Annotated in this window: 49 protein-coding genes (1 of these 49 only partly in view); 21 read left to right on the forward strand and 28 right to left on the reverse strand. The window is 73.1% G+C overall.

Translation table 11 applies throughout. From position 1 onward, the window contains the following. Together B100_RS0130130 and B100_RS0130135 are read right to left on the reverse strand one after the other, a co-directional pair. On the reverse strand, nt 1–481 hold a 481-nt coding region (locus B100_RS0130130), incomplete at its 3' end, for a sugar phosphate nucleotidyltransferase (RefSeq protein ID WP_024888100.1). Beyond that, on the reverse strand, nt 478–2,298 hold the full coding sequence (locus B100_RS0130135) for a CDP-alcohol phosphatidyltransferase family protein (protein ID WP_024888101.1): 1,821 nt from the start codon (nt 2,296–2,298) through the stop codon (nt 478–480). The genes B100_RS0130130 and B100_RS0130135, both read right to left, overlap by 4 nt. 462 nt (nt 2,299–2,760) lie before the next feature. Between B100_RS0130135 and galE the strand changes: the two genes are divergently transcribed. The 3 genes from galE to idi all read left to right on the forward strand — a co-directional run bounded on the left by galE (nt 2,761) and on the right by idi (nt 5,740). Further along, the gene (gene galE / locus B100_RS0130140; protein WP_024888102.1) at nt 2,761–3,732 is read left to right on the forward strand and encodes a UDP-glucose 4-epimerase GalE; all 972 of its coding nucleotides are present in this window, start codon (nt 2,761–2,763) and stop codon (nt 3,730–3,732) included. 130 nt (nt 3,733–3,862) lie between these two features. After that, entirely contained in the window at nt 3,863–4,801 is a 939-nt protein-coding gene (locus B100_RS0130145; protein WP_024888103.1) for a cation diffusion facilitator family transporter, read from the forward strand. Between the two features lie 345 nt (nt 4,802–5,146). Then, nucleotides 5,147–5,740 carry an isopentenyl-diphosphate Delta-isomerase gene (gene idi, locus B100_RS0130150; protein WP_024888104.1) on the forward strand — a complete coding sequence of 198 codons (594 nt, stop codon included), beginning with the start codon at nt 5,147–5,149 and terminating at the stop codon, nt 5,738–5,740. A 60-nt stretch (nt 5,741–5,800) separates the two neighbouring features. Here the strand turns inward: idi and B100_RS0130155 are convergent, their stop codons facing one another. Together B100_RS0130155 and B100_RS0130160 are read right to left on the reverse strand one after the other, a co-directional pair. Continuing rightward, nucleotides 5,801–6,262: an ATP-binding protein gene (locus B100_RS0130155; RefSeq protein WP_024888105.1), complete on the reverse strand. Its 462-nt coding sequence runs from the start codon at nt 6,260–6,262 to the stop codon at nt 5,801–5,803. A 177-nt stretch (nt 6,263–6,439) separates the two neighbouring features. Beyond that, nucleotides 6,440–7,027 carry a DUF308 domain-containing protein gene (locus tag B100_RS0130160; RefSeq protein ID WP_024888106.1) on the reverse strand — a complete coding sequence of 196 codons (588 nt, stop codon included), beginning with the start codon at nt 7,025–7,027 and terminating at the stop codon, nt 6,440–6,442. 120 nt (nt 7,028–7,147) lie between these two features. Between B100_RS0130160 and B100_RS0130165 the strand changes: the two genes are divergently transcribed. From B100_RS0130165 to B100_RS0130180, 4 genes are all read left to right on the forward strand, one after another. Continuing rightward, a complete protein-coding gene (locus B100_RS0130165; RefSeq protein ID WP_024888107.1) occupies nt 7,148–7,903 on the forward strand; it encodes an enoyl-CoA hydratase-related protein in 756 nt (251 codons plus the stop codon). A gap of 237 nt (nt 7,904–8,140) precedes the next feature. Continuing rightward, nucleotides 8,141–8,272 (forward strand): LPFR motif small protein, encoded by a 132-nt coding sequence (locus B100_RS37805; RefSeq protein WP_252542052.1) that lies wholly within the window; start codon nt 8,141–8,143, stop codon nt 8,270–8,272. A 105-nt stretch (nt 8,273–8,377) separates the two neighbouring features. After that, the gene (locus tag B100_RS0130175; protein WP_024888108.1) at nt 8,378–10,759 is read left to right on the forward strand and encodes a Tex family protein; all 2,382 of its coding nucleotides are present in this window, start codon (nt 8,378–8,380) and stop codon (nt 10,757–10,759) included. A gap of 94 nt (nt 10,760–10,853) precedes the next feature. Beyond that, nucleotides 10,854–11,411 (forward strand): putative glycolipid-binding domain-containing protein, encoded by a 558-nt coding sequence (locus B100_RS0130180; RefSeq protein WP_024888109.1) that lies wholly within the window; start codon nt 10,854–10,856, stop codon nt 11,409–11,411. A 39-nt stretch (nt 11,412–11,450) separates the two neighbouring features. On the opposite strand, the gene B100_RS0130185 is transcribed toward B100_RS0130180, so the two are convergent. After that, nucleotides 11,451–13,091, reverse strand: a complete 1,641-nt coding sequence (locus B100_RS0130185; RefSeq protein WP_024888110.1) for an ABC-F family ATP-binding cassette domain-containing protein — start codon at nt 13,089–13,091, stop codon at nt 11,451–11,453. Nucleotides 13,092–13,142: 51 nt separating this feature from the next. Continuing rightward, a complete protein-coding gene (locus B100_RS0130190) occupies nt 13,143–14,165 on the reverse strand; it encodes a hypothetical protein (RefSeq protein WP_024888111.1) in 1,023 nt (340 codons plus the stop codon). 66 nt (nt 14,166–14,231) lie between these two features. On the opposite strand from B100_RS0130190, the gene B100_RS0130195 reads away from it, so the two are divergent. Further along, nucleotides 14,232–15,185, forward strand: coding sequence for an FAD-dependent oxidoreductase (locus tag B100_RS0130195; RefSeq protein ID WP_024888112.1), 954 nt, complete (start codon nt 14,232–14,234; stop codon nt 15,183–15,185). 60 nt (nt 15,186–15,245) lie between these two features. Here the strand turns inward: B100_RS0130195 and B100_RS0130200 are convergent, their stop codons facing one another. The 5 genes from B100_RS0130200 to B100_RS0130220 form a co-directional block, all read right to left on the reverse strand. Further along, nucleotides 15,246–16,967: a BCCT family transporter gene (locus tag B100_RS0130200; RefSeq protein WP_024888113.1), complete on the reverse strand. Its 1,722-nt coding sequence runs from the start codon at nt 16,965–16,967 to the stop codon at nt 15,246–15,248. Between the two features lie 82 nt (nt 16,968–17,049). After that, a complete protein-coding gene (locus B100_RS0130205; protein WP_024888114.1) occupies nt 17,050–18,336 on the reverse strand; it encodes a M14 family metallopeptidase in 1,287 nt (428 codons plus the stop codon). Next, entirely contained in the window at nt 18,333–20,288 is a 1,956-nt protein-coding gene (locus tag B100_RS0130210; RefSeq protein WP_024888115.1) for a Xaa-Pro dipeptidyl-peptidase, read from the reverse strand. The genes B100_RS0130205 and B100_RS0130210 overlap by 4 nt, the downstream gene beginning before the upstream one ends. A 71-nt stretch (nt 20,289–20,359) precedes the next feature. Continuing rightward, nucleotides 20,360–20,836, reverse strand: a complete 477-nt coding sequence (locus tag B100_RS0130215; RefSeq protein ID WP_024888116.1) for a macro domain-containing protein — start codon at nt 20,834–20,836, stop codon at nt 20,360–20,362. 42 nt (nt 20,837–20,878) lie between these two features. Then, entirely contained in the window at nt 20,879–22,318 is a 1,440-nt protein-coding gene (locus tag B100_RS0130220; RefSeq protein WP_024888117.1) for an amino acid permease, read from the reverse strand. 250 nt (nt 22,319–22,568) lie between these two features. On the opposite strand from B100_RS0130220, the gene B100_RS0130225 reads away from it, so the two are divergent. Continuing rightward, entirely contained in the window at nt 22,569–23,285 is a 717-nt protein-coding gene (locus tag B100_RS0130225) for a MerR family transcriptional regulator (protein WP_024888118.1), read from the forward strand. Nucleotides 23,286–23,325: 40 nt separating this feature from the next. On the opposite strand, the gene B100_RS0130230 is transcribed toward B100_RS0130225, so the two are convergent. The 4 genes from B100_RS0130230 to B100_RS0130245 all read right to left on the reverse strand — a co-directional run bounded on the left by B100_RS0130230 (nt 23,326) and on the right by B100_RS0130245 (nt 28,520). Continuing rightward, nucleotides 23,326–25,506, reverse strand: a complete 2,181-nt coding sequence (locus tag B100_RS0130230; RefSeq protein ID WP_024888119.1) for a 3-hydroxyacyl-CoA dehydrogenase NAD-binding domain-containing protein — start codon at nt 25,504–25,506, stop codon at nt 23,326–23,328. Between the two features lie 34 nt (nt 25,507–25,540). Further along, complete coding sequence (locus B100_RS0130235) at nt 25,541–26,755, reverse strand: acetyl-CoA C-acetyltransferase (RefSeq protein ID WP_024888120.1); 1,215 nt, start codon at nt 26,753–26,755, stop codon at nt 25,541–25,543. Nucleotides 26,756–26,770: 15 nt separating this feature from the next. Continuing rightward, entirely contained in the window at nt 26,771–27,913 is a 1,143-nt protein-coding gene (locus tag B100_RS0130240) for a CaiB/BaiF CoA transferase family protein (RefSeq protein ID WP_024888121.1), read from the reverse strand. Nucleotides 27,914–28,052: 139 nt separating this feature from the next. Further along, on the reverse strand, nt 28,053–28,520 hold the full coding sequence (locus B100_RS0130245) for an MmcQ/YjbR family DNA-binding protein (protein ID WP_024888122.1): 468 nt from the start codon (nt 28,518–28,520) through the stop codon (nt 28,053–28,055). A gap of 90 nt (nt 28,521–28,610) precedes the next feature. Here B100_RS0130245 and B100_RS0130250 point away from each other — a divergent pair, with 90 nt between their 5' ends. After that, on the forward strand, nt 28,611–29,789 hold the full coding sequence (locus B100_RS0130250) for a saccharopine dehydrogenase NADP-binding domain-containing protein (RefSeq protein WP_024888123.1): 1,179 nt from the start codon (nt 28,611–28,613) through the stop codon (nt 29,787–29,789). Between the two features lie 324 nt (nt 29,790–30,113). Here the strand turns inward: B100_RS0130250 and mmpA are convergent, their stop codons facing one another. The 4 genes from mmpA to B100_RS0130270 all read right to left on the reverse strand — a co-directional run bounded on the left by mmpA (nt 30,114) and on the right by B100_RS0130270 (nt 32,563). Continuing rightward, nucleotides 30,114–30,260 carry a morphogenic membrane protein MmpA gene (gene mmpA / locus B100_RS37365; RefSeq protein WP_199785304.1) on the reverse strand — a complete coding sequence of 49 codons (147 nt, stop codon included), beginning with the start codon at nt 30,258–30,260 and terminating at the stop codon, nt 30,114–30,116. 48 nt (nt 30,261–30,308) lie between these two features. Next, nucleotides 30,309–31,013, reverse strand: a complete 705-nt coding sequence (locus B100_RS0130260) for an endonuclease V (protein ID WP_024888124.1) — start codon at nt 31,011–31,013, stop codon at nt 30,309–30,311. A gap of 78 nt (nt 31,014–31,091) precedes the next feature. After that, a complete protein-coding gene (locus tag B100_RS0130265) occupies nt 31,092–31,415 on the reverse strand; it encodes a hypothetical protein (protein ID WP_024888125.1) in 324 nt (107 codons plus the stop codon). A gap of 92 nt (nt 31,416–31,507) precedes the next feature. Beyond that, nucleotides 31,508–32,563, reverse strand: a complete 1,056-nt coding sequence (locus tag B100_RS0130270) for an oxidoreductase (RefSeq protein WP_024888126.1) — start codon at nt 32,561–32,563, stop codon at nt 31,508–31,510. A 406-nt stretch (nt 32,564–32,969) separates the two neighbouring features. Between B100_RS0130270 and ssgD the strand changes: the two genes are divergently transcribed. After that, on the forward strand, nt 32,970–33,383 hold the full coding sequence (gene ssgD, locus B100_RS0130275; RefSeq protein WP_024888127.1) for a spore wall synthesis regulator SsgD: 414 nt from the start codon (nt 32,970–32,972) through the stop codon (nt 33,381–33,383). A 139-nt stretch (nt 33,384–33,522) separates the two neighbouring features. Here ssgD and B100_RS0130280 read toward each other — a convergent pair whose 3' ends face one another. Next, nucleotides 33,523–34,137, reverse strand: coding sequence for a TetR/AcrR family transcriptional regulator (locus tag B100_RS0130280; protein WP_024888128.1), 615 nt, complete (start codon nt 34,135–34,137; stop codon nt 33,523–33,525). A 181-nt stretch (nt 34,138–34,318) separates the two neighbouring features. Here B100_RS0130280 and B100_RS0130285 point away from each other — a divergent pair, with 181 nt between their 5' ends. After that, a complete protein-coding gene (locus tag B100_RS0130285) occupies nt 34,319–35,242 on the forward strand; it encodes an SDR family NAD(P)-dependent oxidoreductase (protein WP_486585735.1) in 924 nt (307 codons plus the stop codon). A 62-nt stretch (nt 35,243–35,304) separates the two neighbouring features. Here the strand turns inward: B100_RS0130285 and B100_RS0130290 are convergent, their stop codons facing one another. Beyond that, nucleotides 35,305–35,940, reverse strand: a complete 636-nt coding sequence (locus tag B100_RS0130290; RefSeq protein ID WP_024888130.1) for a GOLPH3/VPS74 family protein — start codon at nt 35,938–35,940, stop codon at nt 35,305–35,307. 327 nt (nt 35,941–36,267) lie between these two features. Here B100_RS0130290 and B100_RS0130295 point away from each other — a divergent pair, with 327 nt between their 5' ends. From B100_RS0130295 to B100_RS0130305, 3 genes are all read left to right on the forward strand, one after another. After that, nucleotides 36,268–37,893 carry an ABC-F family ATP-binding cassette domain-containing protein gene (locus tag B100_RS0130295; protein WP_024888131.1) on the forward strand — a complete coding sequence of 542 codons (1,626 nt, stop codon included), beginning with the start codon at nt 36,268–36,270 and terminating at the stop codon, nt 37,891–37,893. Nucleotides 37,894–38,287: 394 nt separating this feature from the next. Then, nucleotides 38,288–39,064 (forward strand): dimethylargininase, encoded by a 777-nt coding sequence (gene ddaH / locus B100_RS0130300; protein WP_024888132.1) that lies wholly within the window; start codon nt 38,288–38,290, stop codon nt 39,062–39,064. 212 nt (nt 39,065–39,276) lie between these two features. Then, nucleotides 39,277–40,251, forward strand: coding sequence for an acyl-ACP desaturase (locus B100_RS0130305; protein ID WP_024888133.1), 975 nt, complete (start codon nt 39,277–39,279; stop codon nt 40,249–40,251). A 19-nt stretch (nt 40,252–40,270) separates the two neighbouring features. Here the strand turns inward: B100_RS0130305 and B100_RS0130310 are convergent, their stop codons facing one another. From B100_RS0130310 to B100_RS0130325, 4 genes are all read right to left on the reverse strand, one after another. Continuing rightward, a complete protein-coding gene (locus tag B100_RS0130310; RefSeq protein ID WP_024888134.1) occupies nt 40,271–40,519 on the reverse strand; it encodes a WhiB family transcriptional regulator in 249 nt (82 codons plus the stop codon). 144 nt (nt 40,520–40,663) lie between these two features. Further along, nucleotides 40,664–41,458 carry a VOC family protein gene (locus B100_RS0130315; protein ID WP_024888135.1) on the reverse strand — a complete coding sequence of 265 codons (795 nt, stop codon included), beginning with the start codon at nt 41,456–41,458 and terminating at the stop codon, nt 40,664–40,666. Between the two features lie 109 nt (nt 41,459–41,567). Next, nucleotides 41,568–42,608, reverse strand: coding sequence for a LacI family DNA-binding transcriptional regulator (locus B100_RS0130320; RefSeq protein ID WP_024888136.1), 1,041 nt, complete (start codon nt 42,606–42,608; stop codon nt 41,568–41,570). Between the two features lie 87 nt (nt 42,609–42,695). Continuing rightward, a complete protein-coding gene (locus tag B100_RS0130325; RefSeq protein ID WP_024888137.1) occupies nt 42,696–43,682 on the reverse strand; it encodes a multicopper oxidase domain-containing protein in 987 nt (328 codons plus the stop codon). Between the two features lie 282 nt (nt 43,683–43,964). On the opposite strand from B100_RS0130325, the gene B100_RS0130330 reads away from it, so the two are divergent. Beyond that, on the forward strand, nt 43,965–46,391 hold the full coding sequence (locus B100_RS0130330) for a ThuA domain-containing protein (protein WP_024888138.1): 2,427 nt from the start codon (nt 43,965–43,967) through the stop codon (nt 46,389–46,391). A gap of 14 nt (nt 46,392–46,405) precedes the next feature. Then, nucleotides 46,406–48,592: an OmpL47-type beta-barrel domain-containing protein gene (locus tag B100_RS0130335; protein WP_024888139.1), complete on the forward strand. Its 2,187-nt coding sequence runs from the start codon at nt 46,406–46,408 to the stop codon at nt 48,590–48,592. A 27-nt stretch (nt 48,593–48,619) separates the two neighbouring features. Here the strand turns inward: B100_RS0130335 and ligD are convergent, their stop codons facing one another. Then, the gene (gene ligD / locus B100_RS0130340; RefSeq protein WP_024888140.1) at nt 48,620–49,642 is read right to left on the reverse strand and encodes a non-homologous end-joining DNA ligase; all 1,023 of its coding nucleotides are present in this window, start codon (nt 49,640–49,642) and stop codon (nt 48,620–48,622) included. A gap of 314 nt (nt 49,643–49,956) precedes the next feature. On the opposite strand from ligD, the gene B100_RS0130345 reads away from it, so the two are divergent. Continuing rightward, entirely contained in the window at nt 49,957–51,024 is a 1,068-nt protein-coding gene (locus B100_RS0130345; protein WP_024888141.1) for an ATP-dependent DNA ligase, read from the forward strand. 70 nt (nt 51,025–51,094) lie between these two features. Here the strand turns inward: B100_RS0130345 and B100_RS0130350 are convergent, their stop codons facing one another. Beyond that, complete coding sequence (locus B100_RS0130350) at nt 51,095–52,285, reverse strand: zinc-dependent alcohol dehydrogenase (protein WP_024888142.1); 1,191 nt, start codon at nt 52,283–52,285, stop codon at nt 51,095–51,097. A gap of 201 nt (nt 52,286–52,486) precedes the next feature. Between B100_RS0130350 and B100_RS0130355 the strand changes: the two genes are divergently transcribed. Then, nucleotides 52,487–53,503 carry a DUF3048 domain-containing protein gene (locus B100_RS0130355; RefSeq protein WP_037723809.1) on the forward strand — a complete coding sequence of 339 codons (1,017 nt, stop codon included), beginning with the start codon at nt 52,487–52,489 and terminating at the stop codon, nt 53,501–53,503. 202 nt (nt 53,504–53,705) lie between these two features. Next, nucleotides 53,706–53,816 (forward strand): hypothetical protein, encoded by a 111-nt coding sequence (locus B100_RS37810; RefSeq protein WP_486585738.1) that lies wholly within the window; start codon nt 53,706–53,708, stop codon nt 53,814–53,816. On the opposite strand, the gene B100_RS0130360 is transcribed toward B100_RS37810, so the two are convergent. Then, the gene (locus tag B100_RS0130360; RefSeq protein WP_024888144.1) at nt 53,809–56,496 is read right to left on the reverse strand and encodes an AAA family ATPase; all 2,688 of its coding nucleotides are present in this window, start codon (nt 56,494–56,496) and stop codon (nt 53,809–53,811) included. The two genes, B100_RS37810 and B100_RS0130360, sit on opposite strands and share 8 nt — an antisense overlap. A 274-nt stretch (nt 56,497–56,770) precedes the next feature. Here B100_RS0130360 and B100_RS0130365 point away from each other — a divergent pair, with 274 nt between their 5' ends. Next, nucleotides 56,771–57,525: the 5' portion of a DUF2510 domain-containing protein gene (locus tag B100_RS0130365; RefSeq protein WP_024888145.1), read on the forward strand. It continues 226 nt past the right edge of the window; the window shows 755 of its 981 coding nt (coding positions 1–755); the start codon lies at nt 56,771–56,773; its stop codon lies off the right edge, out of view.

A 57,525-nucleotide genomic window follows, 5' to 3' on the forward strand; every position in this document is an offset into this window, starting at 1 on the left:
TCCCCTTCCCGGGGTCGACGACGACCTTCATCTCCTCGTCGGCGAGCTTCTTCACCGTGTCCAGCGCCAGGATGATCTTCTTGCCGTCACCCCGCGCGTCCAGCAGCGTCCGCTCCACCGACACCGGGTGCACCGTGTCACCGTTGGCCAGGATCACGCCGTCCTTCAGGGCGTCCCGCGCACACCACAGCGAGTAGGCGTTGTTCCACTCCTCCGCCTTGTCGTTGTCGATGAGCGTCAGCTTCAGCCCGTACTTCGCCTCCAGCGCCGCCTGCCGCTCGTACACGGCCTCCTTGCGGTAACCGACGACGACACCCACCTCGGTCAGCCCGATCTCCGCGAAGTTCCCCAGCGTGAGGTCGAGGACCGTCGGCTCCCCTTCTATGCCCGCGGGCCCCACCGGCACCAATGCCTTGGGCAGGGTGTCGGTGTAGGGGCGCAGACGCCTTCCGGCGCCGGCCGCAAGCACGAGGCCGATCATGCGGGTTCTCCTTCGTCGTGTACGGCGGGCGCGCCACCCTGATGGGCGGCCACCCAGAAGCGGATGCTCTCGGCGAGCACCACGAGAGCCACGGCCACGGCGAGGGCCGTGAGCGCGACGGTGAATCCGGACGCGGTGAGCACGGCCGCCAGCACGGCGACCGCCAGCGTGCGACCTTCGTGCCCCCCGATCGCCCGCACCAGAAGGCGCGGGGGCGCGCCCGCGTTGCCGCGGATGCGGTAGACCGTGTCGTAGTGATGGTAGGCGACCGCTGACACCAGCCCGTAAGCCGCCGGAAGGGCTCCGTTCACGTCCGCACGGGCCGCCAGCAGCAGGACCGTGCCGTACTCGGCGGCGCGGAAGAGCGGCGGGACCAGCCAGTCGAGGGGGCCGGTGAGTGGCCGGCGGACGGCGGCGGCCGAGCAGGCCACGTAGGCGGCGGCGCCGAGCACGGTCTGCCAGCCGGGGCCCCACACGGCGGCGGTGCCCGTCACCAGGGCCGCGCCGAGGCCGGCCGCGACCACGCCGCCGCCGGTCCAGGAGACCTTCAGCAGGGTGGCCAGGGGTCCGCTGTCCGCGAGGTCGGCCAGCGCACGCGCCGACCGGGCCCTCTCCCGCTCCGGCCCGGCGCCGGCCGGGTCCGCGGCCGGACGGCGACGCAGCGAGCGCAGGACGCGTCCGGTGGTGGTGTACGCGGCGGCGAAGGCGCAGCCCACGAGCAGTGCGTAGAAGGTGATGCGCGGGGTCGTGAGGGCCGTCAGGACGGCGATCAGCGCCCAGCGCTCGCCGATCGGCAGGACGATCATGCGGCGGGCCCAGACGGTCCACCCGACGTGGTCGAGCCGGCCGGACAGGGCGGCGGCGGGGCCGGCCGTGGCGGGTGCGCCGGTCCGGGACTCGGCGAAGGAGAAGTCGACGACGTGCCGGCAGGACTGGAGGATTATGGCGCCCAGCGCCAGGGCCCACACGTCGTCACCGCCGCGGGCGGCGCCCAGGGCGAGGCCCGCGTAGTAGGCGTACTCCTTGGCCCGGTCGAAGGTCGCGTCGAGCCAGGCGCCCAGCGTGGAGTACCGCAGCGAGTACCGGGCGAGCTGGCCGTCGGCGCAGTCCAGCACGAACGAGGCGAGCAGCAGCACCCCGGCGGCGACGAAGCCGGCGCGGGTGCCGGTGGCGGCGCAGCCGGCCGCGATCAGCGCGGTGAGCAGCGAGGCGGTGGTGACCTGGTTGGGCGTCAGTCCTCGGCGGGCGCACCAGCGGGCGACGTAGCGCGAGTAGGGGCTGACGCAGTGGGTGGTGAAGAACCCGTCGCGGGCCTTGACGGCGGAGCGGAGGCGGACGGCCTCCTCGTCCACGGCGGCGACGGCCTGCCGGGCCTCGTTGCGGGCCTGGGGGTCGACGGGCACGAGGGCGACGAGGCTGCCCAGCTCCGGGCGGTGCACGTCGGTGTCGAGGGCGGCGACGACCCGGTCCGGGAGGCCCTCCACGAGGGTGGTGCCGGCGCCCGTCCCCTGGGCGGCGGAGTTCTCACGGGCCATGGCGCGGGTCAGGGCCTGCCGGCCGGGCCCCTGGGCGGTGACGGCGCCGGGGACCGCGGAGAGGGGGAAGCGGGGATCGGTCAGGCCGAGGCGCAGGGCGTGCACATGGCCCACGAACCGGGTGTCCACCAGGGCGACCCGCTGCTCCCCCGGCACCCCGGCGAGCAGCGTCTCGGCCTCGGCCGCGCCGGACGCGGTCCGTACGTCGAAGCCGAGGGTGCGCAGGTCCGCCTCGAGGGGCGAACCGGGGACCGGGGGGCCGGTGAGGATGGCGGTCGGCAACCGAATCTCACTCCCTGGGGGGCGACGCGTCCACGCCGGTCATGTACATGGTTATGCACCCGTTCGGAGGCATCCGGGCGGCATGTCGGCAGAGGCTATCGGATACACGGAAGCCCGCGTTCACCGACCGTTCGCCGGTCGGATCGACGCGGTTGGCCGACGTCTGTGCCGGGCTCATCATCGGGGATGCGGGCCCCGGCTCACAAACCGCGCCGGTCGCTCGCCTTCAGGGCCTGCCGTTCGGATCGGGCCGCGGACGCGGGGTCTGGCACGCACATCTGCCGCGTTGCCGTCACCCGCCGACGCCCCCACTCCCGGCTTCGCTCGAGCGGGGGGGGACCCCATCGCGTCGGCTCCCTCCTCCGCCTCGCAGCTGCACGCATCAGAACCCCTCACGGAGTTGACAGGGCACGTGGACTCCCTGCGACCCGATCCGAACGGCAGGCCCTAGGGTGGTCCACCATGACGTGGCTGATCACCGGCGGAGCCGGATACATCGGGGCCCATGTGGTGCGGGCCATGACGGACGCCGGGGAGCGTGTCGTCGTGCTGGACGACCTCTCGGCCGGGGTTCCGGCGCGGCTGCCCGACGGCGTCCCGCTGGTCAGGGGCTCCGCGCTGGACGGTGACCTGTTGACGAAGGCCCTGGCCGAGCACGAGGTGACCGGCGTGCTGCACCTCGCCGCGCGCAAGCAGCCCGGCGAGTCCGTGGCCCAGCCGACCCGGTACTACCGGGAGAACCTGGGCGGCCTCGCGACCCTGCTGGACGCCGTCGCCGAGGCGGGCGTCGGACGCTTCGTCTTCTCCTCGTCCGCGGCCGTCTACGGCGACCCCCACGTGGATCTCATCACCGAGGACACGCCCTGCGCCCCCGTGAACCCCTACGGCGAGACCAAACTCGCCGGGGAGTGGCTGGTCCGGGCGGCGGGCCGGGCGCACGGCATCGACACGGTGTGCCTGCGCTACTTCAACGTCGCGGGGGCGGCGGTGCCGGAACTGGCCGACACCGGTGTGTACAACATCGTGCCGATGGTCTTCGACCGGCTCACCCGTGACGAGGCCCCGCGCATCTTCGGCGACGACTACCCGACCCCGGACGGCACCTGCGTCCGGGACTACATCCACGTGGCCGACCTGGCCGAGGCGCACCTCGCGGCGGTCCACCGACTGTCCGAGGGCGGGGTGCGGGGCGACCTGACGCTGAACGTCGGCCGCGGCGAGGGCGTCTCCGTACGCGAGCTGATCAAGGTCATCGGGGAGGTCAGCGGCGACACCCGGACGCCCGTGGTCGAGCCCCGGCGTCCCGGCGACCCGCCCCGCGCGGTGGCCTCGGCGGCCCTCGCGGCCGAGCGCCTCGGCTGGTCCGCGCGCCGCTCGGTGCGGGAGATGGTCGAGTCCGCCTGGCAGGGCTGGCAGCTCCTGCAGCACGCCTGAGGCGCCTGACCTGCGGATCGTTTCCGCAGGTCAGGGCACATGACAACGGTGTTCAGTGCCGCGTTGCCCCACCCCCCTGCCGCGTAGTTCACTGTGGTCCGGACGGCAGCGACGAAGGGCGGCGGAGGACATGGGGGCAGGCCACGATCACGGGCACGCGCACGGCGTCCCGGCCGGCGGTACGGCATCCGCGGCCTACCGCGGCAGGCTGCGGGCCGCGCTGGCGATCACGATCGGCGTCATGGTGGTCCAGATCGTCGGCGGTCTGCTCGCCGACTCGCTCGCGCTGGTCGCGGACTCGGCCCACATGGCGACCGACGCCCTGGGCCTGGGGATGGCCCTGCTCGCCATCCACTTCGCGAGCCGCCCGCCCAGCGAACGGCGCACGTTCGGGCTGGCCCGCGCGGAGATTCTCGCGGCGCTGGCCAACTGCGTGCTGCTGCTCGGCGTGGGCGGCTACGTGCTCTACGAGGCGATCCAGCGGTTCGTCACCCCGGCGGCCACCGAGGGCGGCCTGGCGGCGGTGTTCGGCGCGATCGGCCTGGCCGCCAACCTGGTGTCGCTGTCCCTGCTGATGCGGGGCCAGAAGGAGAGCCTGAACGTGCGCGGCGCCTTCCTGGAGGTGGCGGCGGACGCGCTCGGCTCGGTCACGGTGATTTTGTCGTCCCTGGTGATCGTCACCACCGGCTGGACGGCCGCCGACCCGATCGCCTCCCTGGTGATCGCACTGATGATCGTGCCCCGCACCCTGAAGCTGCTGCGCGAGACCCTCGACGTACTGCTGGAGGCGGCGCCCAAGGGCGTGGACATGGCGCGGGTGCGGGCGCACATCCTGGACACGCCGGGGGTGGAGGACGTGCACGACCTGCACGCCTGGACGATCACCTCGGGGATGCCCGTCCTCTCCGCGCACGTGGTGGTCAGCGCCGACACCCTGAACGCCATCGGGCACGAGAAGATGCTGCACGAGCTGCAGGGCTGTCTGGGCGACCACTTCGACGTGCAGCACTGCACCTTCCAGCTGGAGCCCAGAGGGCACGCCGAGCACGAGGCGCGTCTGTGCCATTGAGGACGCGGGCGGGAGCTGGAAGACGCGTGCGGGAGATCGACGACGCGTCCGAGCCGTTGGAGGCGCGTCCGGGCCCTTGAGGGGCGCGAAAGCTCCCGGACGCGCCAATGCGCCGGGGAACGCAGCCTTCCGCCCCCGTGCCGGCGTCCGCTCCCCTCGACCGGCGCGCGGGACGCGCATTTCCGCCGCCCGGCCCGGGCACGATCAGCCCGGGTCCGGTGGAGCCCGGCGGCGGGTACGACCGCCCGTGGCGCCCGGGGCGGGACATGCGGGAGAGGACCGGAGTGCCGGGAGTGCCGGATTCGTGCGGCAGACTTGGGCACGAACACCGAGTGAAGGATGGGTATGCCGATCACACCTGCCACCGCGACGAACAGCCCGTCGAGCGGCACCGCCGAGCCGATTTTGCTGGAACTGGTCGACGAGGACGGCGCGACGATCGGCACCGCGGAGAAGCTGGCCGCCCATCAGCCGCCGGGACGGCTGCACCGGGCGTTCTCGGTGTTCCTGTTCGACGAGCGCGGACGGCTGCTGCTGCAGCAGCGGGCGCTCGGCAAGTACCACTCCCCCGGTGTGTGGTCCAACACCTGCTGCGGCCACCCCTACCCCGGTGAGGCGCCGTTCGCGGCGGCGGCCCGGCGGACGTACGAGGAGCTGGGGGTGTCGCCCTCGCTGATGGCGGAGGCCGGCACGGTCCGCTACAACCACCCGGACCCGGCCTCGGGCCTGGTGGAGCAGGAGTTCAACCATCTGTTCGTCGGCATGGTGCAGGCGCCGGTGCGGCCCGACGAGCAGGAAGTGGCCGCCACCGTGTTCGTGACGCCTCAGGAGCTGGCGGAGCGGCACGCCAAGGACACCTTCTCGGCCTGGTTCATGACCGTGCTGGACGCGGCCCGCCCGGCGGTGCGGGAGCTGACGGGGCCGTCGGCCGGCTGGTGACGGCGGCGCCGTTCCGCGTCCCCGCCCCTGTGGGCGGGGCGCCGCGCGGGACGGCGGGCGCTAGTAGGTCTGCGCGGGCTTCAGCGGGAGGGCGGCCCAGATGACCTTGCCGCCGGTCGCCGTGTGCTCCACCTCGCAGGCCCCGCCGGCCTCCCGGGCGATCTCCCGCACCAGGAGCAGTCCGCGGCCGCCGAGGCGGCCGTGGTCGTTCTCCAGGGCGGTGGGGCGGTAGGGGTGGTTGTCCTCCACGGACACCCGGACCCACTCGGCGCCCACCGCTACCTCGACGGCGAGCATCGGGGACAGCAGCGCCGCGTGTTTCACGGCGTTGGTGACCAGCTCGGAGACGATCAGCAGCAGTCCCTGCACCACGTCGTCCGCGACCGGCACCCCCTGCCGCAGCAGCAGGTCCCGCACGGCGTGCCGGGCCTGTGGCACCGAGGCGTCCACGGCAGGGGCGGTGAACCGCCAGACACCTTCGTACGGCAGCGGGTCGCCACCCTCACGCTCGATTGTCACCACACGTCGAGTGTTGGGACCGAGCGCCTCCGCCCTTCCCCGCTGAACACAAGTCAGCGGATACCGAACGCTTCCGACCGTTCGCGCCCGACTCGGTCGGGTGCAGGATCGTTCCGGCCTGGTGCGTGCCGGTTCGGGGCACTCTTCCGTTTGTACGGGCCCAGGGCGCCGTCGGCCCGGCTACGGCTGGCGGCCGGCGACCATGCCGACGACGCGGCGGCCGCCGTAGCCGGTCGCGATCAGACCCAGCCCGTCGAACAGCAGGGACAGCGAGAAGAACGTTCCGATGACGTACTGGCTGCTGCTCGGCCAGGTGGCCAGCACCAGGATGCCGAGGAGCAGCCCGAAGGCGCCCTGCACCAGGGTCCAGCCGAACTGCGGACCGCGTACCACCAGGCTGCCGACCAGCCGGAACACCCCGCCGGTGAGGAACAGCAGCGCCGCGAACATGGTCAGCGCCTCGGCCGCCGCTTCCGGGGTCTTGATGACCACCACCCCGGCCGCGATGTTCAGGGCGGCGACGACGACGCCCAGCCAGAAGAAGTTCGTCCGCCGCGCCTGCACCGCGTGCAGCAGTCCGACGAGGCCGCCGACCAGCAGCAGCCAGCCGAACAGCAGCATCGTGGTCAGCGTGGCGACGGCCGTGTACACCAGGCCGATCAGCCCGGCGACGACCAGGATCACTCCCAGCACGGCGATCCAGCCGAAGCCACGGTTCAGCTTCGCCGCGTCACCCTGCCGCCCCGCGGTCCCGGCGGACCTGGCCATACCTGCCTCCCGGCACTCGGCCCCCTTTCCCGTCCCCGTGTCCCCCTCCCGCGCCGGTCGTAACCAGTGGCAGGGCGCCCGGCGTCCGGGGCCGTGACCGGGGTGGATAGCATCCGGCGCATGGAGCCGCAGCTGCTGCACAGCGTCACCGACTCGGTCGCCACGGTCGTCATCAGCCACCCCGCGAAACGCAACGCGATGACGGCCGCGATGTGGGCGGCCCTGCCGCCACTGCTCGGCTCCCTGGGAGCCGACCCGCGCGTGCGGGCGCTGGTGCTGACCGGGGACGGCGGCACCTTCTGCGCCGGGGCGGACATCTCCACGCTCCAGGGCTCCCCGCTGGAGGCGCAGCGGCTGGCCGCGGAGGCGGAGGAGGCGCTCGCCGCCTTCCCCAAGCCGACCCTGGCCGCCGTGCGCGGCCACTGCGTGGGCGGCGGCGCACAGCTCGCGGCGGCCTGCGACCTGCGGTTCGCCGAGGAGGGGACGCGGTTCGGGGTGACCCCGGCGAAGCTCGGCATCGTCTACCCGTCCTCCGCCACCCGCCGGCTGGTGTCGCTGGTGGGCCCGGCCACCGCCAAGTACCTCCTGTTCTCCGGCGAGCTGATCGGCACGGAGCGGGCGCTGCGCACCGGCCTGGTGGACGAGGTGCTGCCCGCGGGCGTCCTGGACGCGCGGGTCGCGGAGTTCACCGCGGTGCTGGCGTCCCGCTCGCAGCTGACCCAGGCCGCGGCGAAGGAGTTCGCCGACGGCCGCACCGACCGGGACGACCACTGGCACAAGGTGGCCTCCGCGAGCGACGACACCGCGGAGGGGGTCACCGCGTTCCTGGAGCGCCGGGCGCCACGGTTCACCTGGAGCCCGTCCACGTCGGGCTGAACCGGCTGCCGGGGCGGAACGTCTCGACGAGGTGAGCGGGGGCCTTGCGCGGGGAGCCCGCGTGGTGTGCCGCTCGGCCCCCGCGTGCGGCTCCCGTGACGACTGCAGCGACGGGTTTCCCACCCTTCCTGCCATGCGCGGACGCGCGGCGTTCTCGCGGCGGGTGCATGTTGAAGCGTGGACGAGGTACCCGCAGGGAGTCCGGCCGGACGGGTCGGAGTACGAAAGGGGAGAAACGTGTTCCGTGCCATCGCAGACGTCCTGCGTCAGATCGGCGGCGCCGTCGCGACCGTCGTGACCCTGCCGTTCCGGGCGCTCGCCCGGCTGTTCGGCGGTGCCTCGTCCTCCGCGCACGGCCGTCGCGCCTGAGTCCGCCCGTGGGGTGTCCGGGCGCGTCGCCGCCCTGATCCCCGATTGTCGTCGTCACCTGCCACAATTGCCGCGCAACCTCAGTGGAGAAGGCGGTACGGGAACGTGACGACACCCTTCGCAGGGTCCATCGAAGGCAGGATCGCCGAGGAACTCGGCGTACGGGAGCGGCAGGTCAAGGCCGCCGTGGAACTGCTCGACGGCGGTTCGACGGTGCCCTTCATCGCCCGCTACCGCAAGGAAGCGACCGAGATGCTCGACGACGCGCAGCTGCGCACGCTCGAGGAGCGGCTGCGCTACCTGCGGGAGCTGGAGGAGCGTCGCACGGCGATCCTCGACTCGGTGCGCGAGCAGGGCAAGCTGACCGAGGAGCTCGAGGCGCGGATCCGGGGCGCGGAGACCAAGGCGCGCCTGGAGGACATCTACCTGCCTTTCAAGCCCAAGCGGCGCACCAAGGCGCAGATCGCCCGCGAGGCCGGGCTGGAGCCGCTGGCGGAGGGGCTGCTCGCCGATCCCGGTGTCGAGCCCCTCGCCGCGGCCACCGCCTTCGTGGACGCGGCGAAGGGAGTGGTCGATCCGCAGGCCGCGCTGGACGGCGCGCGGGCGATCCTGACCGAGCGGTTCTCCGAGGACGCCGACCTGATCGGCGAGCTGCGCGAGCGCATGTGGGTGCGCGGGCGGCTGGCGGCCAAGGTGCGCGCGGGCAAGGAGGAGGCGGGCGCCAAGTTCGCCGACTACTTCGACTTCGCCGAGCCGTTCACCGCGCTGCCCTCGCACCGGATCCTGGCCATGCTGCGGGGTGAGAAGGAGGAGGTTCTCGACCTCGTCCTGGAGCCCGAGGAGCCCACCGACGGCCCCTCGTCGTACGAGGGCGTCGTCGCGCACCGGTTCGGGATCGCCGACCGTGGGCGCCCGGGCGACAAGTGGCTGCGGGACACGGTCCGCTGGGCCTGGCGCACCCGCATCCTGGTGCACCTGGGCATCGACATCCGGCTCCGGCTGCGCACCGCCGCCGAGGACGAGGCGGTGCGGGTCTTCGCGGCGAACCTGCGCGACCTGCTGCTGGCCGCCCCGGCGGGCACCCGCGCGACGCTCGGCCTCGACCCCGGTTTCCGTACGGGTGTGAAGGTCGCCGTGGTCGACGCGACCGGCAAGGTCGTCGCCACGGACGTGATCCACCCGCACGTCCCGGCGAACCGGTGGGACGAGGCGATCGCCAAGCTGGCCCGGCTGGCGAAGGAGCACGCGGTCGAGCTGATCGCCATCGGCAACGGCACGGCGTCCCGCGAGACCGACAAGCTCGCCGGTGAACTCATCGCCAAGCACCCCGAGCTGAACCTGACCAAGGTGATGGTGTCCGAGGCGGGCGCCTCCGTGTACTCGGCGTCCGCGTTCGCGTCGCAGGAGCTTCCCGACATGGACGTGTCGCTGCGCGGCGCGGTGTCCATCGCGCGCCGGCTGCAGGACCCGCTGGCCGAGCTGGTGAAGATCGACCCCAAGTCGATCGGCGTCGGCCAGTACCAGCACGACCTGTCCGAAGTGAAGCTGTCGCGTTCGCTGGACGCGGTGGTGGAGGACTGTGTGAACGGCGTGGGCGTGGACGTCAACACCGCGTCGGCGCCGCTGCTCGCCCGGGTCTCCGGCATCTCCTCCGGGCTGGCCGAGAACATCGTGGCGCACCGCGACTCCAACGGGCCGTTCAAGGGCCGCTCCGAGCTGAAGAAGGTGGCCCGGCTGGGCCCCAAGGCGTACGAGCAGTGCGCGGGCTTCCTGCGCATCCGCGGCGGCGACGACCCGCTGGACGCGTCCAGCGTGCACCCGGAGGCGTACCCGGTGGTGCGGCGGATGGTGAAGACCACCGGCCAGGAGGTCGCCTCGCTGGTCGGCAACACGGCGGTGCTGCGTTCGCTCAGGCCGCAGGAGTTCGTGGACGACACGTTCGGTCTGCCGACCGTGTCGGACATCCTCAAGGAGCTGGAGAAGCCGGGCCGCGACCCGCGTCCGGCGTTCAGAACCGCTGCCTTCAAGGAGGGCGTGGAGAAGATCTCCGACCTGTCCTCCGGGATGGTGCTGGAGGGCGTGGTCACCAACGTCGCCGCGTTCGGCGCGTTCGTCGACGTCGGTGTCCACCAGGACGGCCTGGTGCATGTCTCCGCGATGTCGAAGACGTACGTCAAGGACCCGCGGGACGTGGTCAAGCCGGGCGACATCGTCAAGGTGAAGGTGCTGGACGTCGACATCCCGCGCAAGCGGATCTCACTGACGCTGCGGCTGGACGACGAGGCCGCGCCGCAGGGCCAGGCGCCCGGCGGCGACCGTGAGCGCAGGCAGCGCGGCGGCCGCCCGCCGCAGCAGCGCCAGGGCCGCGGGAGCGGTGGCGGTGGCGGTGGCGGCGGTTCGCGCCAGACGCCCGCTCCGGCCAACGGCGCGATGGCCGACGCGCTGCGCCGGGCCGGTCTGGTCGACCCGAAGAGCGGCCGCCGCTGAGCCGTACGCCGGGCCCGTGTCCCCCGCCCCCCGGGGGGGACACGGGCCCGGTGTGTTCCTCTCGGCCGGCCCGTGCCGCTCGTAGGGTGTCGGCATGCCGGCATTACGGGTCATCACGTGGGAGGTCACGGCGAGCGGCGGGTACGAGACCGCCTGGGCCGAGCTCGACGGGGACAGTCTGCGGGCCCGCGGGCGGGCCGTCGGGACGCTTCCGGAGCCGTACTGGATCACCTACGAGCTCGTGACCGGGGACGCGTACGTCACCCGCCGGCTGACGGTGACGGCCGAGGACGCGTCCGGAGGCCGCTCGCTGGACCTGCGGCACGACGGCCGGGGCGGCTGGACCGCCGACGGGGAGCGGATCGGCGCCCTGGACGGCGCCCTCGACTGCGATCTGGGCCTGTGCCCGCTGACGAACACCATGCCGGCGCTGCGGCACGGCCTGCACCGCGCACCGGGCGAACGGGAGTTCCTGATGGCGTGGGTGTCCGTGCCCGGCCTGCGGGTCGTGCCGTCGTGGCAGACGTACACGCATCTCGGGCCCCGGCGCGTGCGGTACGCCTCCGGGGACTTCCGCAGCGATCTGACCTTCGACGAGGACGGCTGTGTCGTCGACTACCCGCACCTGGCACGGCGGGTGGCGCCCCGCTGAGTCCCGTCCGACGCGGGGCACGGAGGCCGCCGCCGGGGTCTAGTGTTCGGTCACCTTGCCGTCGGTGACGTGCAGGCGCCGGGTGACGTGGACCGCGTCCAGCATCCGCCGGTCGTGGGTGACCAGCAGCAGGGTGCCCTCGTAGGCGTCGAGGGCGGCCTCCAGCTGTTCGATGGCCGGCAGGTCCAGGTGGTTGGTCGGCTCGTCGAGGACGAGGAGGTTGACGCCCCGGCCCTGGAGCAGGGCGAGGGCCGCGCGGGTGCGCTCGCCCGGTGACAGGGTGGCGGCGGGGCGCAGGACGTGGCCGGCCTTGAGACCGAACTTGGCGAGCAGCGTGCGGATGTCGGCCGGTTCGAGGTCCGGGACCGCCGGGCGGAAGGCGTCCAGCAGGGCTTCCGGTCCGTGGAACAGCGCGCGGGCCTGGTCGACCTCGCCGAGCAGCACGCCCGATCCCAGGGCGGCGTGTCCGGCGTCGAGCGGTACGCGGCCCAGCAGGGCGCCGAGCAGCGTCGACTTGCCCGCGCCGTTCGCGCCGGTCACCGCGACCCGGTCCGCCCAGTCGATCTGCAGCGACACCGGCCCGAGGGTGAAGCCGCCACGGCGCACCTCGGCGTCGCGCAGGGTGGCGACCACCGCGCCGGAGCGCGGGGCGGCCGCGATCTCCATGCGCAGTTCCCACTCCTTGCGCGGCTCGTCGACGGCCTCCAGGCGCTCGATCATGCGCTGGGTCTGACGGGCCTTGGCGGCCTGTTTCTCGCTGGCCTCGCTGCGGAACTTGCGGCCGATCTTGTCGTTGTCGTTGCCCGCCTTGCGGCGCGCGTTCTTCACGCCCTTGTCCATCCAGGCGCGCTGCGTCTGCGCCCGGTCCTGCAGGGCGGCCCGCTTGTCGGCGTACTCCTCGTACTCGTCGCGCGCGTGCCGGCGGGCCACGTCACGCTCCTCCAGGTAGGCCTCGTAGCCGCCGCCGTAGAGGTTGATCTCACCCTGGGCGAGGTCGAGTTCGAGGACCTTGGTGACCGTGCGGGTGAGGAACTCGCGGTCGTGGCTGACGACGACGGTCCCGGCGCGCAGCCCGCTCACGAACCGTTCGAGGCGTTCCAGCCCGTCGAGGTCGAGGTCGTTGGTCGGCTCGTCGAGCAGGAAGACGTCGTAGCGGGACAGCAGGAGGGAGGCGAGTCCGGCGCGGGCCGCCTGGCCGCCGGAGAGCGCGGTCATCGGCCGGTCGAGGCCGACGTCCAGGCCGAGGCCCGTGGCGACCTCCTCGGCGCGGTCGTCCAGGTCGGCGCCGCCCAGCGCCAGCCAGCGTTCGAGAGCGGTCGCGTACGCGTCGTCCGCGCCGGGGGCGCCGTCGACCAGCGCCTGGGTCGCCTCGTCCATGGCGCGCTGGGCCTCGGCGACGCCGGTACGGCGGGCGAGGAACGCCCGTACGGTCTCGCCGGGGCGCCGCTCCGGCTCCTGCGGGAGGTGGCCGACGGTGGCGGTGGGCGGGGAGAGGCGCAGCTCGCCCTCCTCGGGGGCGGTCAGGCCGGCGAGCAGGCGCAGCAGGGTGGACTTGCCGGCGCCGTTGGCGCCGACCAGGCCGATCACGTCGCCGGGCGCGACGACGAGGTCGAGCCCGGTGAACAGGGAGCGGTCGCCGTGCCCGGCGGCGAGGTTCTTGGCGACGAGGGTGGCAGTCATCAGACCGCCGATTTTAGGGCCTGCCCCGGGTGCCGGGCCGTGAGGGTGCGGTCAGGGGCGGGCCGTCGCAACCAGCACGGTTCCCGCGGTGCGCGCCACGACGTACGCCTCCCCCTTGACCGCCGGGGCGTCCAGCGGGACGCGGTGCCGGCCCGGTGCGAGGACCGCGTCGAAGAGGTCCCGGCCGCGGGCGCGGGAGAGGCGGTCGATGCGATGGGCGGTGAGCCGGACCCGGCAGGCGGAGACGACCTCGAACTCCGCGGTGGAGCCGGTCACGGTGAGGCCGGTGAGGCGCCGGCGGTCGCCCCGGCCGGCCTCCAGGGCCTGTTCGGTCTGGGCGACCAGCAGCGGCACGACGGGGGCGAGCGCGTCGACGCAGGGCACCTCGGCCCCGGCGTCGGCCAGGGCGCGGCGCACGGTGTCGCGTTCGCGCGCGGGGACCGCCCGGCCGAACAGCACGGCGCCGTACGCGCGCAGTTCGTCGGCGGGGACGCCGTCGGCGCTCTGGGTGATGTCGGCGCCGATGCCGATGGTGCGCAGCGCGGCGGCCAGCCGGGCGAGCAGGGCGGCGCGGGCGCCGATGAGCAGGACGCGGCGGCGGCTGCCCGGGAGGTCGCCGTCCAGGAGGGCGGAGAGGGCCGCGCGGTACTCGGGTCCGCGGAAGCGGAACGGGCCCATGCCGTGGTAGCCGTCGCGTTCCAGGTCGGCGACCTCGGCGGTCTGCCAGGCGAAGTCCCGCCAGATGACGTCCTCGCCGTCGCGTTCGATCACCGCGGTCACGGCGCCGCAGGCGAGGTCCTCGCACTCGGGGCAGCCGTAGACGACGTACCGGCCGCCGGGCAGGGGTGCCCCGGTCTCCAGCAGCAGCGCGCGGACCTGCGCGGTGAACAGGGACGGCGGGACGTCGGAGGCGAGCGGGGAGACGGCGTCGAGGTCGGACAGGCGGTACAGCAGCGGGCGTCCGTCGACCACGAAGTCGACGAAGTCGCGGTGCACCTGGTAGTCACCGCCGGCGAGGAGACCCCCGGCCCGGGTCGCCGGCGCCAGGCCGAAGGTCGCGTACTCGGCAGACATGCCGTGAGTATTCCCACCCGGGAGCGGACCCGAGCACGGCCGGGCACATCCGCTAACGTCCGCCGGATGGGAAGCGAAGCGAACAGCGGTGTCGTGGTGGTCGGCGGCGGGGTCGTCGGGCTGACCACGGCGGTGGTCCTCGCCGAGCGGGGCGTACGGGTACGGCTGTGGACGCGGGACCCGGTCGAGGGGACCACCTCGGCGGTCGCGGGCGCCCTGTGGTGGCCGTACCGCGTCGATCCCCCGGAGTCGGCGCGGGCGTGGGCGCTGCGGTCGCTGGAGGTGTACGAGGAGCTGGCGCTGCGTCCGGAGGCCACCGGCGTACGCATGGTCGAGGGAGTACTCGGCGAGACGCCGATGGACGAGGCGGGCTCGTGGGCCGCCGCGCGGCTGCCGGGGCTGCGTCCGGTGACGGAGGCGGAGTACCCGGGCGGGTGGGGGCTGTGGGCCCGGCTGCCGCTGCTCGACATGGCGGCCCATCTGCCGTATCTGCGCGAGCGGTTGACGGCGGCGGGCGGCGCGGTGGAGACGCGCGCGGTGGCGGATCTGGCGGAGGCGGACGCCCCGGTGGTGGTCAACTGCACGGGGCTGGCGGCGCGGGAGCTGGTGCCGGATCTCTCGGTGCGGCCGGTGCGGGGGCAGTTGGTGGTCGTGGAGAACCCGGGCGTCCGCACCTGGATGGTCACCACGGGCGCCGACGGCTCGATGGCGTACTTCTTCCCGCAGCCGGGCCGGCTGGTGCTGGGCGGCACGGCCGAGGAGAACGTGTGGTCAGACCGGCCGGACCCGGCGGTGGCGGAGGCGATCGTGCGGCGGTGCGCGGCGCTGCGTCCGGAGATCGCGGACGCCCGGGTGCTGGAGCATCGGGTGGGGCTGCGTCCCGCGCGGGACGCGGTCCGTCTTGAGCGCACCCGGCTGCCCGACGGACGGGTGCTGGTGCACAACTACGGTCACGGCGGCGCGGGCGTCACCGTGGCCTGGGGGTGTGCGCGTCGGGCGGCGGAGCTGGCGACGGAGTGAGGTGCGCGGGGCGGGTGCCAGGCGCCCGCCCCGCGTCACGGCCCGCCCCGCGCAGGCGGGTCAGTGCTTGCCGATGGGGTCGCCCTCGACGTCCGGGCCGCGGCCCGGGCCGACGCGCAGTTCGAACTCGCCGTCGTACTTCTTGTGGCCCTCGATGACCGCGAGTTCGACCGCCTCGCTGCCCATCCTGTCGCGCACGATGAGCGGGTCGCGCCGCAGGTCGCGCATGAGGGCCACGCACATGAAGAGCATCACGACGACGAACGGCGCCGCCGCGAGGATGGTGAGGTTCTGCAGACCCGTCAGCGCGTCGCCCTGGCCGCTGCCGACCAGCAGCATGATGGCCGCCACCGCACCGGTCACCACGCCCCAGAACACCACCGCCCAACGGCTCGGTTCGAGGGAGCCCTTCTGCGACAGGGTGCCCATCACCACGGAGGCCGCGTCGGCGCCGGAGACGAAGAAGATGCCCACGAGGACCATCACCAGCAGGCTGGTGGCGGTGGCGATCGGGTACTCCTGCAGCACCGCGAACAGGCGGCCCTCGGGGGTCGTCTCGTCACCGAGCCGGTTCTGCTCCTGCAGGCGCATGGCCGAGCCGCCGAAGATCGCGAACCAGACGAGGCTGACCGCGCTGGGCACGAGGATGACGCCGCCGATGAACTGACGGATGGTCCGGCCCCGGCTGATGCGGGCGATGAACATGCCGACGAAGGGCGTCCAGGAGATCCACCACGCCCAGTAGAAGACGGTCCAGCTGCCCAGCCAGTCGGCGACGCCCTCGCCGCCGCTGATCTCGGTGCGGCCGGCCAGTTCGGGCAGGTCGCCCAGGTAGGCGAAGACCGACGTCGGCACCAGGTCCAGGATGAGGACGGTGGGACCCGCGACGAACACGAACACCGCGAGGATCACCGCCAGCACCATGTTGATGTTGGACAGCCACTGGATGCCCTTCTCCACACCGGACACCGCGGAGGCCACGAACGCCACGGTCAGCACCGCGATGATGCTGACCAGCAGTCCGGTGCCGACCTTCTCCAGCCAGCCGAGCTTCTCCACGCCGGAGCCGATCTGCAGCGCGCCCAGGCCGAGGGAGGCCGCGGAGCCGAAGATCGTCGCGATGATGGCGAGCACGTCGATGACCCGGCCGCCGGCGCCGTTCGCGTGCTTCTCGCCGATGAGCGGGGTGAACACGGCGCTGACGGTCTGCCGGCGGCGCCGGCGGAAGGTGCTGTAGGCGATGGCGAGGCCCACCACGGCGTAGATCGCCCACGGGTGGAGCGTCCAGTGGAACAGGGTGGTGGCCATGGCGGTCGCCATGCGGTCCCCGTCGTCGGCCGGGCTGGTGCCGGGCGGGGGCGTGACGAAGTGCGCGAGGGGTTCGCTCACGCCCCAGAACATCAGGCCGATGCCCATGCCGGCGCTGAACATCATGGCGATCCAGGAAACCGTGCGGAACTCCGGCTCCTCGCCCTCGGCGCCGAGGTGGATGCGCCCGTACCGGCTGGCCGCGAGCCACAGCGCGAAGACCACGAAGCCGGAGGCGGCCAGCATGAAGCCCCAGCCGCCGTTGTGCATCAGTCCGCCCAGCATGCTGGCGGACGCGCTCTCCAGGGAGTCCGTCCCGATGGCTCCCCAGAGGACGAAGGCCAGGGTGAGCACGGCGGTGACGCCGAACACCACCCGGTCGGTGCTGGGACGCTTCCGCCCGGGCAGGCCCGCCTCGGAGCCGGGCAGCGGGCCTGCCGTGGAGTCCTTGTCGCTGTGGTGGTCCTGCGTCACAGGCGGCACCCTTTCGTCCGAGCCGTCGGGCGGAGATGCCTCCTCCCGATAGGCCCTTACCACCGATGGCGCAAAACTCACCTCATCGGCAGGATGTGACTGCCTCTCCTTCCGCCAGGTGGTAGGCGGCACGGCCGTCCAGGAGCAGCGGGACGAGCGCCCGCAGCGACTGCCGCAGCGGGACGAGCACCCCGTCCCCGTCCGCGCGGACGCGCACGCCGTGCAGCGCCAGTTCGTCGCCCACGTCGGCGTACTGAGCGGCCGTGAGGCGGTAGGCACACGGCGGGTCGGTGATCACCTCGGCCGGCTCCGCCGGGTCGGTGTCGGCGCCGCCGAGGTAGACCGGGCCACGGTCGGCGTGACCGGCCGCGCGGGCCCGGGTGGTGACCTTCTCGACCGTGGCGTGGTGGTCCCCGGCGAACCGGACCAGGCCGTCCAGCGCGGCGAGATGGGAGTCCACCCTGCGCCGGTTGTTGAGTGCCTCGTCGGCCTTCTCCGCCTCGGTGAGGGGGTCGACGCGGCTCTCGATGAGCAGGCCGACGCCGTGCTTGACGCCGGACATGTTGCGCAGGATGCGTTCCTGGCCGTCGCCCGCGGTCTGCCGGATCGGGTCGCCGGTGACGGGGTCGGTCCAGATGCCGTAGGTGCCGGTGGAGTACCCGGCGGCCCCGGCGGCGGGACGGACGTGGTCCTCGGACAGGGACCGGGCGGTGTCGTGGACGGCCGGGTCGGTGTTGAGGTTGCGCGGCCAGAGGTCGAACAGGTCCTTGTCGTAGTACGGCGGGGTGGCGCCGTACTCGTGCAGGTCGTAGATCACGTCGGGCCGCCGGTCCCGGATGACGGCGGCCAGGGCGCGGCCCTCGGCGGTCGCGAGGGCGACGTGGTCGCGGTTGATGTCGACGCCGTCGCTGTTGCCGCGGGTGTCGGCGGCCCGGCCGTCGGGGTTGGCGGTGGGGACGACGAGCACCGTGGTGCGCTCCAGGAAGCGCCGTGTCTCCCTGTCCTTCGCGTACGCCAGGTCCCGGATCGTGGTGAGGCACGCCTCCCGGCCCGAGGGTTCGTTGCCGTGCTGGCTGCACACCAGGAGGACGGTGTTCGGGGCCCGGTCCGCGCCGACGCGGACGAGCCGCAGGGGGCGGTCCTGGGCGGTCGTGCCGATGCGGGTGACGTGGACGCGGCCGCTCGCGCGGTCGACGGCCTCGAGGAAGCGCCGCTCCTCGGGCTGGGTGGTCCAGCGGGCCCCGTTGCTCTGTTCGAAGCCGGTGCGCGGCGGGGCGGCGGTGTCGTGGGCCCCGGCCGCGGGCGCGGCGACGAGGGAGGCGGCGACGGCCGTGAGGGCGGTGGCGGTGAGGATCGCGGCGCGTTTCATCGGGTCTCCCCCGGGACGCGGTGGGCGGTGGCGGCGGGCGGGCGGACGCCGTCCGGGACGGCGTGCGGTGTTGTGACGGGCGGTCCGGACGTGGCGCGGGCGAAGGCGGCCGTGCCGCCGGTGAACGGGACCCGGGCGGTGGTGCGGGCCAGGTCGAGGGTGAGTGCCGGGGTGTCGGCCGGCGGGTCGATCAGACCGCGGTCGGTGCCGGCGACGATCAGTGCGAGCCGGTGGCCGCGCGGGACGACGTGGTCGGTGGCGGCCAGGTCGAGGGTGAGGGTGTAGCGCTTGCCGGGGACCAAAGGTTCGCCCCGGCCGGTGTCGGCGTGTTCGCCGAGGTCGGCCCAGCCGCGGCTGACGACGGTGTGGCCGACGTCGGCGGTCTTCGCGCGGGTCTCCTGGTAGCAGGAGCTGTCGCCCTCGGTGCTCGGTCCCCAGCAGGTGCGCTCGGGCAGGGTGGTGATGCCTTCCCCGGCGTCGGCGTAGTCGCGGATCGTGTCGGGGCCGAGGTCGACCAGGACGGCGGAGAGATGGGCCGTCGGCGTGCTGGGCGTGACGGTGACGGTGACCTCGGAGGAGCCGGCCAGGCGCAGGTCGCGGGTGAGCGGGCGGGTGACGAAGCCCGCCTTGTCGGGGGTCGGGGTGTCGATCCGGGCGGCCCAGTCCGTCTCGCTCAGCCTCGGGTCGTCGGTGAAGGACGCGGTGCCGCCGTCCCGGCGCAGGCCGAGGGTACCGACGCCGTCCTGGGTGCCGCGGGCGGGGCGCAGGGTCACCGGGTGCGTGCCGCGCGGGGGCCAGGCGGTGGAGGTGACCCACTGGTCGGGGCCGCGTTCGATGTCGGCGACGGGTTCGCGGTCGATGCCGTTGTCGACGCCCTTCAGTTCGTGGTCGAACCAGCGGTGCAGGGTGCGCACCCACTCCGCGCGGCGGAAGTCGAAGGGGTCGACGTGCCCGGTCTGCGACAGCCAGATCTTGCGCCGTACGCCGTTCTTCGCGAGGGCGTCCCACCAGGGGCCGACGTGCTGCATGCGGACGTTGAGGTCCTGCATGCCGTGCACCAGGAAGACGCTGGCGCGGACCTTCTTCGCGGCGCGCACGTAGTCGCGTTCGGTCCACAGCGGGGTGCGGTCGCCGGTGCGCGGGGCGCCGTCGACGAGCTTGCGGGCGACCTCCGTGCAGTGCTCGCGGGCCTCGGGGGTCTGGACGTAGCGGGCGAGCCAGTCGGGGCCCGAGTCGTAGAGCGGGGCGCCCTGGGAGAAGTAGTAGTCGTACCAGGTGGAGATGGCGGCGATGGGGACGATGGTCTTCAGTCCCTTGACGCCGGTGGCGGCGACGCCGTTGGCGATGGTGCCGTCCCAGCTCTTGCCGATCATGCCGGTGCTGCCGTCGGTCCAGTCGGCGCTCACCCGCTCGCCGCCGGTGCGGCTGGAGTACGCCTTGGCGCGGCCGTTCAGCCAGTCGACGACGGCCTTGGCGGACTGGATGTCGGAGCGGCCGCCGACGTCCACGCAGCCGTCGGAGCGGCTGGTGCCGGCGAGGTCGACGCCGACGACGGCGTAGCCGCGCGGCACGAAGTAGTTGTCGTAGAACAGCGGCATCCGCACGATGTCGCCGTGTCCGTCGTAGGTCTTGGTCTGGCTCTCGTTGCCCCGCCCGCAGCAGGAGTAGTACGGGCTGGCGTCCATGATGACGGGGACCTTGCGGCCCGCGCGTCCGGCCTCGCGGGGCCGGACGATGTCGACGGCGACCCGGTCGGTGCGTCCGTCACGGTCCTCGTCGAGGCCGGTGTCCACCCAGACGGCCTCGCGGATCGCGTCGGCGTAGGAGTGGACGGGGCGGCTCTCCCGGGGGGCGGCGTCCGCCGCGGCGGGGGTGAGCAGGGTGGCCGTCAGGGCGGCGGTGGCCGCCGTCGCGAGCGTTCTCCAGGTCGTGGGGCGCGTGCGTATCGGCATGCGCCGGACGGTACATCGGTGAACTCCCGTGCAGAAGAGGGCACCTGACGGCGCGTGGGGTCCCGGGGATGTCAGTCGTGGTCGTACACGGTGACCGGTATCCCCCGCCTGACCAGGCGTTGCTCGATGAGAGGTTCGACGCGGGGCCACTTCCCGCCGGCGAGGCCGCAGCCGATGCGGGGCATGTGGACCGACGCGCCGAGTTCCCGCGCGTGGACGGCGAGGCGGTCCAGGGCCGTGTCGATCGCCTCGTAGCGGACAGGGACGCCCTTGCTTCCGGTGCGGACGCCGCGCTGGCCGATCATGTTGGCCGCCCACACGCAACGCTCGGCCTGGACGAGCTGCACCGCGCCCAGGCCGAAGTCGTTCGCGGCGCGGTCGCGGTGCCAGGCGCGGTACGCCGCCTCCGGCGCGGACCAGCGGCGGGACAGGGCGAGGACGAAGCCCTTGCCCCACCCGCCGACGTCGTTGCAGACGTGAGCGATGATCTTGACGCCCTTCGCCGAAGGAGCGGTGGCGTCACCCCGCACGTACCTGATCTCGGCCATGGCGGCACCGTACCGGCAGGCACCGACAGCGCCTCCGGGCACCTACCGCCCGGCCGCGACCTTGCGGCGGACGCCGCCGTACCAGCCGGCGACCAGCGCCACGGCGATCAGCGGCACCAGCAGCAGCGTCTTGCGGCCCACCTCCGGGTCGTTCCACATCAGCACGATGACGGACGCCAGGAAGGCGACGGTGACGATCTCGGTGACCGGGCTGCCGGGCAGCCGGAACGACGGCCGGGTGAGCAGCCCCGCGCGGGCGCGGCGGACGAACACCAGGTGGCAGACCATGATGATCACCCAGGTGCTGATGATGCCGAGGGAGGCGACGTTCAGCACGATCTCGAAGGCCTGGGCCGGCACGAGGAAGTTGAGGCCGACGCCGAGCACGCACACCGCGCAGGTCAGCAGGATGCCGCCGTAGGGCACCTGGCTGCGGTTCATGCGGGCGGTGAACTGCGGCGCGGAGCCCGCCGACGCCATGGAGCGCAGGATGCGGCCGGTGGAGTACAGGCCGGAGTTCAGGGACGACATGGCGGCGGTGAGGACGACGAGGTTCATCACGTCTCCGGCGGCCGGGAGGCCGATCTTCGACAGCACGGTGACGAAGGGGCTCTCGCCGGCCGAGTACATCGAGCCGGGCAGCAGCAGGGCGAGCAGGACGACGGAGCCGACGTAGAAGAGGGCGACGCGCCACATGATGGAGTTCACCGCGCGGGGGACGACCTTCTCCGGCTCGGCGGTCTCCCCCGCGGCCACGCCGACGAGTTCCAGGGCCGCGTAGGCGAAGATCACGCCCTGCATGACCAGGACGACCGGCATCACGCCGTGCGGCAGGACTCCGCCGTGGTCGGTGATCATGCCGAGGCCGGGGGTGCCGCCGCCCACCTCGTGCCGCGTGGCGAGCAGGGCGATGCCGATCAGCATGAAGGCGACGAGGGTGGCGACCTTGACGATCGCGAACCAGAACTCCATCTCGCCGAAGATCTTCACGGAGATGAGGTTCACGGCCAGCACCACCGCGAGCGCGACCAGTGCGAGCACCCACTGCGGGATGTCGGTGAACGCGCTCCAGTAGTGCGTGTAGAGCGCGATCGCCGTGATGTCGGCGATGCCTGTGGTCGACCAGTTCAGGAAGTACATCCAGCCGGCGACGTACGCGCCCTTCTCGCCGAGGAACTCGCGCGCGTACGACACGAAGGATCCGGACGACGGCCGGTACAGGACCAGCTCGCCCAGGGCGCGGACGACGAAGAAGGCGAAGACGCCGGCGACCAGGTAGGCCAGCGCCAGGGCGGGTCCCGCGTCGCGCAGGCGTCCTCCGGCGCCCAGGAAGAGGCCGGTGCCGATCGCGCCGCCGATGGCGATCATGTTGACGTGGCGGGCCTTGAGGTCCTTGCTGTAGCCGGCGTCGCCCGCGTCCGCGGGCGACGGGGCCGCCGTGGACGATGCGGCCGTTGCCGTGCTGACGGCATCCTTGCTCACGGGTGGTTCCACTTTCTGGTGCGCCGGGGGCTGATCGCGCCCGGCTGTCCGGTTGGCCTGGGCCGGCGCGCTCGATCACGGCACGGACCGAGGTGGCGCCTTTCCGGATGTGCGCCCGCCCATGCGGTGGCCTGCGTCACACGGCGGTCCGCCCGGGGTGCGGACGGGAACCTCGGAGGGATGTCGCGCGCCGCGTCGGGATCGACAGCGCGGGTGTCACAGCACCGGTGGGACAGCGATACTGCTGCACATGACGACCGAGACCGAGGCCCTGACGATCGACGAGCTGGCGGCCCGGGCGGGGGTCACCGTGCGCACGGTCCGCTTCTACGGCACGAAGGGCCTGCTGCCGCCTCCGGTGCTCGGTCCCCGGCGGGTCGGCCGCTACGGCCGGGAGCACCTGGCCCGGCTGGAACTGATCGAGGAACTGCAGAGCCGGGGCATGACCCTGGCCGCGATCGAACGCTACCTGGCCCAGCTCCCGCCGGATCTGAGCGTGCGCGACCTGGCCGTGCAGCGGGCGGTGGTGGCGTCCTGGGCGCCGGGCACCGTGGAGACGGTCTCCCGTGCGGAGCTGGAGCGCCGGGCGGGGCGTGCGCTGGGCGAGGAGGAGCTGAAGCGGCTGGCGGCGATGGATGTCGTGGAGCGGGCCGGCGGGTCCGGCGGCGGCCCGGACGACGAGGCCTTCCGGGTCGACGCCGGTCTGCTGCGGCTCGGTGTCGAACTGCTGGACGTGCCGCTGTCGCACGAGTCGGTCCTGGCCGCCCGCGCGGTCCTCACCGAGCACTCCCGCGCGGCCGCCCGCGAGCTGTCGCGGCTGCTGCGCGACGCGGTGGCGGACCAGGGCACGCGGGACGTGCGGTCCCTGTCCGCCCGCATGCATCCGCTCGTGGTGCAGGCGCTGCTCACCACCTTCCAGCGGTCGCTGAAGGAGGAGCTGCGGGAGTGGCTCGACGAGGAGGCGTGACCCGGGCGGGGCCGTCCGTCGCGGACGGCCCCGCCGGTGATCAGCGGGCGTCCTTGAACTCCTCGCCCTTCTCCGCCTTCTCCACCAGCAGGGCGGGCGGGGTGAACCGCTCGCCGTAGCGCTCGGCCAGCTCGCGGGCCCGGGCGACGAAGCCGGGAAGGCCACCCTCGTAGCCGTTGACGTACTGCAGGACGCCGCCCGTCCAGCCGGGGAAGCCGATGCCGAGGATGGAGCCGATGTTGGCGTCGGCGACGGAGGTCAGCACGCCCTCCTCCAGCAGGCGGACGGTGTCCAGCGCCTCGGAGAACAGCATCCGCTCCTGCATGTCGCGGAACGGGACGGTGTGCCCGGGCTTGGTGAAGTGCTCGCGCAGGCCGGGCCACAGCGGGCCCCGCTTGCCGTTCTCGTCGTAGTCGTAGAAGCCGGCGCCGCCGGAGCGGCCGGTGCGGCCGAACTCGTCGACCATGCGGTCCACGACCGCCTCGGCCGGGTGCGGGGTCCAGGTGCCGCCCGCCTCCTCGACCGCCCGCTGCGTCTCGCGGCGGATCTTGCGCGGGAGGGTGAGGGTGAGCTCGTCCATGAGGGAGAGCACCTTGGCCGGGTAGCCGGCCTGGGCCGCCGCCTGCTCGACCGACGCGGGCTCGATGCCCTCGCCGACCATCGCCACTCCCTCGTTGATGAAGTGGCCGATGACCCGGGAGGTGAAGAAGCCGCGCGAGTCGTTGACCACGATCGGGGTCTTGTTGATCTGCCGGACCAGGTCGAAGGCGCGGGCGAGCGCCTCGTCGCCGGTGCGGCCGCCCTTGATGATCTCGACGAGCGGCATCTTGTCGACGGGCGAGAAGAAGTGCAGCCCGATGAAGTCCTCCTGCCGCTCGACGCCCTCGGCGAGCGCGGTGATGGGCAGGGTGGAGGTGTTGGAGCAGAGCAGCGCGTCCGGCGCGACGACATTCTGCACCTCCTGGAACACCTTGTGCTTGAGGGAGGTGTCCTCGAAGACGGCCTCGATCACCGCGTCGCAGCCGGCGAGGTCGGACACCTCGGCGGTGGGCGTGATCCGCGCGAGCAGCGCGTCGGCCTTCTCCCGCGTGGTGCGGCCCCGGGAGACGGCCTTGGCGCACAGCTTCTCGGAGTAGGCCTTGCCCTTGAGCGCGGATTCGAGGGTGACGTCCTTGAGGACGACGTCGATGCCGGCGCGGGCGCAGGAGTAGGCGATGCCGGCGCCCATCATGCCGGCGCCGAGGACGGCGACCTTGGCGACCTTGCGGGCGGGGACGTCCTTCGGACGGCCGGCGCCGGAGTTGACGGCCTGGAGGTCGAAGAAGAACGCCTGGATCATGTTCTTCGACGTCTGTCCGGCGGCCAGCTCCACGAAGTAGCGGGCCTCGATCACCTGGGCGGTCTCGAAGTCGACCTGGGCGCCCTCGACGGCGGCGGCCATGATGTTGCGCGGGGCCGGGTAGGGGGCACCGCCGGTCTGCTTGCGCAGGCTCGCCGGGAAGGCGGGCAGGTTGGCGGCGAACTTCGGGTTCGCCGGGGTGCCGCCGGGGATGCGGTAGCCGGGGCGGTCCCAGGGCTGCGCCGACTCGGGGTGGGCGTCGATGAAGGCGCGGGCCTTTTCGAGCATCTCCTCGCGGGTCTCGGCGACCTCGTCGACCAGGCCGTTCTCCAGGGCGCGGCGCGGGTTGTACTGGGTGCCCTGGAGGAGCACCTTCAGCAGCGCGTCGGTGATGCCGAGCAGGCGCACGGTGCGGACGACGCCGCCGCCTCCGGGCAGCAGGCCGAGGGTGACCTCCGGGCAGCCGATCTTGGAGCCGGGGGCGTCCAGGGCGATGCGGTGGTGGCAGGCGAGGGCGATCTCGTAACCGCCGCCGAGGGCCGCGCCGTTGATGGCTGCGACGACCGGCTTGCCGAGGGTCTCCAAGCGGCGCAGCTGGCGCTTGAAGGCCAGGCCGCCGTCGAACAGGTCCTGCGCGGTGTCGGGGGTGACGCGGATCAGGTCGCGCAGGTCGCCGCCGGCGAAGAAGGTCTTCTTGGCGGAGGTGAGGATGACGCCGCGGATGGCGTCCTTCTCCGCCTCCAGGCGGTCGGTGATCGCGGCGAAGGAGTCGCGGAACGCCTTGTTGACGGTGTTCGCGGACTGGTTCGGGTCGTCGAGGACGAGGGTGACGACGCCGGTGTCGTCCTGCTCCCAGCGGATGGTGGTGGACTCGCTGCTCATGAGGGTGTGCTCCAGGTGATCCGTCGGGAGGGGGTCAGATGCGCTCGACGATGGTGGCGATGCCCATGCCGCCGCCCACGCAGAGCGTGGCGAGCCCGTAGCGCTTGTCCTGGCGCTCCAGTTCGTCGACGAGGGTGCCGAGGATCATCGCGCCGGTGGCGCCGAGCGGGTGGCCCAGGGCGATGGCGCCGCCGTTGACGTTGACCTTGTCCAGCGACAGGCCCATGTCCTTCACGAAGCGGAGCACGACGGCCGCGAACGCCTCGTTGATCTCGACGAGGTCGATGTCGTCGATGGTCAGATTGGCCTTGGCGAGCGCCTTGCGGGTGGCGGGCGCGGGGCCGGTGAGCATGATGGTCGGCTCGGAGCCGGAGACGGCCGCGGAGACGATGCGGGCGCGCGGTGTGAGGCCGTAGCGCTCGCCGACCTCCTTGGAGCCGATCGCGACGAGGGCGGCGCCGTCGACGATGCCGGAGGAGTTGCCCGCGTGGTGGACGTGGTCGATCTTCTCGACCCAGTGGTACTCCTGGAGGGCGACGGCGTCGAAACCGCCCAGCTCGCCGATGTCCGCGAAGGACGGCTTGAGCTTCCCGAGGGAGTCGGCGGTGGTACCGGGGCGCAGGTGCTCGTCGTGGTCGAGGACGACGAGGCCGCTGCGGTCCCTCACCGGGACGACGGACCGCTCGAAGCGGTTCTCCTTCCAGGCGCCCGCGGCGCGCTCCTGGGACAGGGCGGCGTACTCGTCGACGTCGCGGCGGGAGAAGCCCTCGATGGTGGCGATGAGGTCGGCGCCGATGCCCTGCGGCACGAAGTTGACGTCGAGGTTGGTCATCGGGTCGTTGAACCAGGCGCCGCCGTCGGAGGCCATCGGCACCCGGGACATGGACTCCACGCCGCCCGCCAGGACCAGGTCCTCCCAGCCCGAACGCACCTTCATCGCGGCCATGTTGACCGCTTCGAGCCCGGAGGCGCAGAAGCGGTTCTCCTGGACGCCGGCCACCGTGTCGGGCAGGCCCGCGGCGATGGCGGCGATGCGTGCGATGTCGGAGCCCTGGTCGCCGACCGGGCCGACGACGCCGAGCACGATGTCGTCGACGGCGGCCGGGTCGAGTCCGGGGAAGCGGGCGCGGATCTCGTGGATCAGACCGACGACCAGGTCGATGGGCTTGGTGCCGTGCAGGGCGCCGTTCGCCTTGCCGCGCCCGCGCGGGGTGCGGATCGCGTCGTACACAAACGCTTCGGTGCTCACGAGGAGGCCTTTCGCTTAAGGGTTCGAGGGCGGGGACACCAGGCCGGGTACGTCCCAGTCACGGGCCACGTCCTCGGTGTCGGCGCCCGGCCGGGCGGGCCCGGTGCGGACGGTGGCCGGCGTCGCGGAGAACCGCGGCGCCGGTGCGGGCTGGGTGATGCCCGCGTGGTCGGTGAAGGTGGAGCGGGCGGCGAGGTGCGGGTGGTGCGGGGCCTCGCGCAGTGACAGCACCGGCGCCACGCACGCGTCGGTGCCCTCGAAAAGGGCCGTCCAGGCGTCGCGGGTGCGGGAGGCGAACCGCTCGGCGACCCGGGCGCGCAGCTCGGGCCAGCGGGTGACGTCGGCGTGCGCCCCGGCGAGGTCGGTGAGATCCAGCAGGCGCAGGAACTCGGCGTAGAAGCGCGGCTCCAGCGCGCCGACGGCCATGTGCCCGCCGTCGGAGGTCTCGTAGGTGCCGTAGTAGGGGCAGCCGCCGTCGAGGAGGTTGGCGCCGCGGCGGTCCTGCCAGGCGCCGGCGGCGAGCATGCCGTGGATCATCGAGGTGAGGTGGGCGGTGCCGTCGACGACGGCGGCGTCGACGACCTGTCCGGTGCCGGTGGAGCGGGCGTGGTGCAGGGCGGCGAGGACGCCCACGACCAGGTAGAGGGAGCCGCCCGCGTAGTCGCCGAGGAGGTTGGCGGGGGCGACCGGGGGCCTGCCGGGCTCGCCGGTCATGCCGAGGGCTCCGGTGACGGCGATGTAGCCGATGTCGTGTCCGGCGCGGTCGGCGAGGGGTCCTTCCTGGCCCCAGCCGGTCATCCGGCCGTAGACCAGGCGGGGGTTGCGGGCCCGGCAGTCCTCGGGGCCGACGCCGAGGCGCTCGGCGACGCGGGGGCGGTAGCCCTCGATCAGGATGTCGGCGCGCTCGGCGAGGTCGAGGACGTGCTTCACGCCGTCGGACGTCTTGAGGTCGACGACCACCGAGCGCTTGTTGCGGTTGGTGACGTCGCGGGCGGGGTCGATGCCGAGTCCGGGGCCGCCGGGCCGGTCGACGCGTACGACGTCGGCGCCCAGGTCGGCGAGGAGCATGGCCGCGAACGGGCCGGGGCCGATACCGGCCAGCTCGACCACGCGCACGCCGGTGAGCGGGCCGTGGTACGGCGCCGTCGCCTCCGTCATCGAGCCCCCATCGACTGTGACACTTCTGGTGTAACACCTGCGATGTTAGGAACACCGTCCACCCGGCACAAGGGCGGGCGAGCAAGCGCTTGGCCACTCTACGGTCGTGACCTCCGCCCCGGCGTCGACCGGGGTCGCCTCAGCGGGCCTCGACGCGCGCCGTCCGTGCCCTGGACCCCGCCGCTCGCGCCTTGGGCTCCTGCGCCGGTGCCCGGGGCGGCGCCGTCCGCGCGTCCAGCTCCGCCACCCGCCACTTCCTGGCGACCGTGCGGTAGCTCTCCTCCACCCAGTCGCACAGCAGCTCGGCCGCCGGGGCGCCCGCGGGCTCCAGCGGGACGCGCACCCAGCCGGCCCGGCCCAGGCCGTACCCGGCGGGCTCGGCGCCGGGGCAGGCGAGCGCGTGGGCGTGCGCCGTCTCGTCGGTGAGCTTCACGGTCACCGCGCCCGGGTGGCCGCCGTCACCGCCGCCACCGAGGAAGACGAACACCTTCTTGTCGACCTTGGCGACGGTGTCGCCCCAGGGATGCTCCTCGGTGGCCCCGGGCAGACGAAGTGCCCAGTCGCGCACTTTCTCCCACTTCCTCAGGGCGTTGCGTGGCACGGGCATCGCTTTCCTCCGGGCTCGTCGTCGGGCTCCGCACCCTTCACGCTAGCCTCGGCCACCGACAGCGGCGCGGCTGCACGACCAAGGGGTGTCATGAGCAGGCTGAGCAGGACGGACCGTCCGTACGACATCGTGCTCTTCGGGGCGACCGGTTTCGCGGGGACGCTGACCGCGGAGTACCTGGCCGCGCACGCGCCGGAGGGGCTGCGCTGGGCGGTCGCCGGCCGCAGCGGGCGGAAGCTGGAGAAGCTGCGGGAGCGGCTGCCGGGCGGCGAGAAGGTGGGCGTGCTGCGGGCGGACGTGTCCGACCCGGCGTCGCTGCGCGCGCTCGCCGAGCAGGCGCGCGTGGTGGCCACCACCGTGGGGCCGTACGTGGAGTACGGCGAGGAGCTCGTCGCCGCCTGCGCGGACACCGGCGCGGACTACGTCGACCTGACGGGTGAACCGGAGTTCGTGGACCTGATGTACGTCCGGCACGACGCCCGCGCGCGGGAGACCGGGGCGCGGCTGGTGCACGCCTGCGGTTTCGACTCGGTGCCGCACGACCTGGGCGCGTACTTCACGGTGCGGCAGCTGCCGGAGGGCGTGCCGCTGACCGTCGACGGGTACGTCACCGCCGACGCGGCCTTCTCGGGCGGCACGTTCGCCTCGGCCATGAACCAGTTCGCCCGGCCGGGCCGGCTGCGGGCCGCCGCCCGGGACCGCCGGCGTCACGAACCCCGGCTGGTGGGCCGCCGTACCTCCGCCCCGACGGGCATCCCGCGCTACGCGCCCGAGGTCGGCGCCTGGGCGCTGCCCCTGCCGACGCTCGACGGCCAGGTCGTGCGCCGCTCGGCCAAGGCGCTGACCCGGTACGGCCCCGACTTCCGCTACCGGCACTTCGCCGCCGTGCGGAGTCTGCCGGTCGCCCTGGGCGGGGTGGCGGCGGTCGGCGCGCTGGTCACGGCGGCCCAGATCCCGCCGCTGCGCCGCGCGTTGTCCGGCCGGCTGAAGCCCGGCGAGGGGCCGAGCGCCGAGAAGCGGGCGCGCAGCTGGTTCACCGTTCGCTTCGTCGGCGAGGGCGGCGGACGGCGGGTCTACACGGAGGTGTCGGGCGGCGACCCGGGTTACGACGAGACGGCGAAGATGCTGGCCGAGAGCGCCCTGTGCCTGGCCCTCGACGACCTCCCCCCGACGTCGGGCCAGGTCACGACGGCGGTGGCGATGGGCGACACACTGATCACCCGCCTCCAGGCGGCGGGCATCCGCTTCCGGGTGGCGGCGGTGCGCTGACGCGGGTCCGGCGGTCCGCCGAGGGCGAGGGCGTCCCGGCCGACGGAGATACCGGCGAGGAGGGCGGGCGTGCCGACGTGCGGCGGTCCGCCGAGCCCTCGGGCGTCCGGGCGCCGATGCCGGCGAGCGGCTCGCGAGGGGCGGCCCGGCGTACGGCGGCGCGGTGAGATCCGCGGGCTGCCGACGACGGCTCGGCGAGGTCGGCGGGCGGCCCGGCGGAGGATCGGGCGGCCGGCCGGCGGCGGTCCGGTGAGACCTGCGGGCGAGCGGCCCACGACCGAGCGGCCCACGACGGCCGGCGGCCTGGGCGCGCAAGGGCCGGGGTCAGAGCTGCCAGGTGATCAGGGTGTAGATCATGCCCGTCACCCAGCCCAGACCCGCCAGGATCGCGAGGGTGAGGCCCAGCGTGACGGCTCGGCCGGTGGGGCGGGCGGGAGTGCGGCGGGGTCCGGCGGTGCGGTGTGTCGGCATGGCGATCACCCTGCCGTCAGGCGGGAGTTCGGACATCCGTACGCGTACTCACTCCTGTGTGAGTGCCGGTGCGGCCTCGCGCAGGGCGCGGCGGCAGAGGGCGTCCGCCCTGCGGGTGGTCTCGGGGAGGCGGTAGGCGGGGGCCAGGGCGAGCGTGTGGGCGCAGGCGTTGTCCAGGCTCACCCGGTGGCCGACCGACACGAACACCGGCTTGACGCCGGCCCTGGTGCGCAGGGCCCGGCCGACCTCCTCGGAGCCGGACAGCAGCGGGGACGTGCTGCCGCGCGGGGCGGCGGGTTCGTCGTAGGTGAAGGTGAAGGGGTTCTTGGCCACGCCGATCGTGGGCAGCCCGGTGAGGACTCCCAGGTGGCTCGCGAGGCCGAAACGGCGGGGGTGGGCGAGGCCGTAGCCATCGCAGACCACCAGGCCGGGCTCGCAGGGCAGGGCCTCCAGGGCGGCCAGCACGGTGGGGATCTCACGGAAGGCCAGCAGCCCGGGGACGTACGGGAAGGAGATCCGGCCGACGGCCGTGGACTCGGCGACGACGTCCAGGGTGGCCGCGTCCAGCACGACGGCCGCCGCGGCGACGACGTCCCGCTCGTCGTCGTAGGCCACGTCGACCCCGGTGACCCGTCCGGTGCCGGGCGGCGGCCCCGGTTCGTCGAGCACCACCCGCTCGCGCAGGGTGTCCTGGACCGCGCGGGCCTCTTCCTCGGTGACGGGCCGGCCGGCCGGTGTGCGTGCGGTCGTCATGGTGCCCAGAGCTTACGGGGCGGGGCGCTCCGCGCGGAGGGGGCCTCCCGGCCCGCGGCCCTCCGCGCGGAGGCGGGGTCACTTGCCGAGCGCCCGCTGCAGCTGGCTCTTGTTCATGCTCGAACGGCCCTCGACGTTCCGCTTCTTGGCCTCTTCGTACAGCTGGTCGCGGGTGGGGCCCTGGGAGCCCTTGCCGGACCGCTGGCCACCGCGCTTGCCGGACGACATGTCCTGCGTCGAGGTCCTGCTGGCGGTCTTGGACTCGCCGGACCGGGCGCGTTCCTTGTTCACCGTCCGGGCGGCGATCTCCTCGGCGCGCCCGGTGCTCTCGCCCCGGTCCTTCGCGCTCTCCTTGATGTGCTCGTACTGACGCTCCCGCTTGGGGCTGGAACCGCGTGGCATGTCCGCTCACTTTCTCTCGCGCTTCGCGAGCGCTCGGTCGCGTACAGCGGTCGGGTACCCCGGCCTGCGGGATGTAGGGCCCTCGGTCCGGGTCACTGCTCCAGTCGGGCGACCCGCCCCCGCTCCCCCGCCGCCCAGCAGGACCGGTCGGGCCTGCAGTCGACGGTGTCGTACGAGCCGGTGTCGACGGTCCGCCAGGTGCGCCCGCCGTCGGTGGTCAGGTCGGTGCCGGTGGGCCCGACGGCGAGGGCGTCGGTGCGGCTGTGCGGGAGCCAGGCGACGCCGGAGCGGTAGGCGGGCGGGGAGCCGGTGGCGGACCGCCAGGTGCGGCCGCCGTCCGAGGTGCGCGCGGCGGCGTCGGGCGAGGCCTGGCCGGGGTTGAAGTCGCCGCCCACGGCGAGTCCGTGGTGGCGGTCGCGGAAAGCGAGGGCGAAGACGCCGCGCGCCGGGTCGCCGGCCGGGATCGTCGTGTCGGTGGCCGTCCAGGTGCGGCCGCGGTCGGCGGAGTGCAGCACGCGCGCGCGTGCCGCTCCCCCGGTGGCCAGCCAGACGTCCTTCGGCCCGGACGACACCAGGCACTGGCCGCTCGCCGCGAAGCCGGCCTCGCCGTCGAGCGCCGGGGGCATGCCCGTGTCGGGGAGCACCGCCCAGGAGCGGCCGCCGTCGCGGGTCGACAGGATGCGGAACTTCCCGTCCACGGGGTCGCTCATGGCGAGTCCGTGGCGGTGGTCGAAGAAGGTGAGGCAGTCGTAGAAGGCGCGGGTGTCGGGGTTGCGGAAGGTCTCCGTCCAGGTCGCCCCGCCGTCGTCGGTGCGGTAGACCCGGGAGTCCTCGCCCTCCCCGATGGCCAGCACCACGGCCCGCCGCGCGTCGAACGCCTCGATGTCCCGGAACTGCAGCGCCTCCGCGCCGGGCGGCGAGACGTCCCGCCAGGTGCTGCCGCCGTCCGTGGTGCGCAGCACGGTACCGAGGGTCCCGGCCGCCCAGGCGGTGTTCCGGCTGACGGCGGCCAGGCCGCGGAACCGGACGTCCGGTGCGCCGGTGTCCTTGAGCGACCAGTGCGGGGTGCCGCCCTTCGGACCGTGCGCCTGTGCCGGTACGGCCGTGAGGGCGGCCAGGGCCGCCGCGCACACGGCAGCCGCCGTCACCCGGCGGAGGTGGCGTCCCGCCCAACCTGTCCATGCCGTCCGACTCGTCCGTCCCGCCCAACCTGTCCATGCCGTCCGACTCGTCCGTCCCGTCCGTCCCGTCCGTCCCGTCGGTGCCGTCGGTCCCGTCCGTCGCGTGCTTCCCGAACGCCTCATGGCGGGGGAAGCTAGTCCACCGGCCGGGTGCCGTCCAGAGCGCCTCGTCCCGGGGCCCGCCCAGCGGCGCCCCCGCCCAAGTGGCCCGTGCATCACGGGAGGAGAGACGTGTCACTCGGGTGCATGAAGGCGGTGACAGAGGTCACTCGCTCTCCATGCGCACGGAATGGCCGATTCCAGCGTCTCTTGCTGTAGCCGACCGACACGATCCGCCCGGAAGCCCGCCCAGCCGTCACGAGGGAGCAAGGCGTTGTCCACCGTCATCGAGCAGCCCGTAGAGGCCCGCCTGGTCGCCGCCGCGCCGCGGATGGCCGACATCCCCGCCACGCTGCACTACGACGGCGACGACCCGTTCGCCGTCCGCATGACCTTCCCCGCTCCCGCGACGCTCGAAGGCGTCGACGTGTGCTGGACGTTCGCCCGTGACCTGCTCGCCGCGGGCATGGAGGCCCCGGAGGGCCACGGCGACGTACGGGTGCGCCCGTACGGCTACGACCGCACGGTGCTGGAGTTCCACGCCCCGGAGGGGACGGCCGTGGTGCACGTCCGCTCGGGCGAACTGCGCCGCTTCCTGGAGGCGACGAGCGAACTGGTCCCCACCGGCCTCGAACACCTCCGCCTCGACCTGGACCACGACCTGGCGGAACTGATGCGGGACGCGTGAACGGTTCCGCGGGGCGGGGGCGCCCCGCGGAACCGGGCGCACACGGCGGAATCGGGTGCGCGCGACGTGCGAAAGGGGGCCGGGGCACGGCCCGATGGGAGGGATCGGTCCGGGTGGCCGCGTGCGGCCGGCGGTTCGGTCAGTGCGGCGGCGTCGGGCGGGCGCCTCGCAGGAACCGCGTCACCGCCGTGTCCACGAGCCCTTCGAGCCGTCCCGGTTCGATCATGCCGCTGTTGAGCATGGACGTGATCCCCAGGACGGTGGCGTAGATGACGAGTCCGATCTCCTCGGGGTCGCCCTCCTCCAACTCGCCGCGCGACTGGCCCTCTTCGATCAGGTCGCCGATCTGCCCGAACGCGGCTGCGGCGGCCTCGGCGACCGCGGTCGCCCCCGGGCGGTGCTTGGCGGCGTTCATCAGGCCGGTCAGCGCGGCGTTCTCGGTCGCGAACCGGACGTAGGCCGACGCGAACGCGTGCAGGCGAGCGGCCAGGTCGTCGTCGTCGATCTCGTCCACCGCGGCCCGCAGCCTCGCGCCCAGACGGACGAAGCCCGACTCGGCGAGGGCGTCCAGCAGCGCGCGGCGGTCCGCGAAGTGCCGGCGGGGCGCCGCGTGACTGACGCCGATGTCCCGTGCCAGGTCGCGCAGAGAGAGCCGCTCGACCCCGTGCGCCCTCAGGCTGCGCTCCGCCGCGTCGAGGAGCTCCGTGCGGAGATTCCCGTGGTGGTAGGGCCGCTGCTCGGTGCTGTCAGGCATGAGGTCAGCCTACCCGGCGCGATGTTGCCATTGACAACAATGTTGCCAATGCCTACTCTCACGGCATGCCCGCATTCCCTCCGGCCGGCCTCCCCGGCGACAGCCGTGTCGGCCACCGCCGGTCATGGGACACCGCCTCGTGGTCGCGGGACACCGCCTCGTGAAGGGACCCGCCGTTGTGATGCGTCCAAGGAAAGACCCGCGGAAGCACCCTCGGGAAAGGGACGCACTCGTCGTCGTCTCCGGCGCCTCGTCGGGCATCGGAGCCGCGACGGCGCAGGCCCTCGCCGCGATGGGCTACCACGTCCTCGCGGGCGTGCGCACCGACACCGAGGCGGACGCCGTACGGGCCGACGGCATCGAACCGGTCACCTTGGACATCACTGTCCCGGAGCACGTCGAGGCCTTGGCCCGGCGGATCGCCGACGACCCCGAGCAGCGCGTCCTGCGTGTTCTGGTCAACAACGCGGGGATCGAGATCAACGCCCCCGTCGAGGTGCTCCCCCTGACCTTGTGGCGCAAGCAGTTCGAGGTGAACCTCTTCGGGCACATCGCCGTCATCCAGAAACTCCTGCCCTTCCTGCGGCGGAGCCGGGGCAGGATCGTCAACATCAGTTCCGTGGGCGGGGTGGCCGCGCTGCCCGTGTTCGGTGCGTACGCGGGAACCAAGTTCGCCCTCGAAGCTGCCAGCGACTCCCTGCGCCGCGAGGTCGCGGCACACGGCGTGCGGGTGGTCGTCGTCCAGCCCGGCGGCGTCCGGACCGAGATGGCCGCCAGCAGCGGTGACATCTCGCTCGGACTCGCCGCCGGGATGAGCGCCGAGCACCAGCGCCTCTACGGCGGCCTCATCCACGCGACGGTGTCGTCGAACACGGCCTTCCTCGAACGCGCCGTACCGGCGGCGAAGGCCGGGGCCAAGATCGCCAGGGTGGCGACCACACCCCGCCCGCGCGCCCGGTACACCCTCGGCGCGGACGCCGCCTTCATCGTCCCGCTCGCCCGTCACCTGCCGGCCCGGCTGATGGACGGCGTCCTCGCGATGAGCCACCGGTCCCGGAGCCCGAGAAGCGCGCCGACGCCCGCGCCCGAGCCGAGTTCTTCCTGACCACGCCGACCGATCGCCTCGAGCCGGTCGGGCCGATGCGCCGAGGGAACTACGGAGGGCTTTCAGCGTCCCCTGGACAGTGAGGGTGCCGGTGCCGTGTCCCGCAGGGCCGTACGGAGTTCGTCGAGGACGGCGGCGAAGGCCGGGGACGTCTCCGAGGCGCGGGCGGACAGGAAGTCCGTGGGCGGCGTGTCGTCGGCACCGAGCGGAAGCCCGGCCGCGGTCACCAGGGTCAGCGCCGTCGCGGTCGTCCCGGAGACCTCCTCCGCCGCGGCGGAGCCGGACAGGATCCGCCGGGCTTCCTCGCGCAGGGCGTCCGCGCGGGCGGTGTCGGCCAGGACGTGGTCCACGGACGGGAAGACGCCGAGGATCCGGTGCTTCTCGGCCCGCACGACGCCTTCGGCCACCAGGTGCTCGCGGACCGCGTCCAGGGTGTACCGCGCGTGCAGCGTCACCCAGGTGCGCCAGCGGTGCGGGAAGGACTCGCTGACCAGCTCCAGGAGCCCGTCCAGCGCCGGGTCGCCGGTGCGCGAGTCGAGGTCGCGGGGGGTCGTGATGCCGTCGTCGTCGACGAGCAGCCCGCGCCGGGCGAGGTCGGCGAGCGCGCCGGCCCGCACCACGGGGGCCGCCCGGGTGGGGTCGGTGTCCCAGGTCAGCAGGCACAGGCGGGCCGGCAGGGAGAGCGGGCCGTTGGCCACGGGGCCTCCTCGGTGCGGGGACGCAAGGTGCGTCGATGGGTGCGGGAAAACGCGTTGACGGCCGGGGCGGCCGCCCCTAACGTTTCCCTCGGTTCTGTTGCCGTCGATGGGAGAAGGACGTTGCTCGTCTGAGGTTCTGAGACACCGCGTCACACCGTTCTCAGGTGTGTGCGCAGCGTGCGACCTCGGCGTTCGAGCCGTCCTCGCGGACCCTCCGCGACAGGGCTTTCCTCATGCCACGGATCCCTTCCCGGCTGCCGGTCGTCGTCCCGCGGTGTCTCGATACGCGTGTGCCCCTGATCGCCCTCAGCAACCGCGGAGGCCCGCATGTCCGCTTCTCTCACCTGTATCTCCCTCTCCTTCACCTGGCCCGACGGCACCGTCGTCTTCGAGGACCTCGACGTGGCCTTCGGTCCCGGCCGCACCGGTCTCGTCGGTGTCAACGGCTCGGGCAAGTCCACCCTGCTGAAGCTGATCGCCGGCGAGCTCACCCCGACGGACGGCTCCGTCCGGGTGGCCGGCGAGGTCGGCTGGCTGCCGCAGAACGTCACGCTGGACACCGCGCTGAAGGTCGACGAGGCCCTCGGCATCGCCGGCAAGCGCGCCGCGCTGCACGCCATCGAGGCGGGCGACGTGGCCGAGGAGCACTTCGAGGCCGTCGGCGACGACTGGGACGTGGAGGAACGCGCCCTGGCCACGCTCGGCGAGCTCGGCCTCGGGCACATCGGCCTCGACCGCACCGTCGGCGAGGTGTCGGGCGGCGAGTCGGTGCTGCTGCGACTGGCGGCGCTGCTGCTGCGCCGTCCCGACGTGCTGCTGCTCGACGAGCCCACCAACAACCTCGACCTGTACGCCCGTCGGCGGCTCTACGCGGCCGTCGAGAGCTGGCCCGGCGTCATGGTCGTGGTCAGTCACGACCGGGACCTGCTCGACCTGGTCGACCAGATCGCGGACCTGCGCGCGGGCGGGATCACCTGGTACGGCGGCAACTTCACCGCGTACGAGGAGGCCCTGGCCGTCGAGCAGGAGGCGGCCGAACGCATGGTGCGGGTCGCCGAGGCCGATCTGCGCAAGCAGAAGCGCGAACTGGCCGACGCGCAGGTCAAGCTGGCCCGCCGCAAGCGGTACGGCCAGAAGATGTGGGAGCAGAAGCGCGAGCCGAAGATCGTCATGGGTGCGCGCAAGCGGGCGGCGCAGGAGTCCGCCGGCAAGCACCGCATCATGCACGAGGAGAAGCTCGCCGAGGCCAAGGAGCGGCTCGACGACGCGGTGGAGGCGGTGCGGGACGACGACGTGATCCGGGTCGACCTGCCGTTCACCGCCGTGCCGCCGGGCCGGGAGGTCCTCACGCTCATGGACCTGGAGCTGGCGTACGGCGCCCGGGTGACCGGCGGGTTCGACCTGCGGGGCCCCGAGCGGGTGGCGCTGATCGGGCGCAACGGCGCGGGCAAGACGACGCTGCTGCGGACGGTCGCCGGGGAGCTGGAGCCGGTTTCCGGCGAGACCCGGGCGCACGTGCCGTTGCGCTTCCTGCCGCAGCGGCTCGATGTCCTCGACCCGGAGCTGAGCGTCGCCGAGAACGTGGCACGGTTCGCCCCGGGCGCCACCAACAACCGGATCAGGGCGCGGCTCGCCCGCTTTCTGTTCCGGGGCGGCCGCGCCGACCAGCGGGCGGACACCCTGTCCGGCGGCGAACGCTTCCGCGCGACCCTCGCCGCGCTGATGCTGGCGGAGCCCGCGCCGCAGCTGCTGATGCTGGACGAGCCGACGAACAACCTGGACATGGCAAGCGTCCGGCAGCTCACCACGGCTCTGGAGTCGTACGAGGGGGCGCTGGTCGTGGCCAGTCACGACCTGCCGTTCCTGGAGTCGCTCGGCATCACCCGCTGGCTGCTGATGGAGGAAGGAGAGCTGAAGGAAATCACGCCGGAGGCTGTCGGGTATCCCGCCTAGCGTCGGCTTCACGACCCAGCGGGACGCGCGTCTCACCCTCACCGGGGCCACCGACGGGCAACACGGTGATCGTGGTGGAGCACCACCTGGAGGTGGTGGCGCACGCCGACCGGGTGGTCGACCTGGGGCCGGGCGGCGGACGGGACGGCGGCCGGGTGGTGTTCGAGGGAACACCACCCGGCCGGGCAGCTCCGGGCGCCGGGGTCCTTCACCGGGGAGCACCCGCGGCGGGCCGCCGGCTGAGGCCGGGCCTGCCGTGGCCCATCTCATCGCGGCCGGGGGTGGTCCCGTAAGGCGGGTGCCTGCATGATGGCTGCGCGGCCCCGCGGGCGCCCGGCCCGTACGGGCTCCCGAGCCCCGCCCACCCGCACCGTCCGATCCGAAAGGCGTACCCGTGCCCAGCAGGAAGGCCCTCGTCCGCCGTCCCGCCCCCTGCCTCGCCGAAGGGCTGGTGACCCACGTCGAACGGGACGAGGTCGACGTCGACCTCGCCGTGCGGCAGTGGGAGGGGTACACGGAGGCGCTGCGGACGCACGGCTGGGAGACCGTCGAGGTGGCCCCGGCCGACGACTGCCCGGACTCCGTGTTCGTGGAGGACACGGTGGTGATGTTCCGCAACGTGGCACTGATCGCCCGTTCCGGCGCGGAGTCCCGGCGGGCGGAGACCCTCGGGGTCGAGGAGGCCGTGGCGTCCCTCGGCTGCTCGGTGAACTGGGTGTGGGAGCCGGGCACGCTGGACGGCGGCGACGTCCTGAAGGTCGGCGACACGGTGTACGTGGGCCGGGGCGGGCGCACCAACGCGGCCGGCGTGCGGCAGGTGCGGGCCGCGTTCGAGCCGCTGGGGGCGCGGGTGGTCGCCGTGCCGGTGGCCAAGGTGCTGCATCTGAAGTCGGCGGTCACCGCCCTGCCCGACGGGACGGTCGTCGGGCACATCCCGCACATGGACGCGCCGTCGCTGTTCCCCCGTTTCCTGCCGGTGCCGGAGCCGTCCGGGGCGCACGTGGTGTGTCTCGGCGGCGACAAGCTGCTGATGGCGGCGAGCGCGCCGAAGACCGCGGAGCTGTTCGCGGACCTCGGGTACGAGCCGGTCCCGGTGGAGATCGGTGAGTTCGAGAAGCTCGAGGGCTGCGTGACGTGTCTGTCGGTGCGTCTGCGGGACCTGTATGCCTGACCGGCAGCCGTCTCACCCGGACGGCGCAACGACCTCTGCCACCCGGCGTACGCGCCAGGGCGAACTTCCAGGTGAACCCCGCTGATCAGCGGCCTTTACGGGGCTCTTAACCTACGGCTACGTAACCTACGGCTACGTAGCCTACGATTCCGTAGGTTACCCGGCACCGCTCGCCGGCACGTCCGTATGTCCCCGTCCCCCTGGAGTTACCCGTGACGACCTCTCCTGCCCACCTCGGCAGCCCTTCCGTCTGGACCGACGCCCGGCTGCTGTACGCCTTGGAGGAAGTGGTCGAGAAGGAGCTGAACCGGCATCTTGGGGTGGCGAAGGACTGGATGCCGCACGAGTACGTGCCGTGGAGCGACGGACGCAACTTCCCCGGTTTCTTCGAGGACGGCGAGGCCTGGGAGAAGGGGCAGTCGAAGGTCACCGAGGTCGGCCGGATCGCCCTCGTGGTCAACCTGCTGACGGAGGACAACCTCCCCAGCTACCACCACGAGATCGCCTCGCTGTTCGGCCGGGACGGCGCCTGGGGCACCTGGGTGCACCGCTGGACCGCCGAGGAGGGCCGCCACGGCATCGTGATGCGGGACTACCTGCTCGCCTCGCGCGCCGTCGACCCGGACAAGCTCGAAGAGTTCCGCATGTCGCACATGAGCGAGGGCTTCGAGTCGGACAACCGGCACTCGATGCTGCACTCGGTCGCCTACGTCGCGTTCCAGGAGCTGGCCACCCGCATCTCCCACCGCAACACCGGCCACCAGTCCGGCGACCCGGTCTGCGACCGCATGCTGGCGCGCATCGCGACCGACGAGAACCTGCACATGGTGTTCTACCGCAACCTGCTGAAGGCGGCCTTCGAGCTCGCCCCGGACCTGACCATGCAGGCGGTCCGCGACGTGGTGGTGAACTTCCGCATGCCCGGTCACGGCATCCCCGGCTTCGAGCGGGCGGCCGCGCAGATGGCCATCGGCGAGGTCTACAACCTGCGTATCCACCACGACGACGTGCTGCAGCCGGTGCTGCGCCACCTGAAGGTCATGCAGATCGACGGGCTGGGCCCGGAGGGCGCCAAGGCGCAGGAGGAACTGGGCCTGTTCCTCGGCGGTCTCGACTCCGAGGCGAGCAAGTTCGACGAGAAGCTGGCCGCGCGCAAGGCGCGCATGGCGGCCCGCGCCGCCGGCTGACCCCTCTACCGGGCGCCGGTCACCGCCGTCCGGCACGCCGCAGTTCGAGGCGTTCCTTCTCCGAGAGTCCGCCCCACACGCCGAAGCGCATGTCGTGGGTCAGGGCGTACTCCAGGCAGGTCGCGCGGATCGGGCACAGGCCGCAGATGCGCTTGGCCTCACGGACCGAGCTGCCGGGTTCGGGGAAGAAGAAGTCTCCCCCCGTCTGCGCGCACAGCGCCTCCTCCTGCCAGGTCAGGTCGGGTGGCGTCAACGTGTCGGTGTGCATGGCCGGAAGCGTGCCCGAGGGTGAAAAACGTTCGATCAACGCGGCATCAACGCCCGGGCCGCGGTCCGGGCCCGCCCGGTCCGGCGGGGGCGGGCTCGATGATGGCGTCCGGCGGCCCGGCGCGCACGGCGGCGCGCCGGGCCGTCAGGTCTCGCGGGGGTCGCCCCGGAGCACCGCGAGGCGGGCGCCGTAGGGATCCTCCAGGCGGGCCATCCGGCCCACGCCGGGGACCGAGGTGGGGGGCAGCCGCACCCGGCCGCCCAGCTCGGCCGCCCGGTCGGCCACGGCGTCCGGGTCCTCGGCGCCGATGTACGGCAGCCAGTGCGTCCGACCCTCCCCCGCCTCGACGGGGTCGTCGGCCAGCGGCACCATCCCGCCGAACGCGCCCTCCTCCTCCGTCCCCCGAGGGCTGACGGCGGTGTAGACACCACCCGGGAAGGTCACGGCGGCGGTCTCCCAGCCGAGGACCGCGTGGTAGAAGGCGGCGGCCCGGGCGATGTCCGGGGTGTACAGCTCGGCCCAGCACAGGCAGCCGGCCTCCCCTGCCGCCTCCAGGCCCTCGCGCCGGCCGGGCTGCCAGATGCCGAAGGGGGCGCCCGTCTGGTCGGCGAGCAGCGCCGACCTGCCCTGCTCCCCCACCGCGGCTGGCGGCACGGGGACGCTGCCCCGCGCCGCGCGGACGGCCTCGGCGGTGGCGTCGGCGTCCGGACTGCGGAAGTACACGGTCCAGGCCGCCGCGCCCTGGTCACCTCCGAGCGGGGCGCAGCCCGCGACGATCCGGCCCGCGCGCTCGAAGAAGCCGTAGCCGCCGCCGTCGGGCCCCGCGGGGCGGTACGTCCAGCCGAACAGGGCGCGGTAGAAGGACGCGGCGCCTTCCGCGTCGGGCGTGCCGACGTCGATCCAGCAGGGTGCGCCGTCGACGAAGCGGGTGGTGAGCATGGTGCCTCCCTCGAGGAGTCCCGACGCCTGCTCCGCCGAGTCTTCCACTCCCCACCGACAATCGCCGGTACGGCACCCGGACGGGCCGCGGCCGATCGGGGCGGGGCGGTCAGGCGGACGCCCTGCGGACCAGGGTGGTCGGCAGCACCATCCCGGACGGTCCGGCGTCCGTGGCCTCGTCCGGCGCGGTGGTGCGGTCCAGGTCGCGCAGCAGCAGGCGGGCCATCAGACGGCCCATCTCCTCGATGTCCTGACGGACCGTGGTGAGCGGCGGCTCGGTCTGCTCGGCGATCGGCAGCATGTCGTCGAAGCCGACGACCGCGACGTCCTCGGGCACCCGCCGTCCGTGTTCGCGCAGTGCCCGCAGGGCGCCGGCCGCCATGAGGTCGTTGCCCGCGAACACGGCGTCCAGGTCGGGGCGGTGGCGCAGCAGTTCCCGCATCGCCCGCTCGCCGCTGGCGGCGGTGAAGTCGCCCTCCACGACGAGCCGGGGGTCGGGGTCGGCCATGACGTCCCGGAAGCCGTCGAGCCGGTCCACCGCCGAGGTCTGGTCGAGGGCTCCGGTGATGTGCGCGACCCCGCGGCGGCCGAGTCCGAGCAGATGGCGTACGGCGTCACGGGCGCCGCCCCGGTTGTCGGTGTCGACGTAGCGGACGGCGTCGCCGCCGCCGTTCCAGTGCGGCCGGCCGCCGAACACGGTCGGCAGTCCGGCCCGCTGGATCAGTCCGGGCAGCGGGTCGTCGATGTGCAGGGAGAACACCAGGGCGCCGTCGACGTGGCCGCCGGCCAGGTAGCGGCCGACGCGCGCGTGGTCGTCGCGGTCCTCGGTGAGCAGCAGCACCAGCTGGTTGTCGTGGGCGGTCAGCTCCTTGCTGATGCCGCGCAGCTGCCGGGCGAAGAAGGGGTCGGCGAAGACCCGGGTCTCGGGTTCGGCCACGATGACGGCGACGGCGTCGTGGCGCCGGGTGACCAGGCTGCGGGCGGCCTGGTTGGGGACGTAGCCGAGTTCGTCCACCGCGCGCCGGACCCGCTCGGCCAGGGGTTCGCGGACCCCGTCGAAGCCGTTGACCACGCGGGACACCGTGGCCCGGGAGACCCCTGCCCGTGCGGCCACGGCCTCCAGCGTCGGTCGTGGCGCTGTCTCGCTCACTTCGGGGCTCCTCCCTGCGGTTGGCCGAAAGGATAGCCCTGGCCGGCCCGGCCGCCGAGAGCGCTCTCGGATCACCCGGGCCGCCCGTCAGTGCTCGTGCGCCGGCTCCTTCGTCCCGGTGGCGGTGTGGGCGTGTTCGTGGGGGTCGTAGCCGGGGATGGTGCCGTCCGGTTTCTTCACCAGGAACAGGCCGACCATGCCCATGTCGGAGTGGCTCTGGACGTGGCAGTGGTACATCCAGGCGCCCGCTCCCACCCCCTCCCCCGCGATCACCTGGAAGCCGAAGGAGTCGGCGGGGCCGCAGATCTTGGTGTCGACGACCCGGGTGGGGTCGTCGGGGCCGGTGAGCATGCCGGTGCGGTTGTCGGCCCAGCGGTGCCCGTGCATGTGGAAGGTGTGGTAGTACTCGCCGTGCGTGATCATGACGATCTCGACCCGGTCGCCCACGGTGGCCTCGAAGTCCGGGCCCGTGTGCGCCGGTTTGTTGTTGATCGTCATGTCGTTGAAGACGATGGTGTGCGTGGCGTCGGGGAGGATGTCGCCCTTGCGGCGCACGATCACGGGGCCGTACAGGCCGCCCCGGATGCCGCCGGTGCCGTGCACGGTGCCGACGACGTGGTCGTGGTAGTGCCAGTACCCCGCGCTGCCCGCCCGCCAGGTGCCGTCCGCGCGCCGCCCGGGGGCGTGGGTGCGCCAGGTGTAGGTGCGGCTTGCGCCGGGCTCGACGGCGCTCTTGTTCTGCTGGGTGCCGTCGCTGGAGATCTCGTAGTCGACGCCGTGGACGTGCAGGCTGACCGGCACGTCCATGGTGTTCTCGAACTCGATGTGCAGCGTGTCGCCCTCGTTGAGCTCGATCAGCGGGCCGGGGATCGTCGCCTTGCCCTTCTCGAAGCCGTAGCCCATCTGTCCGCCGGCCAGGCGCTCGGCGTACATCTTGATCCGGCGTACCTCGCCCCCGGCGGGCGCGGTTCTCGCCGTCGCGGTCGCGCTCACGGCCTCGGGCGCCACCGACAACGATGTCGCCACGGCCGCGCCGCCCAGAAGTACCCGTCGGTTGAAACCGCGTCTGTCCATGCCGAACTCCCCATGTGGCTGTCATGAACCTGTGAAACCGTAGCGGTGACCCGAGGGTTTATCCACACTCAGGACAAAGTTCGTTTCTTTGCTGCGATAGGTATTGGCGTCCGACGCAAAGAGGTCTAGCTTCCTTGACGCTGCTGCCGCGACCGAGGAGGGGTGGGTGACCACGTGCGGTCCACATCGCATCACGAACCCAAGGGATCAGGGGGGTTGGACACGTCCAGCACCTCGAACGCGCGAAGGACGAGAACCGGGCGACGCGCCTGGGCGGCCACCGTGGCCGCCGGTGTCGTCGCCGCCGGCCTGCTGTCGGGTCCCGCCGCCAGCGCGCGCCCGGCCCCGGATCCGTCTCTGACAACGATGTCCATCACGTCGCCCCCGGGCGGCGCGAACGTACGGGTGCTGCTGTTCCACGGCTCGGCGGCCGGCGGTGAGGAGTCACCGCTGGTGAACGCCGGGATCGCGGCGATCGAGCGGATCGGGCAGACGGGGCCGGAAGACCAGCGCTTCACGGTCACCGCCACCGGCGACGCCTCGGTCTTCACCAACGACAAGAAACTGAGCCGGTTCAACACGATCGTGTTCCTCACCGGCGGCGGTGACGTCCTCGACCCGGAGCAGGAGGCGGGCCTGGAAGCGTACATGGAGGCCGGCGGCGGTTTCGTCGGCCTGCACGACGCGGCCCGCGCGGAGCCCTACTCGGACTGGTTCACCGGTCTGATCGGCGCCCGCCCGGCCGCGGGAGCGGCCACGGTGCAGCGCGCGACCGTCGAGGTCGGCGACCGGGTGCACCCGGCGGCCAAGAGCCTGCCGCCGGAGTGGAAGCGGCCCGACAAGTGGCTGAACTGGGCCAAGAACCCGTCCGGTGACGTCCACACGGTCGCCCGGGTGCGCGAGTCGACGTACCGGCCGGGCGCCGGTGCCAACGGCTGGGACCATCCGATCAGCTGGTGCCGTGACTACGACGGCGGCCGGTCCTTCTACACCGGCATGGGCGGCACGGTGTCGTCGTACGACGAGACCGACTTCCGCGAGCACCTGCGCGGCGCCCTGCTGTGGACCACCCGCCTGGTGCGGGCCGACTGCAAGGCGACCATCACCGGCAACTACAAGGCGGAGCGGCTCACGCAGCCCAACCAGCCGGGGCAGAACGACCAGATCGGCGAGCCGCACGGGCTGGTCACCGCGCCCGACGGCCGGGTGTTCTACATCGGCCGGGGCGGCGCCGACGCCTCGCAGCCCGTGGTGACCGACTGGAACGACCCGGATGTCGGCAAGGGCACGGGCGAGATCCACGTCTACGACCCGGAGACCAAGAAGGTCACCCTCGCCGGCGCGCTCACCGTCTTCGGCAACAAGGGCGGCGGCGACGAACTGGTCAAGGTCGAGGAGGGCCTGCTCGGCATCGAACTGGACCCGCAGTTCGCGCAGAACGGATGGGTGTACCTGCACTACACCCCGCACTCGGGGATCGACCGGGACAAGCGCATGGCCGAGCGGCGGGTCTCCCGCTTCACCCTCGACCACGCCACCGACAAGCTGGACCTGAGCAGCGAGAAGGTGCTGCTGAAGTGGCCGGTGCAGATCCACAGCTGCTGCCACGCGGGCGGCGGGATGGCCTGGGACTCCAAGGGCAACCTGTACATCGCCACCGGTGACAACAACTCCAGCGGCTTCAGCGACGGTTACTCCGGCAACAACCCCCAGCCCAACTACAAGGGCGTGTCCTTCGCCGACGCGCGCCGCACCGCGGGCAACACCAACAACCTCAACGGCAAGATCCTGCGCATCCACCCGGAGCCGGACGGCACGTACACCCTCCCCGAGGGCAACCTGTTCACCGGCAAGGAGACCGACGAGGGCGGCGGCAAGACCCGCGGCGAGATCTACGTGATGGGCGTACGCAACCCGGCGCGGATCTCGGTCGACCAGGAGACCGACGTCCTCTACGCGGGCTGGGTCGGCCCGGACGCCGGCGCCCCGTCGACGACCTGGGGACCGGCGAAGTACGACACGTTCGCCGTCATCACCAAGGCGTCCAACCGCGGCTGGCCGTACTGCATGGGCAACAAGCAGCCCTACCGGGACCGCAATCTGCCCGACCCGTCCAAGCCGCTGGGCTGGTACGACTGCGACCACCCGAAGAACGAGTCGCCGAACAACGACGGTCTGGTCAACCTGCCGCCGGTCACCGGCAACAACATCTGGTACTCGCCGCAGGGCGGCGGACCGGACTTCCCGCGCGACGAGAACGGCGTCCCGTCCTACAAGCAGGACGAGGCGACGTACCGGCTGCCCTGGCTCAAGGGCGGCGGCCAGGCCGCGATGAACGGCCCGGTCTACCGCTACGACGACGCGAACAGCAGCGACGTCAAGTGGCCCGCGTACTGGGACGGCAAGTGGTTCGTCGGCGACTTCTACGACGCCGACCAGCCGCGCAACGCGGTGCTGATGGATCCGAGGACCCAAGGAGACGGCGGACTGCCGGTCCACTCGGAGTCCCTGAAGAAGATCGTGCCCGTCGGCAACGACGGCATCAAGAACCTGATGGGCTGGACGTTCGGGCCCGACGGCGCGCTGTACGTGCTGGACTACGGGCGCGGCTTCTTCACCTCCGACGCCAAGTCCGCGCTGTGGCGGGTCACCTACACGGGCGGCGGGCCGACCCCGGCCGCCGGTCAGCTGGCGAGGGGGACGCAGTGATACGACGACCAAGAGTGTGGGCCGTGCTGCTGGCCTGCCTGATGACGGTGCTCGGCCTGCAGGCGCTCCCCGCTGCGGGACAGCCGAAGGCCGACGCCGGCCGCGCGGCGGCGCAGGTCCTGACCTGGACCGCGGGCGACAGCATCACCGAGTACACGTCCGCGCCGGCCACCGCGGTGGCCGGTCCGGCGACGATCGTCTTCGAGAACAGCGCGGCCACCGGCAACACCACCGGCATGCCGCACACCCTGACGTTCGTCACCTCCGACCCGGAGTACAACAGCGACGTCCAGCTGAACATCCTGGCCAACCCGGCCGACGCGCAGGGCGGGCGGCACACCGCGGAGGTGACGCTCACCCCGGGCCGCTACTTCTACCACTGCACCATCCCCGGCCACGGGGAGATGAAGGGCGTCCTGACGGTCACCGAGGGCGGCGGCGAGGACACCACCGCCCCCGAGGCCACGGCCGACGTGACCGGCACGCTGAACGACCGGGGCGAGTACGTCGGCTCCGCGAGCGTCACCCTCGCGGCCACGGACGAGGGTTCGGGCGTCGACCGGATCGAGTACGCGCTCGGTGACGACGACGCCTGGCAGCCGTACACCGCCCCGGTGGTGGTCGACCAGGTCGGTACGCACACCGTCCGCTACCGTGCCCTGGACAAGGCCGGCAACGTGTCGGAGGAGAAGAGCGTCGAGTTCACCGTGGTCGCGCCGCCCACCGACGACACCACGGCGCCGGAGACCTCGGCGACCGTGGACGGTGAGAAGAACGCCGACGGTCACTACATCGACATGGCGACGGTCACCGTCACCGCGTCCGACACCGGCTCCGGCGTCAACACCATCGAGTACGCCATCGGCGCGGACGGCGCCTGGCAGACCTACAACGGTCCGGTGATGGTGCACGAGGCGGGCACGCACGCCGTGCGCTACCGGGCCACCGACAAGGCGGGCAACGCGGCTGCGGAGAAGAGCGTGGAATTCACGGTCGTCGCCGCTCCCCCGCAGGACACCACCCCGCCCGCCACCGGCGTCACCGTACAGGGCACGAAGAACTCCGACGGCGCCTACGTCGGCCGCGCCACCGTCACGGTCAGCGCCGACGACGGGCACGACGGGTCCGGTGTGGCACGCGTCGAGTACTCCCTCGACGCCGGGCCGTACCTGGCCTACACCGAGCCCGTGGTCGTGGACCGGGCGGGCCGGCACACGGTGGCCTACCGGGCCACCGACGAGGCCGGAAACACCTCCGAGCCGCTCACGGTGAGCTTCACGGTGGTGTCCGGCGGGGTACCCGCGCCCCCCTGCCCCGAGTACGACGAGCGGTTGACGGTGATCGTCGGGACGGTCGACTCGGGCGTGCCGAACCGCGTCACCGACAACCGGTGCCGGATCGGCGAACTGATCGAGGACGAGAAGGAGTGGACCTCGCAGGCGCTGTTCCTGAAGCACGTCACCACCGTGCTGGACGCGCTGCGCAAGGAAGGCGTCATCGACAAGCGGGAGTACCGGGCGGTCAACAAGGCGGCCAGGCAGTCCGGCATCGGCACGCCCGGCCAGACCGAGGGCTACCGCACGATCCTCGACGGCACCCCGGAGTCGTTCGCCAAGTGGGAGCAGGTGGGCGGCGGTTCGTTCGCGCTGAACCCGGACGGATCGATCACCTCGGGCACGGCGCGGGACGGGCTCGGCATGCTGTGGTTCCCCGAGCGCACGTACGGCGACTTCTCGCTGAAGCTCCAGTGGCGTGACGACGCGCCGGGCACCGCCAACGCCAACGGCGGGGTGTTCGTGCGGTTCCCGCAGATCCACGACCACCCGGAGGAGTCCCGGCCGGAGTGGGCCGCGATCAAGTTCGGACACGAGATCCAGGTGTTCGACTCACCCACCGGCGACATGTACAAGACGGGCTCGGTCTACGGCTTCGACCGGGTGGGCCTGGCCGGTGCCGGTGTGACGCAGAAGGGCACCTGGAACGACTACGAGATCCGCGTGGTGGACCAGCACTACTCGGTCTACCGCAACGGCGTGCTGATCAACGAGTTCGACAACATCGGCGGCCAGGACTTCACCCCGCCGCGCTCGGACGACCCGGGCACGGACGGGCGGCGGTTCGCCTCCGGTTACCTCGGGCTGCAGGTGCACAGCACGACGGACGTCATCTCCTACCGCGACGTCCGGATCAAGGAGTTGTAGCCCGCGCGAAGTCGGCGGGGAGCCGGGTCAGGAGGTCGTGGGTTTCGGCTTCCTGGCCCGGCTCGGCTGCACCCGGCTGGGCTCTCCGGGCATCTTCGGGTACTCCGGCGGGTAGGGCAGGTCGCCGAGGCCGTGGTCCTGCTCGTCGCGCCGGGCGAGTTCCAGCAGGGGTTCCAGGGAGAAGGCGTGGTCGTCCATGTCCGCGTGCACGTCGCCGAGTTCGGCGAAGCGCGCGGGCATGGTCGTGATGTCGAAGTCCTGCGGGTGGGCGACACCCACCTCGTCCCAGCGCAGCGGTGCGGAGACGGGGGCGTGCGGGCGGGGCCGCACCGAGTAGGCGGAGGCGATGGTGCGGTCGCGGGCGGTCTGGTTGTAGTCGACGAAGATGCGCTCCCCGCGCTCCTCCTTCCACCACTTGATGGTGACCTGCTCGGGCATCCGGCGTTCCATCTCCCGGCCCACGGCGATGGCGGCGCGGCGGACCTGGGTGAAGGTCCAGCGGGGTTCGATCGGCACGAAGACGTGCAGGCCCCGGCCGCCGGAGGTCTTGGGCCAGCCGCGCAGTCCGTACTCGCCGAGGACGGCGCGCAGTTCGTGGGCCGCGCGGGCGGCGTCGTCGTAGTCGGTGCCTGGCTGCGGGTCGAGGTCGATGCGCAGTTCGTCGGGGTGGTCGACGTCCGTGCGGCGCACCGGCCAGGGATGGAAGACGAGCGTGCCGTACTGGGCCGCCCACACCACGGCGGCCTCCTCGGTGGGGCACATCTCGTCGGCGCTGCGGCCGCTGGGGAAGGTGATGTGCGCCGTGGGGATCCAGTCCGGCATGCTCTTGGGCGCGCGCTTCTGGTAGAACCACTCGCCCGTGATGCCGTCGGGGTAGCGCTGCAGGGTCGTGGGCCGGTCGCGCAGGGCGCGCAGGATGCCGGGGGCGACGGCCTGGTAGTAGCGGGCGACGTCCAGCTTGGTGTAGCCACGCTCCGGGAAGAAGACCTTGTCCGGGCTGGACAGCCGTACGGTCCGGCCGCCGACCTCCAGTTCCACCGCATCACCCATGCGGCCACGGTAGGCGCGGGGACCGGCCCCCGCACACCAGACGCACCCACCCCGGCGCCCCAGGGGTGCGACCGCCCGCCGGCTGCGGCGTCCCGAAGGGGCGCGGGGAACTGCGCGACCAGGCCCGGACGGGCTGCACCCGGCACACGACGGTGCGAGGCACCGCGTCAGCCGCAGGCACGGCGCTGAAACCGAGGCCCGCCGAGAGGGTGCCGCCTGCGCCCACCCGTGCCGCCCCAGCGGCACGACTGCCCGCAGGCTGCGTCAGGCTTCTTCGAGACGCGGACCACCGCGTCCGTCCTTAGAGTCGAGCCATGGACCTTCCGGTGATGCCGCCCGTCAGGCCGATGCTCGCCAAGTCGGTGGCGAGGATCCCGCCGGACATGCAGTACGAGGCGAAGTGGGACGGCTTCCGGGCGATCGTGTTCCGTGACGGCGACGAGGTGGAGCTGGGCAGCCGGACCGGCAAGCCGCTCACCCGGTACTTCCCCGAGCTGGTCGAGGCGCTGCGGGAGCGGCTGCCCGGGCGGTGCGTGGTCGACGGGGAGATCGTCATCGCCCGGGACGGGCACCTGGACTTCGACGCGCTGACCGAGCGCATCCATCCGGCGGACTCCCGGGTGCGGACGCTCGCCGAGCGGACCCCGGCCTCCTTCGTCGCGTTCGACCTGCTGGCGCTGGCCGCCGAGTCGCTGCTGGACGTGCCACTGACCGACCGCCGTCAGCTGCTCGTACGGGCGCTGCGCGACGTCACCCCGCCGGTGCACGTGGCGCCGGCGACCACCGACATCGAGGTGGCCCGGGGCTGGTTCGAGCAGTACGAGGGCGCCGGTCTGGACGGTGTGATCGCCAAGCCGCTGACCCTGCGCTACCACCAGGACGAGCGTGCCATGTTCAAGATCAAGCACGAGCGCACGGCGGACGTGGTGGTCGCCGGGTACCGGCTGCACAAGAGCGGGCCGGTGGTCGGGTCGCTGCTGCTCGGCCTGTACGACCGGGGCGGCGCCCTCCAGCACGTGGGGGTGTCAGCCGCGTTCACCATGAAGCGGCGCGCGGAGCTGATCGAGGAGCTGGAGCCGCTGCGGATGGACGACGTGTCGGACCACCCGTGGGCGGCCTGGGCGGACGAGGCGGCGCACGCCTCGGCGCGGCTGCCCGGGGCGCCCAGCCGCTGGTCGGGGAAGAAGGACCTGTCGTGGGTGCCGCTCAGACCGGAGCGGGTGGCCGAGGTCGCCTACGACCACATGGAGAACGGGCAGCGCTTCCGGCACACCGCCCGTTTCCACCGGTGGCGCCCCGACCGCACCCCCGAGAGCTGCACGTACGCGCAGCTGGAGGAGCCCGTGCGCTACGACCTCGCGGAGATCCTCGGCGGACCGTGATCCCGGGCCAACCGTGATTTCCGGCCGCCAACCGTGATCTCCGGCGGCCCGTGATCCCCGGCGGCCCGGGTCAGGGCTTGATCAGCACCTTGACCGAGCCGTCCCGCTTGTTCTGGAACATGTCGTACGCCTGCGGTGCCTCGTCGAGCGGCACGCGGTGGGTGGCGAAGTCGTCGACGCCGAGCGGATCCTCGTCGGTGAGGAACGGGATGATCTCGTCGCTCCAGCGGCGCACGTTCGCCTGCCCCATGCGCAGCTGGATCTGCTTGTCGAACATGGTCAGCATGGGCATCGGGTCGGCCATGCCGCCGTAGACGCCGCTGATCGAGATGGTGCCGCCGCGGCGCACCAGGTCGATGGCGGTGTAGAGGGCGGCAAGCCGGTCGACGCTGAAGCGTTCGGCCATCGGTCCGCTGATCTTGCGGGGCAGCAGCGCGGAGGCGTTCTGCACCATGCGGGCCGCCGCGCTGCCGTGTGCCTCGGTGCCGACGGCGTCGATCACCGCGTCGGGGCCGCGGCCGTCGGTCTGGTCGCGGATCGCCGCGACGAGTTCCTTCTCGTCGTCGAAGGAGCGCAGGTCGAAGGTCTCCACGCCGCGTTCCTTGGCCCGGCGCAGCCGTTCGGGGACGAGGTCCACGCCGAACACCCGCCCGGCGCCCTTGGCCTGGGCGACCCGGCAGGCCATGTCGCCGATCGGGCCGAGGCCGAGCACGGCGACGCTGCCGCCCTTGGGGACGTCCGCGTAGGCGACGGCCTGCCAGGCGGTCGGCAGGACGTCGGAGAGGTAGACGAAGCGGTCGTCCGCCGGGCCCTCGGGCACCTTGATCGGGCCGTACTGGGCCTGCGGCACCCGCAGGTACTCGGCCTGCGCGCCGGGGACCGCTCCGTACAGCCGGGTGTAGCCGAACAGGGCGGCGCCCATGCCCTCGGAGCTGACCTGGGTGGTCTCGCACTGGGTGGGCAGCCCGGTCAGGCACATCCAGCAGTTGCCGCAGGCGATCTGGAAGGGCACCACGACCCGGTCGCCGGCCTGGAGGTCGGGTACGGCCGCGCCGACCTCCTCCACGATGCCCATCGGCTCGTGCCCGAGGATGTCGCCCGGGGTCATGAACGGGGTGAGCACCTCGTACAGGTGCAGGTCGGATCCGCACAGTCCGGTGGAGGTGACACGGATGATCGCGTCCGTCGGCTCCTCGATCTTGGGATCCGGCACGTTCTCGATCCGTACGTCCCGCTTCCCCTGCCAGGTCAAAGCCTTCATCGCCGCCTGCTCCCTCCGTGCCGACCGGTGTGTGGCGCCCGTACGCGCCCGTGTGTCGCTCGTGCGGTCGGCTCCGGGTACCCGAGTGGCCGGACGCCGAACCGCCGATCGCTGGGCCGATCGGCGGAACCCACCGCGCGGGACGCCGTCCGACCGGACAGGGGCGGAGACGATCGGAAAAGCGCACAATCGAAACAGCGGATGATACGAGGATGGCCGGTGGCGACGGTGGGCACAGAACGAGGGACGCGCCGGGGGCGCGGCGGCAGGAGGGCCGGAGTGCTCGTCGCCGCCCTGCTGGCGGCAGGTCTGGCGGCGGGCTGCACGTCGGGCGGGTCCGGTGACGACGGTCGCGGCTCACCCGAGGAGTCGCCGACCGCGACCGGCCCGGACGGCCGGCCGCTGCCTCCCGCCCTCGCCGTGAAGGTCGACAACGCGCCCGAGGCCCGGCCCCAGACGGGTCTCGACGAGGCCGACGTGGTGTACGTCGAGCAGGTGGAGGGCGGGCTGAGCCGGCTGATGGCCGTGTACGCCACACAACTCCCCGAGTCGGTCGGCCCGGTGCGCAGCGCCCGCGAGTCCGACCTGGAGCTGCTGCGCCAGTTCGACCAGCCGCTGCTCGCCTTCTCCGGGGCCCAGAGCAAGCTGCTGCCGCTGATCGACCGGGCGCCGCTCACGCCTGTGGAGCCCGGGTCGGAGGACGACGCCTTCACCCGGGACTCCGCACGGGCGGCACCGCACAACCTGTACGTCCGCCCGCACCGGCTGCTGGACGACGCGCCCGGCGAGGCCGCGCTGACCACCGGCTTCCGGCACGGCCCGGCGCCCGCGGGCGGCACGCCGGAGGACGAGGTCACCGTGCGCTTCCCGGCGGCTCGCTTCACCTTCACCTGGGCGGATGCCGACCGGGCCTGGAAGGTGTCGATGGACGGCACCCCCGCGACCGACAGGGACGGCGACCGGCTGACGGCGTCCACGGTGGTCGTGCAGGACGTGACCGTGCGCCGCTCGGGCTTCCGGGACTTCCTCGGCAACAACACCCCGTACACCGAGACGGTCGGTTCGGGGAAGGCCACCGTGCTGCGGGACGGGCGTACCTACCCGGCCGTCTGGAACCGGGCGACCGCCGAGGACGGCACGTCGTTCACCACCGGGGACGGCGAGCCGCTGAACTTCGCGTCCGGTCCGGTGTGGGTGGTGCTGGCGTCGGGACGCTGAGCGCGCGCCTCATCGGGTGGCGGGCGCCCGCACCCGGTCGCGCGGCGTCCCGGCGGTATCGGCCACCCGGGGATCAGACCGATGAACGGCTCCCGCTCGGCGGGGTCGAGCGGGGCGAGGACGCGCCGGTGGCGTACGGCCACCACGACGCAAGGTTCCGCACGTACGGGCGGCCCGCCGCAAGGGGCCGTCGGCCGAGGAGATCGGCGCGGTACTGCCGCAGACGGCCGTCCGCTGCGGCATCCCGGCGCCGACGCGGGCCTTCACCATGGCGGGCGGGTGCCCGGAGGAGGATGGCTGGACCGCTACCTGAGGCCTGCGTACGTGGCCAGTTCGGTGCGGGCCTGTTCCACCAGGCCGTCCGCGCCGCATGAGCCGGCCAGTGCCAGGCCCCGCTCCAGGTCGGGCACGGAGCGGGCGAGGGTGCCGTACTCGATGCGGGCCGCGGCGTGTTCGTACTGGCAGGGCGAGGACTCCAGGTAGGTGACCGCCTGGGCGGCGAGACGCACCGCGCGCTGGCCGGTCTCCAGGGCGGCGGCGACCCGCAGGGCCTCCCCTATCGCGGTGTCGGTGCCGAGGCGTTCGGCGCGGCGGCGCACGTCGACGGCGAGCCGGGCCGCCCGGGCGGGGTCCTCGGTGGCGAGCGCGCGGGCGAGGTCGGCGGCGCCGAAGACGTGCACCGGGTTCTGGTGGCCACGCGCGGCGGCGGCCTTCTCCGCCGCCTCCAGTTCGTTGATGCCGTCCTTGGTACGGCCGACGGCCAGCAGCAGCCGGCCGCGCACCGAGCGCGGGTCGGGCAGTACGACGGTGGACGGGTAGGGCGGCGCGAAGCCGTGCCGTTCCGCCACGGCCCATGCCTCGTCGACGTGGCCGCGGGCGAGCAGGGTGTCGACCAGGTTGCAGGTGGCCGTCCAGTACAACGGCAGTCCACGGCCGACGCGTTCGGCGTGGCGCAGCGACTCGCGCAGGGAGGTCTCCGCGGCCTCCAGCCGGCCCCGCCTGCGGTGCGCGAGACCCACGTAGGCGTGGGCGAGGACCAGGTGGCCGCCGCTCCAGCCCGCCGTGTCGTAGGCCTGCAGGGCCTCGCTGTAGAAGCTTTCGGCGCGGTCGAGGCGGTCGGTGTAGGCGTAGCTGCTGGCCAGCATCAGCAGCAGTTCGACGCCCCACTCGGCGTCGGTCCAGCCCAGGCCCGGTGCGAGCCGGCCGTTGACCAGGGCGCGGTCGCAGATCTCGACGATCTCCTCGGCGTTCTCCCCGCGCATCATGCCGTCGAAGCCGCGCAAAATCAGCAGCGCGCGCTCGGAGTTGTCGCGGCCTGTGCAGGTGGCGGCGAGGTCGGCCAGGCGTTCGGAGCGGCCTGGTGTGATGGTCTCGCCCGCGTGCACGCCTTCCCACATGAACTGCACGGCCTGGAGCCGCATCCGGGCGGGTCCGGCGGGCAGCCGGGCGGCCTCCGCCTCGACGGTGCGGACGGCCTCCTCCATCTGGTCGTTGTGCAGCAGGGCCTGGGAGAGGCGGATCACGGCGTCCAGCCGGCGGCCGCCGTCCAGGCCGGGCATGCCGAGGGCGGTGCGCAGATGGCCGATGGTGCGGGCGGGCGCGGTCAGGAACGTGGCGCTGCCCAGTTCGTACAGGACGTGCGCGTGGACCTCGGGCCGGGGCGGTTCCTCCAGGGCGCGTTCCAGGCAGCGGCGGGCGGCGTCCGGGGCGCCGACGGCGAGGTGTTCGCGGGCGGCCTCACGCAGCTGCCAGACGAGCTCCTCGTCGTCGTCCGGGTGCACTTCGAGGAGATGGCGGGCGGCCGCGGCGGCGCCGCGCCCGGAGTCGGTGACGATCCGGGCGGCGATGCCGTGCATGGCCCGGCGCAGGGCGTCGGGGATGGAGTTGTAGACGGCGGTGGCGATCAGCGGGTGCACGAACTCCAGCTCGGCCTGCCCGGTGCGGCCGGCGGCGGCCGGGTCGGGGACGGTGAGGATGCGGGCGCTGCGCAGGCGTTCGGCGCAGCGGGCGGCGTCGTCGGGGCCGAGGGTGGCGAGCCGGGCCACCAGGTCGACGGTGATGCCGTCGCCGAGGATCGCGGCGGCCCAGGCGAACCGGGTGGCGTCTATGCCGAGTTCCTCCAGGCGGGCGACGAGGCCGCCGCCGCGGGCGGAGCGGTTGAGCTCGCGCAGTTCGCCCGCGTGGGCCTCGACCGGCTCCAGCTCGCTGTCCTNGACCTTGGCGAGGAGTTCGACGGTCTCGTAGGGGTTGCCGCCGGTCACGGCCCACACCTCGCGGCAGAACGCGGCGTCGGCGTTCTCCCCCAGGGTGGCGCGGGTGAGTCCGGCCGCCGCCTCGGGGGTGAGGGCGCTGAGGTTGGTGACCGGGCGGTCGGCCGCGGCGGCGACCGCGTCCAGGTGACGGGCGCTGACGCCGGAGATCTCACCGGGCCTGCGGGCCACCACCACGAGCACGGACAGGTCGGCGAGGCGCTCGGCGAAGGCGGCGAGCCAGTACAGGGTCTCCTGGTCGGCCCAGTGGGCGTCGTCGACGAGGAGGACCAGCGGCCAGTCCCGGCGCGCGAGCCGGCGCACGGCGGCGACCAGACCCTCGCACACGCCCTGCGGGTCGGCGTGCCCGTCGCCCGGGTCCGTGATCCCGAGGGCGGGGCCGGCTATGCCGTACCAGTCGCCGAGGTACTCGCGGGCCTCCTCGGGCAGCAGCGACACCAGTGCGGGCTGCAGGAGTTGGCGCACCACGTTGAACGGCACCGTGCGCAGGGTCTCGCCGCCGCGGGCGGACCAGACGGTGCAGCCGCGCCGTTCGGCGATGCGCCGGGTCTCGGCGAGCAGGGCGGTCTTGCCGAGTCCCGCCTCGCCGCGCAGCACCATCAGCGTGCCCGGCGAGGAGCGGTCGGCGCACAGGACGTCGACGGCCTCCGCGATGGCGGCCAGTTCCTCGTCCCGCTCCCACAGGGCGGCCGAGGGCGCCGCCGGGGGCCGTACCTCCGTCATCCCGCTACCTCCCCGAGTCGCCCGAATGACGTACCGGACCCGAGCGTAGTCCTCCGTCCGGCCGAGCGGAGCCGGCTCGGCGCACGTGTTGCCGTGACGAGTGACACCGGGTACGGGGAGTCGACGCGGGCAGCCTCTCACCAGCGACCCGTCGGTCAACAGCTGTTCCCGAACGGCCCGTTGACGTGGGTCACGCCGAACGGGTAAGGGGGCGGCGCCGGGCGCGCGGGGACTCTCTCATCCGGCTTTCACCGTCGCCTCGTACGGTGGGGGCATGACGCAGGTGACTCCTCCCGGGTGGTATCCCGACCCCGGGCAGACGCAAGACGGACCGGCCACCGAGCGCTGGTGGGACGGCGCGGCCTGGACGGACCGCATCCGGCCGGCCGCCCGTGCCGCCGCAGCGGACGAGGCCGCCGCCTGGGTTCCGCCGGGGCCGGGTGCCGAGGCCGCCGCGGGGTATCCCCCCTACCCGGCGTACCCGGCCGCGCCGCCGTCCGGGCGGGGGCGCGGGGTGCGCACCGGGATAGCCGTCGTGGTGGCCGCCGCCGTGCTGGCGAGCCTCGGTGTCGGCGTGTACGCGCTGACCGACGACGGCGGGGGCCGGACCACCGCCACCTCGCAGCAGCGCGGACAGGACGGCGACCGGGGCGCGCCGGACGAGGGCGCCCCGGACGGCCCCGAGGGCGACGAGCCCGGGGCCGACGGCGACGAGCCGCCGCGGGTCGAGAGCGGGTCGGTGACCGACGCGCTGAGCGGGATCAGCCTGCCCGTCCCCGAGGGTTGGTACGGCGATTGGCTCCAGGTGGGCGCGGCGGTGACGTCGAAGGACACCTACGACTGCCCCGGCGACACGTCGAGCACCTGCACGAAGGGCGGGGCGTACTCGGCGCCGGCCGTGGCGCTGGGCACCCGTGGTTCCAGCGCCGAGGAGGTCGCCAAGGCGGACATCGCGGCGAACGCCGAGGAGAGCTACGGCGGCGACTCCTACGGGCGGATCGCCTCGCACGACGTCCTCGACTCCAAGGC

It is taken from the genome of Streptomyces sp. CNH189 (assembly GCF_000527195.1).

Coding starts and splice junctions, on each gene's coding strand:
- B100_RS0130240 (WP_024888121.1), bottom strand. CDS start 27,913: ATGACGGAGGCGACGGCGCCGTACCACGGCCCGCTCACCGGCGTGCGC.
- B100_RS0130185 (WP_024888110.1), bottom strand. CDS start 13,091: ATGACTGCCACCCTCGTCGCCAAGAACCTCGCCGCCGGGCACGGCGAC.
- B100_RS0130245 (WP_024888122.1), bottom strand. CDS start 28,520: ATGCCCGTGCCACGCAACGCCCTGAGGAAGTGGGAGAAAGTGCGCGAC.
- B100_RS0130285 (WP_486585735.1), top strand. CDS start 34,319: ATGCGTCCAAGGAAAGACCCGCGGAAGCACCCTCGGGAAAGGGACGCA.
- B100_RS0130260 (WP_024888124.1), bottom strand. CDS start 31,013: ATGACGACCGCACGCACACCGGCCGGCCGGCCCGTCACCGAGGAAGAG.
- B100_RS0130230 (WP_024888119.1), bottom strand. CDS start 25,506: ATGAGCAGCGAGTCCACCACCATCCGCTGGGAGCAGGACGACACCGGC.
- galE (WP_024888102.1), top strand. CDS start 2,761: ATGACGTGGCTGATCACCGGCGGAGCCGGATACATCGGGGCCCATGTG.
- B100_RS0130355 (WP_037723809.1), top strand. CDS start 52,487: ATGATACGAGGATGGCCGGTGGCGACGGTGGGCACAGAACGAGGGACG.
- B100_RS0130165 (WP_024888107.1), top strand. CDS start 7,148: ATGGAGCCGCAGCTGCTGCACAGCGTCACCGACTCGGTCGCCACGGTC.
- B100_RS0130265 (WP_024888125.1), bottom strand. CDS start 31,415: ATGCCACGCGGTTCCAGCCCCAAGCGGGAGCGTCAGTACGAGCACATC.
- B100_RS0130250 (WP_024888123.1), top strand. CDS start 28,611: ATGAGCAGGCTGAGCAGGACGGACCGTCCGTACGACATCGTGCTCTTC.
- idi (WP_024888104.1), top strand. CDS start 5,147: ATGCCGATCACACCTGCCACCGCGACGAACAGCCCGTCGAGCGGCACC.
- B100_RS0130160 (WP_024888106.1), bottom strand. CDS start 7,027: ATGGCCAGGTCCGCCGGGACCGCGGGGCGGCAGGGTGACGCGGCGAAG.
- mmpA (WP_199785304.1), bottom strand. CDS start 30,260: ATGCCGACACACCGCACCGCCGGACCCCGCCGCACTCCCGCCCGCCCC.
- B100_RS0130210 (WP_024888115.1), bottom strand. CDS start 20,288: ATGCCGATACGCACGCGCCCCACGACCTGGAGAACGCTCGCGACGGCG.
- B100_RS0130325 (WP_024888137.1), bottom strand. CDS start 43,682: ATGGACAGACGCGGTTTCAACCGACGGGTACTTCTGGGCGGCGCGGCC.
- B100_RS0130295 (WP_024888131.1), top strand. CDS start 36,268: ATGTCCGCTTCTCTCACCTGTATCTCCCTCTCCTTCACCTGGCCCGAC.
- B100_RS0130310 (WP_024888134.1), bottom strand. CDS start 40,519: ATGCACACCGACACGTTGACGCCACCCGACCTGACCTGGCAGGAGGAG.
- B100_RS0130145 (WP_024888103.1), top strand. CDS start 3,863: ATGGGGGCAGGCCACGATCACGGGCACGCGCACGGCGTCCCGGCCGGC.
- ligD (WP_024888140.1), bottom strand. CDS start 49,642: ATGGGTGATGCGGTGGAACTGGAGGTCGGCGGCCGGACCGTACGGCTG.
- B100_RS0130345 (WP_024888141.1), top strand. CDS start 49,957: ATGGACCTTCCGGTGATGCCGCCCGTCAGGCCGATGCTCGCCAAGTCG.
- B100_RS0130280 (WP_024888128.1), bottom strand. CDS start 34,137: ATGCCTGACAGCACCGAGCAGCGGCCCTACCACCACGGGAATCTCCGC.
- B100_RS0130195 (WP_024888112.1), top strand. CDS start 14,232: ATGGGAAGCGAAGCGAACAGCGGTGTCGTGGTGGTCGGCGGCGGGGTC.
- B100_RS0130315 (WP_024888135.1), bottom strand. CDS start 41,458: ATGCTCACCACCCGCTTCGTCGACGGCGCACCCTGCTGGATCGACGTC.
- B100_RS0130225 (WP_024888118.1), top strand. CDS start 22,569: ATGACGACCGAGACCGAGGCCCTGACGATCGACGAGCTGGCGGCCCGG.
- B100_RS0130350 (WP_024888142.1), bottom strand. CDS start 52,285: ATGAAGGCTTTGACCTGGCAGGGGAAGCGGGACGTACGGATCGAGAAC.
- B100_RS0130205 (WP_024888114.1), bottom strand. CDS start 18,336: ATGAAACGCGCCGCGATCCTCACCGCCACCGCCCTCACGGCCGTCGCC.
- B100_RS0130215 (WP_024888116.1), bottom strand. CDS start 20,836: ATGGCCGAGATCAGGTACGTGCGGGGTGACGCCACCGCTCCTTCGGCG.
- B100_RS0130180 (WP_024888109.1), top strand. CDS start 10,854: ATGCCGGCATTACGGGTCATCACGTGGGAGGTCACGGCGAGCGGCGGG.
- B100_RS0130190 (WP_024888111.1), bottom strand. CDS start 14,165: ATGTCTGCCGAGTACGCGACCTTCGGCCTGGCGCCGGCGACCCGGGCC.